This window comes from Pseudothauera rhizosphaerae, assembly GCF_004801305.1.
Lineage (GTDB): Bacteria > Pseudomonadota > Gammaproteobacteria > Burkholderiales > Rhodocyclaceae > Pseudothauera > Pseudothauera rhizosphaerae.
Map to the genome: position 1 here is coordinate 1 of NZ_SSOD01000019.1, position 55,698 is coordinate 55,698.

Genomic DNA, 55,698 nt, shown 5'->3' on the forward strand with positions numbered 1-55,698 from the left:
CCGCCCGCCCCCGAGCCGCCCCCCAGGCCGGCGGCGAAGCCCATGCCGCGACCGGCCCCGACGCCCCGCCCCATCGCAGCGGCACCCGCGCCGCAGGCGGTTCCCGAAACACCCACGCCACCGGCACCCATTGTGGCGGAGCCTGCCCCACCGGCCGCGGAACCCCGGGCAGTGCCCACCGCCCCCAGCCGCGCCTACCTGCCGGTGGAAAAACGCGCCCCCGCCTATCCGCCGCGCGCCGAGGAACTGGGCATCCAGGGCGACTGCACGGTGAGCTATACGGTCAACGCCCAGGGCCGGGTGGAAGACCCGCAGGCGCAGGAGGACTGCCATCCGCTCTTCGTCCGCCCGTCCATCGCCGCCGCGCGCGCCTTCCGCTACGAGCCGCGCATCGTGGACGGCCGCGCCGTCGCCGTGCCCGGCATCCGCAACACCTTCCACTACCGGCTGAAGTAATCTGCAGCCATCCGCAGCAGGCGGCACGGGTGCGCCCGCGGCTTTCCCTGACGGGACGGGCGTGCAACACTAACGGCCCGTCCACTCCAGCCCGCCTCATGACCCAGACCGTCGCCGTCGCCTTCACCGGCGCCTCCGGCATGCCCTATGGCATCCGGCTCGTGGAATGCCTGCTGGCCGCCGGCTGCCGGGTGTGGCTGCTGTATTCCCAGGTGGCGCAGGTGGTCGCGCGCCAGGAGATGGGGCTGGAGCTGCCGTCGCGGCCGGCCGAGGTGCAGGCCGCGCTGCGCGCCCGCTTCAACGACGCCGGCGGCCGCCTGCGCGTGTTCGGCCGCGAGGAATGGTTCGCGCCGCCGGCCTCCGGCTCCGGCGCACCCGACGCCATGGTGGTGTGCCCGTGTACGATGGGCACGCTGGCGGCCATCGCCGCCGGCCTGGCCCAGAACCTGATCGAGCGCGCCGCCGACGTGGTCGTCAAGGAAGGCCGCAAGCTGGTGCTGGTGCCGCGCGAGACGCCGTTTTCCGCCATCCACCTGGAGAACATGCTCAGGCTCGCCCGCCTGGGGGTGGTGATCCTGCCCCCCAACCCGGGCTTCTACCACCATCCGCAGCGCATCGAGGATCTGGTCGATTTCGTCGTCGCGCGCATCCTGGACCAGCTCGGCGTGGCGCACGGGCTGGTGCCGCGCTGGGGCGAGGAAGGCACTGAAGGCGGGGAGGCACGCGATGGCCAATGAAACCGCCCGCCTGCCCCTGTTTCCCCTGGGCACCGTGCTGTTCCCGGAAGGCCTGCTGCCGCTGCGGGTGTTCGAGGCGCGCTACATCGACATGATCGCCCGCTGCCTGCGGGACGAGTCCGGCTTCGGCGTGTGCCTGATCGCCGCCGGCCGCGAGGTGGGGGAGGCGGCGGTGCCCCACCTCATCGGCACCGAGGCGAGGATCGAGAGTTGGGACATGACCGAGCCGGGCATGCTGTCCATCGTCGTGCGCGGCCGCCGCCGCTTCCGCATCGAAGACCACGCCGTGGAGGCCGACGGCCTGCTCACCGCCACGGTGCGCTGGCTGGACGAACCGCCGGCCCAGGCCGTGCCCGACGCCCAGGCGGACATCCTGCCCCTGCTCGGCGCCATCGCCAGCGAGGCCGGCAACCCCCTGCCCGAACCCCTGCGCTTCGCCGATGCGGCCTGGGTGGGCGCCCGCTACGCCGAACTGCTGCCCATCCCGGCGCGCGCCCGCCAGGCGCTGCTGGAACTGGACGACGTGGTGAGCCGGCTGGAGATCATCCAGCAGTACCTGCGCCAGCACGGCCTGCTGGGGGCGGGGAACTGACGGCGGCCCCTTCGCCCCGCACTTCGCTGTGGGAGCGGGCTTGCCCGCGATGCGGTTTTGTTTGCACCCGGAGCCGCCGCATCGCGGGCAAGCCCGCTCCTACGACCAGCGCACCTCGGCGCACAGCAGGTAGCCCGCCCCATACACCGTCTTGATCAGCCGCGCATGCTGGGAGTTGTCCTCCAGGCGCTTGCGCAGGCGCGACACGCGCAGGTCTATGCTGCGGTCCAGGGCCTCCAGGCTGCGCCCGTCCAGGAGCTGCTCCCGCGACAGGATCTGGTTGGGCCGTTCCAGCAGGCGGCGCAGCAGGGTGGCTTCGGCCAGACTGAGGTCTTCGCTGCGCCCGTCCGGCCCGGTGAGGACGTGGGTGGCGGAATCGAAGCGCCAGCCGGCGAACTCGGCCACGCGCGGCGGTTCGCCTTCGGCGAGCGCGGCGGGACGGTAACGGCGCAGGATGCTGCGCACGCGGGCGATCAGTTCGCGGGGCTCGAAGGGCTTGACCATGTAGTCGTCCGCGCCCAGCTCCAGGCCGCTCACGCGGTCGTGGGTGTCGCCTCGCCCGGTGAGGATCAGCAGGCCGAAGGCGTGGTGGGCGCGGATGCGGCGCACCAGTTCCAGGCCGTCCATGTCCGGCAGGCCCAGGTCGAGGATGCACACGCCGGGCGGGCGGTGGCGGATGCGTTCCAGCAGCGCGGCGCCGGTGGCGAAGCTCTCGGTGGGGAAATCGTACTTCTCCAGCGCGCCGCGGAGCAGCCGCGCGACCGCCGCGTCGTCCTCGACGATGTAGACCAGCTCGTCCTCACGCACCATCGCCGTCTCCTGCGGGCATGGCCGGCGCGATGCGCGCCAGCGCGGCGTACAGCCCCTCGCGGGTGAAGGGCTTGGGCAGCAGGGGCGGCGCCAGGTCGTCGCCGATGCTGCCGGCCGCGTCCGTGTAGCCGCTCATCAGGATCACCGGCAGCCCGGGGCGGAAGCCGCGGGCGAAGCGGGCCAGGGCGTGGCCGTCCAGGCTGCCGGGCATGACCACGTCGGACACCAGCAGCGCGATGGCCGGTATCGTCTCCAGCAGGTCGGCGGCCTCGTCGCCGCTCTCCGCTTCCAGCACCGCGCAGCCGAGCGCGGCGAGCTGCTGGCGCACCACGCGGCGCACTTCCGCGTCGTCCTCGGCCAGCAGCACCATGCGCCCTTGCAGCCAGCGTGCCGGATCGCCCGCCGTGGCGAGGCCTTCGTCCGCAGCGCCGTCGCCGCCTTCGGCGCAGGGCAGCAGCAGCGCCACCGTGGTGCCGCAGGCCTGGCGGCTGCGGATGCGCACGCCGCCGCCGGACTGCTTGACGAAGCCATACACCATGGCCAGCCCCAGGCCGCTGCCGCCGTTCGCCTTCTTGGTGGTGAAGAAGGGCTCGAAGGCACGCGCCAGCGTGCTGCCGTCCATGCCCTGGCCGTTGTCGGCGACGCTGATCTGCACGTAGTCCCCCGACGCCAGTTCCAGGTCGGCCGCGACCGCGGGCGTCAGCGTCTCGATGCCGGCCGCGATGCGCAGTTCGCCGCCGTTGGGCATGGCGTCGCGGGCGTTCAGGGCCAGGTTGAGCAGCGCGCTTTCGAGCTGGTGGGGGTCGGCCAGCGCCACCGGTTCCGGGTCGCCGGCCGTGGTGAGGATGGCGATGTTCTCCGGCAGGGAGCGGCGCAGCAGGCGGGTGAGGCCGTGGATCAGCGCGCCCGCCGCCACCGCGCGCGGCGACAGGGGCTGCTGGCGGGCGAAGGCGAGCAGGCGGCGGATCAGCGCCGCGCCGCGGCCGGCGGCGAGCAGCGCCGGCTCCACGTATTCGGCCACCACCGTGTCGTCGGCGCGCAACCCGCGCAGTTCGTTGAGGTTGCCGGCGACCACGGTCAGCATGTTGTTGAAGTCGTGCGCCAGGCCGCCGGTGAGCTGGCCCACGGCCTCCATCTTCTGGGCCTGGGCGAAGGCGCTCCGGGTGCGGTGCTGCTCGGTGATGTCCACCCCGTGCACGAAGCAGCCCAGCACCTCGCCGGCCGGGCTGAAGTCCGGCACCAGCGTGCTGCGCGCGTGGCGCTCGCCGCCGTCCGCACTGGCCGGCGTACCCGCCAGCGTGTACTCGTAGCTCACTTCCTCGCCGGAGAGCGCACGGCGCAGCGGCTCGGCCACCTGCTCGAACAGGCGCGGGCCGACCACCGCGGCCACGGGCTGGCCGACGATGCGCGCGGGGGTCCAGCCGAACCACTCCGCATAGCGCCGGTTGGCGTAGCGGTAGGCCAGGCTCCCGTCCACGTAGGCGATGTGCGCCGGAATCGCGTCGGTGATCTGGCGCAGGCGGGCCTCGCTGTAGCGCAGGGCGACGGTGATCTCGCGGTTCTTCTCGATGGCCGCGGTCAGTTCCGCGTTGGCGGCGGTGAGCTCGGCGGTGCGGCGCTGGATGTGCGCCTCCAGTTCCGCCTTGTGGCGCTCGATCTCGTCCTGGCGGTGCTGCAGGTCGGTGATGTCGGAATAGAAGATGACGAAGCCGCCCTCGTCCGGCAGCGGCTGGCCGCGCAGTTCCAGCACCCGCCCGCCGGGGCGCACCCAGCGCGTGCGATGGGGGTGGAAGCTGCGCGCCGCGGCCATGCGCGCGGCCACTTCGGTTTCGATCCCGGCGGCATCCATGGCGCCATATTCGCCGCGCGCCGCGTTGTGGCGCACGAAGCGCTCGTAGGGCGTGCCGGCCGCCAGCAGTTCGGCGGGGTAGTCGAGCAGTTCGGCGAAGCGGCCGTTCCAGGCGACCAGGCGCAGCCCGGCATCGAACACGGTCACGCCTTCGTCGAGCAGTTCCAGCGCGCCGCCGACCATGCGGCGGTAGAGGGCGTCGTCCACCGCAGCGGGGCCGGCGGCAGGCGAAGCGATGGCAGGCAGGATGGCGGGGAAACTCATGGTGCGGGGCGGACGGCACGCCGGGGAACCCCGGCAGTTCCGATTCTACCCGCGCCCCGGCAGGCGCGGATGGCACCGGCGACACGATTTCGTACATTTCCACGCAACTTCCGACAACTTCATCTGCCATGTTCGCCGGTCAGGCCGGAGCCATACGCAAGCGTATGTCCCCGCCCACAAGACCAAGACCGAAGGAAGGAGAATCAGGTGTCCCAATCCGCATACGAGCAGGGCCTGGACCGCAATCCCGCCAACTACGTGCCGCTGTCGCCGCTGTCCTACCTGGAACGCAGCGCCTGCGTTTACCCGAACCGCACGTCCGTGATCCACGGCGCGCGCCGCTACACCTGGGGCCAGACCTACGAACGCTGTCGCCGCCTGGCGAGCGCGCTGGTGCAGCGCGGCGTGGGGCGCGGCGACACGGTGGCGGTGATGCTGCCCAACGTGCCGGCCATGGTGGATGCCCATTTCGGCATCCCCATGACCGGCGCCGTGCTGAACACGCTGAACACCCGCCTGGACGCGGAAGCCATCGCCTTCATGCTGACCCACGGCGAAGCCAAGGTGCTGATCACCGACCCGGAATTCGCCCCCACCGTGCGCGCCGCGCTCGACCTGCTGGAAGGGCCGAAGCCGCTGGTGATCGACGCGCTGGACGACGAGTTCCCCGGCAAGGACCGCCTGGGAGAGATCGAGTACGAGGACTTCCTCGCCTCCGGCGACCCGGACTACGCCTGGGAACTGCCGCGCGACGAATGGGACGCCATCGCGCTGAACTACACCTCCGGCACCACCGGCAACCCCAAGGGCGTGGTCTACCACCATCGCGGCGCCTATCTCAACGCCGCCTCCAACATCATCTCCTGGGGCATGCCGCAGCACGCCGTGTACCTGTGGACGCTGCCCATGTTCCACTGCAACGGCTGGTGCTTCCCGTGGACCATGGCGGCCAACGCGGGCGTCAACGTCTGCCTGCGCAAGGTGGACCCGGCGCTGATCTACGAGCTGATCCGCTCGCACCACGTCACCCACATGTGCGGCGCGCCCATCGTGTACGGCCTGCTGATCAACGCCCCGGACGGCCTGCGCGCCGGCATCGAACACAGCGTGGCGGGCCTGATCGCCGGCGCCGCGCCCCCGGCGGCCATCATCGAGGGTGCCGAGAAGATCGGCTTCGACATCACCCACGTGTACGGCCTCACCGAGACCTACGGCCCGGCCTCGGTGTGCGCCAAGCACCCGGAATGGAACGATCTGCCCATCGACCGCCGCGCCGAGCGCAACGGCCGCCAGGGCGTGCGCCATCACATGCAGGAGGCGCTGACGGTGATGGACCCGCAGACCATGCAGGCGGTGCCCGCCGACGGTGAGACCATGGGCGAGCTGATGTTCCGCGGCAACATCGTCATGAAGGGCTACCTGAAGAACGAGAAGGCCACGCGGGAAGCCTTCTCCGGCGGCTGGTTCCACACCGGCGACCTGGGCGTCATGCAGCCGGACGGCTACGTCAAGATCAAGGACCGGTCCAAGGACATCATCATCTCCGGCGGCGAGAACATCTCCTCCCTGGAAGTGGAGGAAGTGCTCTACCGCCACCCCGCCGTGCTCACCGCCGCCGTGGTCGCCAGGCCCGACGAGAAGTGGGGCGAAGTGCCGGCGGCCTACATCGAGATCAAGGACGGCAGCAACGTGACCGCCGAGGACATCGTCGAGCACTGCCGCGCGCACCTGGCGCGCTACAAGGTGCCCAGGCACATCGAGTTCTGCGTGCTGCCCAAGACCTCCACCGGCAAGATCCAGAAGTTCGCGTTGCGCCAGCAGGCCAAGTCCGCCTCGGCCATCGGCTGAAACCCGGCGGGCACACGGGGAACCACGGGGCAGCGTTCGCGCTGCCCCGTTTTGCGTCGACCTCCGGGTAGGAGCGGGCTTGCCCGCGATGCGGCGTTCATTTTCCCGCAGGCCGCATCGCGGGCAAGCCCGCTCCTACAATACGGGCCACACCCTGGCGCCGGTTCGATAAGCTGTCGCCTTTCGGCCTTTGCACAAGAACAAGACCCCGACCCCATGTTCAACGACTCCTTCAAGCGCGGCGCCGCCGAAGGTTTCCGCGCCTTCCTGCCGCTGTCGGTGGGCATCGTGCCCTGGGCGGTGGTCACCGGCGTGGCCATGCGCTCCATCGGCCTCTCCCCGCTGGAAGCGATGGGCATGAACGCCATCGTCTACGCCGGCACCGCCCAGCTCGGCACCCTGCCCCTGATCGCCGCCGGCGCACCCCTGTGGCTGCTGGTGCTCACCGCGCTGGTGCTCAACCTGCGCTTCGTGATCTTCTCCGCCGCCCTCGCCCCGGCCTTTGCCGGCTACACCCGGCGGCGGCGCGTGTTCTCCAGCTACCTGCTGGTGGACGGCGTGTTCGCCGTCCTCTCCGAGCGCATCCTCAAGTCCGACGATCCGCACTGGCGCTGGGGCTGTTACATCGCCCCCTCGGCGTGGTGCTGGGTACTGTGGCAGACCTTCACCCTGGTCGGCGTTCTGGGCGCCGGCGTGCTGCCCGCCAACTGGTCGCTGGAATTCATGGCCACCATCGCACTGCTGGTCATGCTGGTGCCCATGAGCGCCACCCGGCCGATGCTGGTCGCCGCGCTCGTCGGCGGCCTGGGCACGGTGCTGCTGCGGGGGTTGCCGCTCAAGCTCGGCATGATCGCCGGCATCGCCCTCGGCATCGCGGCGGGCTTCGCCGCCGAACACTGGCAGCGCGGCGGGAGGCGGGCATGAGCGAAGGCCTATGGCTGTGGATCACGCTGGCCGCGATCGGCAGCACGACGATACTGACCCGCGGCAGCTTCATCATCCCCGGCGAGCGCGCCCGCCTGCCCGCCACCCTGCAACGCGCGCTGCGCTACGCCCCGGCCGCCGCGCTGGCGGCGCTGGTGGCGCCGGACGTACTGCTGGCGGACGGCGAACTCTCGCCCTTCAACCCGAGGCTGGCCGCCGCCGTCGTGGTGACCCTGGTGTGCTTGCGCTCGCGCAACCCCTGGCTGCCCTTCATCGCCGGCATGGGCGTCCTGCTGCTGTTGAGCAAGGGTTTCGGCCTGGGCTGAAGCAGGCCCTTACGGATTGGACGGGCCGGGCGGCGTGTCCGCCCTGCCCGCCTCCGGCGCCGGGGATGGCGGCGGGTTGAGGTCCGATTCCTCTATCCATTCCCGCCACACCGCCATCAGCACGGCGAGGATCACCGGGCCGAGGAAGAGGCCCACCAGGCCGAAGGCCGCCAGGCCGCCCAGCACGCCGAACATCACCAGCAGGAAGGGAATCCGGGTGGCATTGCTGATGACCAGCGGGCGCACCAGGTTGTCCACCCAGCTCACCACCAGCACGCCCCAGGCGATCAGGCCGAGGCCGGCGGCGACGTCGCCGCGCACCAGCAGCCAGGCGGCGACCGAGCCCCAGGCCAGCGGCGCGCCGAAGGGGACCATGGCGATCAGCGCGGTGGCCGCGCCCAGCAGCGCCGGCGCCTGCATGCCGGCCCACCAGTAGCCCAGCCCGGCCACGATACCCTGCGCCAACGCGGTGAGGACGATGCCCCACACCACCGCCTTGGTTGTGCTGCCGACGGCGACGAGGTAGGCGTCGATGCGGGTGCCGAGAAAGCGGTAGAGCACGCGCCGCACCTGGTCCAGCACGTGCTCGCCGTCGCGGTACAGGAAGAACAGGGTGATCAGCGCGAAGCCCAGCTTGGCGGCGTTGCGCCCCACGTCGCCCACCAGGCGCACGAGGTGGTCGGAGCCCTGGCTGACCCAGGCGGTGAGCTGGCGGCGGAAGGCCTCCGGGTCGCCGACGATCTCGTCGATGAGCTGCTGCAGGTAGTCGCCCAGCCAGGGCAGGGCGCGCACGAATTCCGGCAGCACCGGCGGGCCCTGGCGGATCTGCGCGGTGATCGCCGCGATGGCCGAACCAAGCTCGCCGCGCAGCAGGATGCCCATCCACAGGGCTGGCAGCACGAAGGCGGCGGTGACCAGCAGCGCCATCAGCAGCGCGCTCGCCACGGGCTGGCGCACCAGCCGGTCGCGCAGGCGGCGGTATAGGGGCCAGGTGGCGTAGGCGACGATGACGGCCCAGGCCACCGGCACGATGAACAGATGCAGCACCGAGTAGCCGAGCAGCAGCAGCCCGCCCAGCAGGAAGCCGACGATGGCGCGGCGCACCAGTCTTTCGGCGACCTGGTCGATCATGGGCTAATCGCCCGCCGGTTCCGCCGGCTCGCCTTCGGCGGCCGCATCGGCCTCGGCGTTCGGCAGGCGCATGGCCAGCACCTTGTCGATGCGCTTGCCGTCCAGGTCGACGACCTCCAGCCGCCAGCCTTCCCAGGTGGCCACGTCGCCGGTGCCGGGCAGGCGCCCCAGCAGCCACATCATCATGCCGGACAGGGTGTGGTAGCGCCCCTTCTCCTCCTCCGGCACGGTCTTGAAGCCCAGCCTGTCCTTCATCTCGACGATGGGGATGAGGCCGTCGAGCAGCCAGGAGCCGTCCTCACGCTGCACCGCCCAGCCCTCCGCGGTGTCGCTGGGCACGAATTCGCCGGTCACCGATTCGATCAGGTCGTGCAGCGTGACGATGCCCTGCACCTCGCCGTATTCGTCGATGACGAACACCATGTCGGTGCCGGAAGCACGGAACTGTTCCAGCAGCTCCATGCCGGTGAGCGATTCGGGCACGTACACCGGCGGCAGGAGGTCCTGCGCCAGGTCCACCGGTACGCCGCGCACGGTCTGGATGAAGAGCTGCTTGGCGCTGATCACGCCGAGGATCTCGTCCGGACCGCCGCGACAGACCGGAAAGCGCGAATGGTCGGTGGCGGCGATCAGCGCCAGGTTCTCGTCGAGCGGGTGGCTCACGTCCAGCCACACGATGTCCGAGCGCGGCACCATCAGCGAGGCGAGCTGGCGTTCGTCCAGGCGGAACACGTTGCGCACCATCTCGTGTTCGCTCTTCTCGATGACGCCGGCTTCGGTACCCTCGTCCAGCATGGCGTGGATTTCTTCCTCGGTCACGCTCGGGCCCTGGTTTTCGCGCTGGCCCAGCAGGCGCAGCAGCATGACGGTGGAGCCGGACAGCAGGCGCACGAAGGGGCGCGAGGCGATCGCCAGCATGTTCATCGGCCGCGCCACCAGGCGGGCGATGCCTTCCGGGTTGATCTGGCCCAGGCGCTTGGGCACCAGTTCGCCGATGACGATGGACACGTAGGTGATCACCACCACCACCAGCACCGTGGCGCCGAGCGAACTCGGCCCTTCGGCCGCCCCCAGCGTCTGCAGCCACTTGGCCAGCGGCCCGGCCAGCGCCGCCTCGCCGACGATGCCGTTGAGGATGCCGATGGAGGTGATGCCGATCTGGATCGTGGACAGGAAGCGGGTCGGGTCCTCGCCCAGCTTGACGGCGACCGCGGCCGCGCCGTCGCCCTCTTCGGCGAGGCGGGCGAGACGCGCGCGGCGGGCCGCCACCAGCGCGATCTCCGACATGGCGAAGAGGCCGTTGAGCAGGATCAGGGCTACGAGTATCAGGATTTCCATGACATGGGAGGCGTGGCGGTCGGGACGTGCGCAGTCCTGCCGCCAGGCACTTGGGAATGGGTTGGGAAGGAGTATGGGCGCACGAAGGCGCCGAACGCCGCGCCGGCCGCGAGAGCGGCGGCAGAAGTCCGGGTGCCGCGAGCTGCGGCCAATGAAGGGCGCGGGCGGCTTCGCCCGGTAGAGACGGTGCGGTGGGCGGAGCGGGCCGGCCCGGCGGCCGCGATCGATATGGAACGACTCATAGGGCGGGATCGTGCTCGATCCCGCGGCATCCTTCATCCGGTTGGGTCGGCCGATCATGCCGGATTCCTTGCGCTTTGTCATCCGCACGGGGCCCGGGGGCGTGTTGACTTTGGCAAGGCAATGCATACACTGCACGCCACCAAGGGGAGTAGCTTCTCAGCCGCAGCATCGTCATCACGGCAGGCCGGCCGCCAGGCCGCCTCCCGGTGCTGCGGGCAACCACGGTTGCAAGCGAGACCTTGCCGGAGGGCAAGGCTCGCGTACGCAAAGACTCCCACGCATGGCCTGTGTCCTTCGGGAACGGGCCATTTTGTTTTTCTGCAGCGGAGTTTCTGTCGTGCAATCGATCGGTACCTGGTGGATGTGGGCGGCGTTCGCCGCCATCGTGGCGGCCATGCTGGCGCTGGACCTCGTCGTCTTCAAGGGCGGCAAGCAGCACCGCGTGTCGCTGAAGGAAGCGGCGGCGTGGTCGGCGGCCTGGGTCGCCGTGGCGCTGCTCTTCAACCTGGGCCTGTGGTGGTACCTGGACGCCAACGTGGGGCGCGCGGTCGCCAACGAGAAGGCGCTGGCCTTCCTGACCGGCTACCTGGTGGAGAAGTCGCTCGCCGTCGACAACATCTTCGTCTGGATGATGATCTTCAGCTATTTCGCGGTGCCGCTGGAACTGCAGCGCCGCGTGCTGCTGTACGGCATCGTCGGCGCCATCGCGCTGCGCACCGTGCTGATCCTCGCCGGCAGCCTGCTGATCTCCGAGTTCCACTGGATTCTCTACATCTTCGGCGCCTTCCTGGTGGCCACCGGCATCAAGATGGTGTGGGCCGCCGAACACGACCCGGATCTGGCCAAGAACCCCTTCATCCGCTGGATACGCAGGCACTACCCGGTCACTGAACGGCTGGAGGGCGAGCGCTTCTTCGTCGTGCGTGACGGCGTGCGCATGATGACGCCGCTCTTCCTCACCCTGGTGCTGGTGGAGATCTCCGACGTGGTGTTCGCCGTGGACAGCATCCCGGCCATCTTCGCCATCACCACCGACCCCTTCATCGTGCTCACCTCCAACCTGTTCGCCATTCTCGGCCTGCGCGCGATGTTCTTCCTGCTCGCCGACCTGGGCGACCGCTTCGAGTATCTGAAATACGGCCTGGCCGCCATCCTGGTGTTCATCGGCGCCAAGATGCTGATCGTGGAATGGGTGAAGATCCCCATGGGCATCTCGCTGGGCGTGGTGGCGATCATCCTCGCGGTATCGGTCATTGCCAGCCTGTGGATCACCTCGGCGCGCCGGCACGGGGCGGATTGACGTTTCCGCCCGCCCGCGGCCGGCCCTACGGCCCGGTCGCGGGCCCGGCGATGACAGCCGGGGACGCTGCGGAGGCCATGGCGCCGGCAGCTTCCTGCACCAGCCAGGCGCGGAAGGCCTCGATGGCGGGCTGGCCGGCGGAGTCGGGGCGGGTGATCAGGAAGTAGGCGTAGTTGCGGTTGATGGTGACGTCGAAGGGCGCCACCAGCCGCCCTGCGGCAATCTCGCCGGCCACCAGCGGGCGCGACAGCAGCGCCACGCCCAGCCCGTCGGCCGCCGCGGCGATGGCGAGCCCGGAATCGGTGAAGTGGGGACCGGCGGATGCATCCACGCCGCTCACGCCGGCGGCCCGCAGCCAGTCGGCCCAGCTCGGGCGCTCGCGTTCGAGCGGGATGGTGTCGTCGTGGATCAGCAGGTGGTAGCGCAGATCCCCCGGCTTGCGTAGCGGCCGCTTGGCGCGCAGCAGCACGGGGCTGCACACCGCGGTGTACTCGGGCATGAACAGGCGCTCCACGCGGAAGCCGGGGTAGCGGCCGGTGCCGTAGCGAATCCACGCCTCCGGCCCCTCGCCGCGCGGCGGGCGGATCACCATCGACGGGCTGCCCGGCGCCTCGCCCCCGTCGATCATGCGCGCCGAAGCCGACAGGTGCAGTTCGATCTGCGGTTCGCGCTGCCCGAAGCCCTGCAGGCGCGGCACCAGCCAGCGCGACGCGAAGGACGGCGGCGCCACGACCACCAGCCGCGTGAGCGGACCGAGCGCGCGGACCTGCGCCACCGCCCCGGCAAAGCACTCCAGCCCCTCGCGCACCTTGGGCAGCAGCGCCTCGCCCTGGGGCGTGAGTTCCAGCGCCCGCGTCAGGCGCCGGAACAGGGCACAGCCCAGATATTCCTCCAGCCCGCGAATCTGGTGGCTGATCGCGGTCGGCGTCACCGCCAGTTCCTCGGCGGCGAGCTTGAAACTCAGATGGCGCGCCGCCGCCTCGAAGGCGCGCAACGCGTTGAGCGGCGGCAGGCGATAAGCCATATAGGTGAATTTTTCTCAGGCATCGGCTGACAAATGATCGTTTGTTGCAGCGCAATGCGCAACGCTAGATTAGCACCGCACCCACACGACGGGTTACCGATGTCAAGGAGCCACACAATGGACGACTACATCTTTGTTCAGTACCGCATCCGCGAAGCGCGCCGCCTGCGCGACGAAGCCCTCGGCGATGCCATTGCCGCCGCCTGGCACGCCATGGGCCGCATCATCCGCCGCGCCGCGCACACGCTCGCTGCGCAACTGCGTTCGCACCACCTCCTGCCCCACTGAAGATTCAGCACCCCCGGCACGCCGCAGGCGCCGGCCCACGAGGCCGGCGCATGTCGCGTGCCGGGCGGCTGGCTGACAGCTCCGCCCCGCCGCGGCCGGCCCCGCACGGAGCACCGGGGCCATCCTCATCCCGCCCGTAACGCCTCCAGCGAACGCGCCGCCACGCCCAGGTCGCGCCAGTCGGCCGGGTGGCAGGTGAACAACAGGATCTGGTGGCGCGTGGCGGCGTCGAACAGCACCCGCTTCATCTGCGCCAGGCGCTCGGCGTCGCTGTGCACCAGGGCGTCGTCCAGGATGATCAGCGTCGGGCGGCCGGCTTCGGCGAGAAGATCGGCGTAGGCCAGGCGGGCGATCACCCCCATCTGCTCGCGCGCGCCGAAGCTCAGGGCGTCGAAGTCCCCGCTCTCGGCGCCGCGGGTGAGCGGCCCGGGGGCGAGGTCCTCGTCGATTTCCAGGCTGGCCTGCGGGAACAGCAGTTGCAGATAGCGGTTCAGGTGCTTCTGCAGCGGCGCCTGCAGACGGCGGGTCAGCGCGCGGCGCTTGTCGCGCAGCAGGGTGAGCAACAGGTCCAGGGCCTGCGCGCGGCGGCTCAGTTCGGCCGCACGCCGCCGGGCCTGGGCGTGGTCGCGGGCGAGTTCGGCGCGGCGTTCGTCCTGCCCCTGGGCGCCTTCGGTCTGCAGTTCCACTTCCAGGCGCATCAGCTCGTCGCGGCGGCTGCGGTAGCGCTTTTCCAGTTCGTCGGCGCTGGCGCGGTAGCGCGCCACGTCCTGCTGCAGGATGTCCGGGCGGGCGGCGGCGATCTGCTGCTGCAGGTCGCCCATGCGGGCGGCGAGCGTGGCTTCCTCGGCACGCGTGTCGGTGAGCTCGCTGCGCGCGGCGGCGAGGCGTCCGGCCCGCTCGGGGGCTTCGCACGATGCGCGGGCGGCGGCGTGTTCGCGCACGGCGGCCTCCAGCCGGCTGCGCGCCCCGGCCTCGTTCAGCCGGGCCTGCTGCAGGTCGGCCTGGATGGCGGCCAGCGACTCGGCGGCGGCCCGTTCGGCGGCTTCGGCCTGGCCGACGGTGGGGGGACGCTCCGCGCCCTCTTCCGCTGCCGGCAGTTCGGCCAATGCCTGGGTGGCTGTGTCGGCCTGGGCGGCCAGCACGGCCTGTTCGGCACGCAGGGCGTCCACGCCCTGGAGAGCGAGCGCCTTGAGGGTGGCCTGGGCACCCACCAACAGGTTCTGCTGCCGGGCGTGGTCGAGCACGCGGGCTTCCGCCGCCTCCGGCGAGGCCAGCCCGAGGCGGGCGAGCAGCGCCGCCTGGCGGTCGGCGAGGTCGCGGGCGCGGGCGTCGAGTTCGGCGAGGTCCCGTCCGCCGGGAACGATCTCCAGCCGCCCGAGGCCGGGCAGTTCCAGCGCGGCGGCAGCCGGCAGCTCCCGTTCGCCCTCGCCGGCGAGCATTTCGCCGTCCAGCCGCAGGCTCGCCCCGGCCTGCAGGGCGTAGCGGATGCGGGTGGCGGCGGCGCTGCGGCGGATTTCCACTTCGGCCAGGTCGCGCGCCTGCTCGCGCAGCTCCTTCAACTCGGACGGCGGGATGGCGCTGGCGGCGGCTTGGCGCTGCAGGTCGAGCAGGCTGGCCTGGGCGGTTTCGGCTTCCTTCAGGCGGGCGGCGGCGGCATCCCGCAGGCGGACGGATTCCTCGGCCTCGCGGGCGAGCCGGGTGCGGGCGTCGTGCCGGCGGGCGCGGCTCAGCACGGCGCGGGCGGCCTCCAGCGCACGCTCCGCTTCGCCCAGGCGGGCCTGCCATTGGGCGGCCGGCTCTGCGGTGGCGGCGAGCAACCGCCGGGCCTCCTCTTCCGCGGCGGCCCGCCCGGCGCGCGCCAGCTCCTCGCGCTCGGCAGCGGCGAGCTGGTCGCGCAGCAGCGCCGTGCGGCGGCCGACCTGTTCGGCGCGCTGGCGCTCGGCGGCCAGCGCCGTTTCCAGCCCCCGGACGGCGTCCAGCCGTTCGGCGGCCTCCCGCTCGCGGGCGCGGAAGTCCTGCCACGGCTGTTCGGCCTCGTCGGCGGCGTGTTCCCGGCGCAGGGCGGCAAGGGCATCCACACGCTGGCGGTAGCGGGCGATGGTCTCGTCCAGGTCGGCCAGTTCGGCGGCCAGGGCCGCTTCCCGTTCCAGCGCTTCCTTGTATACGCCGCGCGCACGTCTGCCGGCCTCGGTCAGCAGTTCGTTGCGCCGGGCTTCCACCGTGGCCAGCAGTTCGTCGCCGCCGCTGGCCGCCACTTCGCCCAGCGACGCGTCCAGGGCGCTCCTCAGGTGGTCGGTGGCATGGGCGACCGCCTCCCGCAGCTCGTGGCCGGTGCCCTGCTCTATCCACAACAGGCCGGGGATGCCCCAGTGCTCGGCCTTGCTGGCACCGCGCCCGGCGTGCTGGAAGCCCAGCAGTTCGGCGAGGCGGTTCTCGGCCTCCTCCCCGTCCAGCGCCTCGCGGCCGATCTGCAGCGTGCAGCGCTTCTTCGCCAGGAAGGTCTTGGCCAGCCGGCAGGGCTGGCCGCCGAGCTCGAAGTCCAGCTCCACCGTGGGCGCGGCGGCCGGGTCGCTCCAGGGGCGCAGGTGGTCCACGGTGCCGGAGCGGTGGCGCTCGAAGAAGGCGGCGCGGATGGCGGCCACCACCGTGCTCTTGCCTGCCTCGTTGGGGCCGGTGAAGAGGTTCAGCCCCGACGCCAGGTCGCGGATTTCCAGCGGCGCGCGGAACTGGCGGAACTGCTCGATGCGGATGCGGGTGAGTTTCATGGCCGCCCTCCCGCCACCGGGCCGCGGGCGTCCAGCAGCCCGGCGAGCAGCACCAGGGCGTCGCGGGCCGTCTGCGCCGCATCCGGGTCGGCCGCCTGCTGGGCGGCCTGCAGTTCGGCGACGACTTCGCCCAGATAGCCGTCGACGGCCAGGGCCTCGATGTCCTCGGCGGTGGGCGTGAGAAGCAGCGCGGACAGGTCCGCCGCCAGGCTGCGGGCGCGGCCGCGGGCCTGGGCGATGGCCTCCTCAAGCCGCCGGTGACCGGCCAGGTCGCAGCGCCCGGCCACCTCCAGGCGCAGCACGTCGGCGGGGCCGAAGGCGGCCAGGCGTTCGGCGAGCAGGTCGAGATCGCTCCCCACCTGCAGTTCGGCAGCCAGCTCCCGCCAGCGGTAGCGGCCGGTCGCCACGGTCGTCACCGCGGGCAGGGCGCCGGGGGCGGCGATGTCCACCAGCAGCGCCTGCCCGGAATCGTTGGCGCGGAAGCGGTCCGTTTCCGGCGTGCCGGCGTACCAGGTGCGCGCGTCGATCTGCCGCGTGCCGTGCCAGTCGCCCAGGGCCAGGTAGTCCAGGCGGGCGCTCTCCGCGCAGCCGGCGGCGATGGGGTTGGGGGAGTCGATGTCTTCCGCCAGGATGCCCTGCACGCTGCCGTGGGCCAGCCCGATGCGCACGAAGCCGGGGGGCGTGGCCGCGGCGGCGAACCAGTCGGTGAGGTCGGCGTGGGTGTTGCGCTGGGTGAGTGGCGCCGGCAGCACCGCCGTGCCGGCGGCTTCCAGCAGCACCGGCTCGGGGCGCAGGCAGACCGTGACTTCGGGCGGGATGGCGTTCAGGCGCGCGGCGCGCGTCCATACCGATTCGGCCAGCGCCGCGTCGTGGTTGCCGGGCAGGAGCAGCCAGCGCCCGGAAAAGCCGGACATGGCGTGGAACAGGCGGTGGATGCTGCGCTCGGCCACGGTCTGGGCGTCGAACACGTCGCCCGCGACCAGCACGGCATCCACGCCGTGCACGGCGGCCAGTTGCGCCAGGCGCTCGACGGCGGCGAAACGCTCTTCGGCGAGCAGGGCGGCCTCGTCGGCGTCGAACTGGCCGAACAGCTTGCCGATCTGCCAGTCGGCGGTATGCAGGAAGCGGGGCATGCGGGTTATGGCGGGCCGGGATGGAAAAACCCGTCCATGGTAGCCAATCCGGCCGCCCCGCGCCCTAGCCGATGCGGTACATGTTGCGCGCGATGTCGAAGGGCAGCCCGGTCTCGGCGAAGGTGCCGTTGAGGGCGGCGTGGAAGAAGGCCTTCACCCTGGGGTTCTTCAGCGGCTTGTCCTCGAAATAGGCATGGGAGTCGCCCACCCAGGGCTGCTCGGTGAAATCCACGTACACCGCCTGGCGCGAGTCGAGGTAATGCGGGTAGTGGCCCAGGCGCGCCTTCTGCTGTTCGCCCAGCTTCATGCGGGAGGCCTGCAGTGCGGCGTCGCGCTCGTTGAGGGTGACGTACACCCGCCCGCGGCACTGGATGCGGTCCACCCACCCGGCATGAGCTTCGTTGTTGGTGTCGGCGGCGACCAGCACCACGTTGTCGAACACCAGGTGGTCGCCGCGGTACACCGAGGATTTCAGCAGGTGCTTGAACACGTAGTTGCCCATGCTGTGCAGCATCATGTTTACAGTGAAGGGGCAGCGCTTGTGCGCCTGGGCGGAGAAGAAGCGGTCCCAGCGCTCGGCGTCGTCCGGGAAGCGGCGGTTGGCCTCGGCCTCCACCTGGCGCACGTGCTCGGCATGGATGCCGAGCAGGATTTCCTCCAGCCGCGCCAGACAGCGGTCCAGCGCGCCGGTGGAGGCCAGCGCGTCGCGCTTGTCGCTCTTGTAGCTGACCACGCCCTTGGCGCCGCCGCCGTTGGCCGGCCACGAGAAGGGCAGCACCTCGACGCCGTAGTTGGCCTGCAGTTGCTCGGCGCGGTCGAGCACGGCCTGCACGTTGTTGTTGTAGCCATGCACGAAGAACAGCAGGTTGCAGCCCTTGCCACGGCCGCCGGCCGCCTTCGGGTTGATGCGCGCGTGCAGCTTGCGGGCGACGTAGCTGCTGGCATAGACCGGCAGCGGCTGGCCGGTGGCCGGGTCGACGGGCGGGACGATGCCGACCTCGGCCAGCATCGCCGGGGTGGGCTGGTCGGGGAGGATGTCCACCTTCCAGCGCTTGCCTTCGCGCCAGGCCTCGGCAAAGCGCAGCTCGTTGGGTCCGCGCGGGTTGGGCACGGCGCCGAAGGCCTTGGCCACGTCGTGCTGGGTTTCGTCCACTTCGCGATTGGTCACGATGTACATGGTCTCCTCCTCCCTGCCGGCATGCCCGGATCGATGTAATCAGCATAGACCGGGGTGCGACGGGAGCAAGATCCCGAACCGGAGCGGTGGCCTGACAGCGTGCCGCGGTCCATACTGACGGGAACGGAAAAGCGGAGGATGCGATGGGAACGAGCACATCGGGACGTTGCGCCATCACGCTGGCGCTGGCCGTGGCGCTGGCGCTCGCACCGGCGCGCGGGGCGCTGGCGGAAGACCACGGGCCGGTGACCGGCGACCGCGGCGCCGACATGGCGGTGGACCTCGTCGTGGTGCGCCCCCTCGGCCTGGTGGGCGCGGTGATCGGCACCGCCGGCTTCATCATCGCCCTGCCCTTCACCATACCGACCGGCACCGTGGGCGAAACCGCGCGCGAGTGGATAGGCGACCCGCTGGAATACACCTTCAACCGCCCGCTGGGTGAATTCGAGCGCTGCGGCGCCGACCTCCATCCCTGCGGGTCGCGCCGATGATCGAGCTGCTGATCGACGCCCGCCCGGGGGACCTGGGCAACGGCGTGAAGGTGCTGCGCGCGCTGCCTTACGCCAAGCGGCGCATGGTGGGGCCGTTCATCTTCCTCGACCACGCCGGCCCCCTCAGCCTGGCGCCGCGGGACATCGCCGGAGCCGACGTGCGCCCCCATCCCCACATCGGCCTGGCCACGGTGAGCTACCTGCGCTCCGGCATGATCGTGCATCGCGACAGCCTGGGCGTGATCCAGGAAATCCGCCCCGGCGACGTGAACTGGATGACCGCCGGGCGCGGCATCTCCCACTCGGAACGCTTCCGCCACCCCGAATCCTTCGCCGGCGGCGGGCTGGAACTGCTGCAGGCCTGGGTGGCCCTGCCGGACGAACACGAGGAAGCCGAACCCGCCTTCGACCACTATGCCGCCCGCGAACTGCCGCAACTGGTGCGCGACGGCGCCCACATGCGCCTGATCGCCGGCAGCGCCTGGGGCGAGACCAGCCCGGTGCGCACCCTGTCGCCGCTGTTCTACATCCACGCCGAACTGCAGCCCGACGCCCACCTGGAAGTGCCGGCCGACTACCCGGAACGCGCGTTCTACGTGGCCGCCGGCCGGGTGGAGGTGGACGGCCGCGTGGTGATGCGCGGCCAGCTCGCGGTGCTGGCGCCGGACGCGCGGCCCACGGTGCGCGCCGAAGGCGCCGCGACGCTGATGCTGCTGGGCGGCGAGCCGGTGGGCGAACGCCACGTGTGGTGGAACTTCGTCTCCTCCACCCGGGAGCGCATCGAACAGGCCAAGGCCGACTGGAAGAGCGGCCGCATCCCGCTGCCGCCCCATGATCGGGACGAGTTCATTCCGTTGCCGGAGTAGTGGAGATACTGCGGAGGAACAAAAGTGCCTGCTTACCTTGTCAGCGGCAGCAGGAATGCTTTGCGCCTGCCTCCGTCCCGAAGAAAATCAGAGATCGGCGTCGGCCAACAGCTCGGAAGGTTTGCAGTCGATCGCGCGGGCGATACGGATCACGTTGAGCATGGTCACGTTCCGCTCCCCCCGCTCGATCTTTCCCATATGGGAACGCTCGATTTCCGCCAGACCCGCCAACGCCTCCTGAGATAGCTCGCGCGCAAGACGGCGAGCACGAATCGCCGCGCCCAGACGCGCGAGATCGCGATCCCTGTCCGTCTTGCCGGAGACTCTTGACATGGCCGCAATGGTCGGGCCATGATGCCTTTAAGGCCACGGCATTTAAGACCCATACAAATGGAATGTCGATACGCCTTGAAGCCATTCCGGGGTCTTGCCAGCGGGGCCGGTGGAAAACTGGCCTCCTGCATCAGAAGCACAAACTGGGCAAAACCCTTCACCTCAGGTTTCGTGGTACTGCTCCTTTGTGCTCCTAAACCTATGCTCGCGACTTCGCGAAAGAAGTGCCCCTGTGACATACTGGGCAACTTACATTTGTCATCATGAGGAAACAGATGAATAGCTCTCATGCGTCAAAGTGTGATCACACTGTCTTTGCTGTTCCCGCCAAACTCACCGTTGCTCCGCTATGTGCCGCACTCGCGATTGCAGCATCTGGTTGTGCCACTCCCGCACCCGACTTAAGCACATTGAAGGGTAACAGCATCCTTCTTCCCGCAGGACGGGTCATTGTTCATGACTTCGTCAACGACACAACCGACTATAGGATTACTTCGGTAGATACCCAAGACTACTTAATTCTCCCGAAATCAGCGACTAATCCTAGTTTCCGACATCTTGTGGTATCACACCTCACAGAACGCTTGGCCCCAGATTTGGCAAATAACTATCCGAATATAGAAGTTACGGTCCTTGATGCGCGTATTTTGGTGCAACTCCACGGAGGCGCCATGATACCAATCATAGGCATCGCGACGGTATTCAAAGACCGAAAGCATATTTGCGAGGTAGATGCCAGTTTGAGGTACGGTGACAATGTCACAAGAAAGGTATTTGCACATACATCCGTGAGTAATAGATCATATATGGATATGCCACAGGAAAAGAAAGGCGATCTAGTCTCCGAATGCTTGAATTCAATTATTCATGAGATTGCAGAATCTGCAAGAAATATGGAATCTCCAATTTAGTACGGCCTTGATTCCGCAACAGCAAGCTCGGTCAGGCGTCCAACACCACCGGCTTGAGCCTGACCCGCCCCGCATTTCTCGCAATGACGACGTCCAGCGTGACGAGGCGCTGGACAAGTTCGGCGCGTCTCCGGCGCGGTGGACGTCCGGGGCGTCGATGGGCAGCACCCGACGGATCGGAGTGATCTCCCTTAGGATTCCACCCCCTCATCTTGCTCGTCAGGTATGCGCCGCCTCCGCATGCAGCTTCAATCCCAGCGCACCGACCACCTTGAGGATCGTGTCGAAGCTAGGGCTGCGTTCACCGGAAAGTGCCTTGTACAGGCTTTCGCGGGACAGGCCGGCGTCGCGGGCCACCTGGGCCATGCCTTTGGCACGCGCGATGTCGCCAAGAGCCTTGGCGACGAAGGCAGCATCGCCGTCCGCCTCTTCAAGGCAGGCTTCGAGATAGGCCGCCATTTCCTCAGGCGTCCTCAGGTGCTCCGCAACGTCGTAGCGGGTGGTCGTGGTCTTGGTCATGGCAGCTACTCCGAAAGGTTCCGGGCGAGGCGCAGGGCTACCTCGATATCCTTGGCTTGAGTGCTTTTGTCTCCACCCGCCAGCAGAATGATCAGTTCGCGCCCACGCTGTCTGAAATACACCCGGTAACCGGGGCCGCAGTCGATTCGCAACTCGGAAACACCTTCGCCGACAGGCTTTGCGTCGCCCGGATTTCCGGCAGCCAGACGCTCGATCCTTGCCTGGACTCGCGCCCGCGCCCGGATGTCACGGAGGCCGTCGAGCCATCGGGCGAAGACCTCGGTTTTCCGAATCTCGATCATGGCGTAACCGTATCCGCACGGCTACACATTGTCAATCTGGACCGTGGAGGCCAGGGCATTCGAGCGTCAGGGCCTGGTCCCCCTCAGGGCACCAGCACCGCCGCGCCCTGGATGGCGCCGCGGCGCAGGGCGTCCAGCGCCTCGTTGGCGGCTTCCAGGGGCCAGGGTTGGACGTGGGTGGCGATGGGCGTGGCGGCGGCGATCTCGAAGAAGCGGGTGCCGTCGGCGCGAGTGAGGTTGGCCACCGAGCGCAGCACGCGCTCGCCCCACAGGATGTCGTAGGGGAAGGCGGGGATGTCGCTCATGTGGATGCCGGCGCACACCACGGTGCCGCCTTTGCGCACGCGGCGCAGCGCGGCGGGCACCAGTTCGCCGGCGGGGGCGAAGATCAGCGCCGCGTCCAGGGCCTCGGGCGGGGCTTCGGCGCTGGCGCCGGCCCAGGCCGCGCCCAGTTCGCGGGCGAAGCGCTGGCTTTCCGTGTCGCCCGCGCGGGTGAAGGCGTAGAAGGGGCGGCCCTGGTGGCGCAGCACCTGGGCGACGATGTGGGCCGCGGCGCCGAAGCCGTAGAGGCCGACCCGGCGCGCGTCGCCGGCCATGGTCAGCGCCCGGTGGCCGATCAGGCCGGCGCACAGCAGGGGGGCGAGTCCGGCGGCGGAGGGGCCGTCGGGCAGGGCGAAGCAGTAGCGCTGGTCGGCCACGGTGTATTCGGCGTAGCCGCCGTCCAGCGTGTAGCCGGTGAAGCGGGCTGCGTCGCACAGGTTTTCCTGCCCGGCGCGGCAGTAGTCGCATTCGCCGCAGGTCCATCCCAGCCAGGGGACGCCGACGCGTTGGCCGCTGCGGAAAGCCGTCACACCCGGCCCGAGCGCCACGACGCGGCCGACGATCTCGTGGCCGGGTACCACCGGCAGCAGCGGGTTGGGCAGTTCGCCGTCCACCAGGTGCAGGTCGGTGCGGCACACGCCGCAGGCTTCCACCTTGAGCAGCACCTGCCCGGCCGCCGGCTGCGGCACCGGGCGCTCGGCCGGGCGCAGCGGCGCGCCGGGCGCTTCGAAGAGCATGGCGCGCAGGGCGGGCGCTCCCGTTCCCCCGGGTTTACGGCCTCAGCCGAGCGCGGCCAGCGCGGCGGCGTAGTCGGGTTCGGTCTTGATCTCGGGCACGAGCTGAGCGTGGATCACCCGGTCGGCGGCGTCCAGCACCACCACGGCGCGGGCGGTAAGGCCCGCGAGCGGTCCGGTGGTGACGGCCACGCCCCAGTCGCGGGCGAACTCGGGATGGCGGAAGGTGGACAGGGTATGCACATCGGCCAGCCCTTCGGTCTCGCAGAAGCGCTTGGCGGCGAAAGGCAGGTCGCCGGAGACGACCAGCACCACGGTGTCGGCGAGGCCGGAGGCCTCGGCGTTGAACCTGCGCGTGGAGGTGGCGCAGATCGGCGTGTCCAGGCTGGGCACGATGTTCAGCACCTTGCGCTTGCCGGCCCAGGCGTCCAGGCCCACGTCCTGCAGGTCGGCGCCGGTGAGGCGCAGCGCGGGCGCGGCGGCGCCCTTGGCCGGGAAGGTGCCGGCGACTTCGATGGGGTTGCCGGCCAGGGTCACGGTGCTCATGGCTCTCCTCCTGTTCTCTTTGTGGGGGCGATGCGCCGCCGGGCGGACGGCCCGGCGGAATGGCGGCGCGGCCTCAGACTTGCATCTGCGACTGCAGGTAGTTCTGCAGGCCGACCAGCTTGATCAGGCCGAGCTGCTTTTCCAGCCAGTGGGCGTGGTCTTCCTCGGTGTCGTCGAGCATCTTTTCCAGGATCTCGCGGGTCACGAAATCCTGTTCGGTCTCACAGAGGGCGATGGCCGCGCGCAGGTTTTTGATCACGGTGTATTCCACCGCCAGATCCTTGGTGAAGATGTCCGGCAGGTCCTTGCCGATGGTGAGGCCGGACGGCGTCATCGCCGGCGTGCCTTCGAGGAACAGGATGCGGCGGATGAGCGCGTCGGCGTGGGTGGTTTCGTCTTCCATCTCGTGGGAGATGCGCGCGGCGGCGTGTTCCAGGCCCCACTCGGAAAGCATGCGGGAGTGGATGAAGTACTGGTCGCGCGCGGCCAGTTCATCGGCAAGCAGCGCGTTGAGGGTGGACAGGACTTTCTTGCTTCCTTTCATGGCTGGGCTCCGCGGGCGGCTGACAGGGGGATGGCCGAATGATAGACCTATACAGTCGATCCGGCATCCGCATGGGCCGTGGGAGCGGGCTTGCCCGCGATGCGATTCCGGGAAACCAAGGTCGGAATCGCGGGCAAGCCCGCTCCCACAGGGGGCGCCCCGCGCCGTACTCAGGCCGGGCGGGCGTGGTTGTCGAAGGCGTAGGCGTGGGGCCAGCGGGCCTGCGTGCGGGCCTCGGCGGCGGCCACGGCCCACAGTTCACCGCCGTCGCCGGTGGCGAGCAGGCCGCCATCGGCCACGGTCAGCGCGCACACGCCGGGCGCGGGCAGATGGCCGACGTAGCGGCCGTCCGCATGCCACAGGGCCAGGGTGCCGGCCACGCTGCAGCTCACCGCGAACACGGTGCCGGCCGGGCCGTCCACCGCGGCGATGTCCCCCGCATAGGGGCCGCAGGCGGCCAGCGCCTCGGGCGTGGCGGCGCCGTAACGCAGCGCGCCGTCTTCCACGGTGGCGAACAGCGGGCGGGCGTAGTCCGGCGTGGCGGCATCCGCGGCCTCGTTCTGCAGCGACACCGCGATGCGGCCGTCGGCCGCCTGGGCCACGTGGCGCACGCTCATCCACGGGTCCGGCAGGCGGTACTGGGCCAGCACGCGGCCGTCGGCCGGGTCGAGCACGGCCAGGGAAGGGTCCATGCGGTCCAGGTTGTGCTTGAGGCGCCCGGTTTCCGGCAGGGTCAGGATGCCGCCATTGGCCACCGCGAGGGGGCCGTCGGCGAGCGGGAACACGGCGTGGGGGCCGATGCCGGCGGTGGGCCAGGAGGCCAGGCGTTCCAGGGTTCGGGCGTCGTACACGCCCACCCTGCCCTGGCCGTCGATGAGTTCGCTTTCGGTGGCGAACAGCAGGCGGCCGTCGCGGCTGAAGGCGAGATGCCCTTCGAGGCGGATGTCCTCGTCCGCGTCGTAGACGTCGAATTCCGCCAGCCGCCGGCCGCCGGCCACGTCCCAGCGCAGCAGGAAGCGGCCGGGGCGGCGCGCGGCGACCACGGCCGAACCGTCACCGGAGGGATGCCAGGCGATGTCGTGGCCCCGCTCGGGCAACTCGACGGCCCCGGCCACGGCATCGCTGCGCCCGGCGAAGAAGCGACGCGGGCGGGTGGGCGAATCGGCCCAGCAGGTGAGGAGCGCGGGCTCCGGGGCGGCCAGCGCGGCGCGGACGGGCGCGGGCAGGTGGGCGAACAGGAGCCCCGCGGGCAGGGCGCCGAGCAGGCGGCGGCGGGAGGGCCTGGGTGCCACCGAGAACCGCCCTTCGACAGGCCTGTCCCGAGCGCAGTCGAGGGGCTCAGGGCGAACGGTGTCGCATGACGTTCCCTCAGTCCCCATCGCTTTCCCCGAAGCCGACGGTGACCTTCATGGCGTCGGCCACGTCCTCGGCCAGCAGGCGCTGCAGGCGGCCCAGTTCGGTCATCAGGGCCTCGGCCGCCGGGCGCGCGGCTTCGGCGCCGAAGTCTTCCGGCAGCGCGGCGAGCGCCGCAGCCGTCGCAGTTATCTGCGTATCCAGGCGGTCGGCGAGCACGAGCAGGCCGCGGCCGCGCATCACCGCGGTGAGGCCGTACAGGCCCTCGCCGCCCTGCAGACCCACTCGCAGGCCGTCGAAATAGGCGGTGAGCGCGGCGCGCCCGGCGCCGCTGCGCCAGGCGTCGGTTTCGGGCGGGCCGGCGCGGTGGCGCAGGGGCTTTTCCAGGTACTTGAGGCGCAGCACCTCGGTGCTGCCGATGAGGATGTTGATGCCGTCGCGGATCAGTTGCGCATCGCGCTCGGCGTCGGCTTCGGCCAGTCCGTCCACCCACGCGGGCCAGGCGGCGGCGGTCTCGTGCACCGCCGCGGCGGCGTCGTGGGCGAGCCAGGCAGTGTAGCGGCAGGCCGCGGCGTCTTCGGCCAGCGAGGCACGGCCGGCGTCGAAGAGCAGGTATTCGATGGCCGGCAGGCCGCGGGCGGAGAGGCCGATGCGCGCGGTGTCCTGCGGCTTGGCGGCGTACTGGGCGATGGAGCGCTCGATCTGGGCCGGGCGGGTGGGCCAGAAGTCGATGCGGCGCAGCACGCGGGTTTCCAGCACCGGGCCGAAGGGCAGCGGGCTCAGGGCGCGCAGGCTGAGCGCGGCCTCCCGCCAGCGTTCGCGGGCAGCCGCGGCGGCTTCCGGCTGGCCGGCGCAGGCGGCGTCCAGGGCCTCGGCGAGCGCATCGACCCGCCCGGCCAGGGTCGTATAGCCCGGCGCCAGGCGCTGCTGGGCGAGTGCGGTGAGCCACTGGGAGGGCTGCACGTAGGGCGCGGGCGCGGCCGCACCGGCGGCCGGCGGCAGGCAGGCGAGCAGCAGCGCGGCGAGAGGGACGACGGCGCGCATCACAGCGACTCCACGAACTTCACCAGCACCTCGCGCGCCTCCCTGCTCAGGCCCAGCACGTGCTGTTTCGAAGCTTCCGCCTCGCCGCCGTGCCACAGCACGGCTTCCAGCACGCCGCGGGCGCGGCCGTCGTGCAGCAGGTACTGGTGGCCGTTGACCGCCGGGATCAGGCCCACGCCCCACAACGGCGGGGTGCGCCATTCACGGCCGTCGGCGGCGAAATCCGGGCGCTTGTCGGCGAGCGCCTCACCCATGTCGTGCACCAGCAGGTCGGTGTAGGGCCAGATGGTCTGGCCGGACAGTTCGGGGAAGTCCTTGAGTGCACCGGTGACGTGGCTGGGCACGTGGCAGGCGGCGCAGCGCGCCTCGTGGAAGATGCGCTTGCCGGCGAGCACCTGCGGGTCGCGCGGGTTGCGCCGTTCCGGCACGGCCAGGGTGGCGGTGTAGAAGATGGTGCGTTCCAGCGAGCGGTCGTCGATGTCGGTACGGTGTTCGCCACGCTCGGTGCGCCAGGCATCTTCCTGCTGCTGGCGGGCGCGGCAGTCGGCCTGGGCGGCCGTGCATTCCTCGTGGGGGAAGAGGCGCGAGGTGATGCCGATGTCGCCCACGAAGGCGCCGGCGGTCTGGTGGGCGACAGTGCCCACGTTGGCCTTCCAGCCGAAGCGCCCCACCACCCAGTCCTGGCGGCTGGCGTCCCACACCCGGTTGGGCCGCCCGGAGATGCCCGCGCCTTCTGCGGCCTGGCGCGCGGCGATTTCTTTCAGGCGGGCCTCGGGGATGGCTTCCAGCAGGCCCAGGCCGATGACCTGGGGTGCGATGCGGGGCGAGATCAGCGTCTGCGGGTGCATGGGCCCGTAGCCCAGGTCGGTGAGTTCATACACCGGCTTGCGCAGGCTGTAAGGCGTGCCGTCGGCGAACTTGCCGGGAATCTCCTGGTAGCGCACGGTGATGCGCGCTTCCGCGCGCACGCCGGGCAGGGCCAGGTTGTTCAACTGCCCGCCGTAGGTCGGCTCCGGCACCACGCCGTCCTTGCCCCCGTCGCCGGGAATGGACAGGCGCAGCAGCAGGCCCACCGGCTGTTCGGTGCTGACGCCCTTGTCGTCCACCGCCGGCGGCGCGCCGCGGCCGTCCATGGCGTGGCAGCCGGCACAGGCGCGGGCGATGAAATGCGGCCCCAGGCCGTCGCGCCCGGTGGTGGAGGCCGGCGCGCCCACCCAGTTCTTCTTGAAGAAGGAGTTGCCGATGAAGAACGGCGTCTGGCGGTCCACCGACAGGTTGGCCGCCGGGTAGGAGAAGGCGTTGCGGCCGTGGTCGGAGGTGGTGGTGGCACCGCCGGGCAGTTCCTCGCCGGGCTCGTAGTCGGCGGGCGCGGGCAGGTTGGCGGCGAGGGCAATGCCTGCGGCGAGCGTGCCGCAGCCGAGGAGCAGGCGTTTCAGGGTCATTGGGGGCGACGGGGAATGGATGTGAAAGCGCGCGGACGGCGTTCCACCGTCCGCGCGCGGGGGAGGCGCAGCTTACTCGGGCAGCGCGGTGTTCAGGCGCTTGATGCCGAGCGCGGCGGCCGCTTCCACCAGGCCTTCGGTCTGCGCCTTGAGGGCGGCGACGGTGGCCTCGATCTTCGCGCGGCCGGGGTTGCCGGCCAGCATGGACTGATCGAAGGGCGCGGGGATGGCCTCGGCGGCCTTCACCGACGCGCCGATCTGGCCGTCGACGCGGGTCGCCAGCACCTTGTCCTTGGCCGCCACCAGGTCGCGCACGCCCGGCCCCTTCAGCACGCTGCCGTCGGTGCGGGTGTACTGGCCGCGCCACACGTTGCGGATGCCGGCGGCGTTGGCGACGATGTCCCGGTGGGTGTTGTCGGAGAAGCAGGAGTGCTCGTCTTCCTGGTTCTGGGAGTCGAGCGCCACTTCGATACGCTCGCCGGCCAGTTCGCCGCGGGACAGGATGCCGATGGCGGAGATTACCCTGGCCAGGTTGGCCTCGTCGGCGACGAAGCTCTTGCGGTAGTTGTCGGCGTTGGGCGCCCAGGCGTCCACCAGCCCGGCCAGGTCGCTCACCAGCAGTTCGGTGACGACCTTCAGGTAGGTGCGGCGGCGGTCGGCGTTGGGGGCCTGGCCGTCCACGAAGTCGGTGTACGCGCGGCGGCCCGGGCTGTCCTCGTACAGGTCCTGCCCCCACAGCATGAACTCGATGGCATGCCAGCCGGTGGAGATGTTCTCCTCGCCGTCCTTTTCGTTCAGGCCGGCCAGGGTCTCGGCATCGATGGGGACGGCACGGTTGGCGATGATGCCGGCCGCGGGCGCGCCCTCGACGAAGTCCACGTAGGACTCGTCCATGGGCCAGGCGTTGATCTGGCCTTCGGGGCCGTCCTCGCCGTCGATGGGGCCGCCGTAGAAGCGGAAGGCTTCGGTCTGGCCGTACCATTCGCGCGCCTCCAGCCAGGCCTTGCGCGCCGCCAGCAGGCCGGCCTCGGAGGGCGCGGCGACGAAGGCATCCACCGCCTGCTGCAGCTTCAATGCGCCGGCGTGGGCGTCGGCGTAGCTGGCATGGACGAGCTCGCCGTAGTGGGCGAGCACGCGCGGGGCGCTCACCGGCTCGGCGGCCAGCGTGGCGGTGGAGAAATGCAGCGCGGCAAGCGCGGAAACCAGGGTGATCAGACGCATCAGGTCATCTCCGTTATGGGTTGTCGGTCAACAGGCCGGGCGGGCGGAGTGCCGTCCGGCCTGGTTCGGGGATACGGTGGGCAACTCAGAACTCCCAGGCGATGCCCGCATTGGCAAAGTTGCGGTGGTTGCCGCGGCCGACCGCGCCGGAGATCTTCAGCCCCTCGGCGATCTCGTAGCGCAGGCCGGCGGCGCGGTCCGGGCCGCTGCCCTCGGCGCCGAAGGTCTCGGCGACGACGTGGAACTGCTCCGTGAGCGGCAGGTCCAGGCCCGCGCCCCAGGTGTTCGCCTCCTCGCTGTCGCCGCGCTCCCGCTCGATCTCGCGGCCCAGGTTCACGTGCAGCAACTGGCCGCCGCCGAAGGCCCAGGTCAGCAGGCCGGACAGCGCATGCACGCGGGTCGACACCCCTTCCACGCGGTCCCGGCCGTACTCGTACTTCAGGCCCGCGGAGAGCCCGGTCTCGGCCTGCAGCGGCACCCATTTCACCGCCAGGCCGTGGCCGTGGATGGTTTCCGTGGGCGAGGCCGAATGGTCGCGTGCGCGGCCCAGCCCGATCTCCAGTTCCAGGTTGTCGATGGGCGCATAACCCGCCGCGCCTTCGATGCCCCGCGTCTCGTCGTCCTTGGCCCAGCCGAACTCCAGCTTCGCGCCGCCCTTGTCCAGGGTGCCTGCATCGTCTACGTTCATCGGCCTCTCGGCACGGACCGGCCCCGCGGCACCGAACAGCATCGCAGCCAGCAGGGCAATACCATTGTTCAGATTACGCATTTGATCCCTCTCCTGTGTCATCCAAAAGGGGCGCGAGTACCTGCCAGGAAACCCTCACGCTGACAGGGGGATTCGGCTTGCGTAAATGTTAATGATAGCCAGTCTCAGTAGCAAAATTATCGTCGCGATGCGGCAAAAAAGCCACACTTCCGACAAACATCCATGCGACACGGGATGGCAGCGGGCCTGCCTCGGGGTTTAGAGCCTGTCTTCCGCCACACCCGCGCAGCCCGCTTGTCCGTCGCGGCGCGGACGCGACAGCAGCGGCCAGGCGCGGGCGAAGTGCAGGGCGAAGACGGCGATCCACAGCGCGCCCGAGGCGGCGAACAGCGCCATGGCGGACTGCGGCAGCAGCCCCGTGGCCGCGCGCAGCAGGGCCGCGGCCACCAGCATGGCGGCCGCCAGCGGCACCCAGGTGCCGCGTTCGGGCTCCACACCGGCGTGGATGCGGCCGGCGATGTTCATCACCGCGAAGATGGACAGCCCCATGCCGCCGGCCATCAGCAGATGGCGGCCGGCGGAAGGCGGCAGTGCCACGCCCAGGGCGGAGAGCCCCAGCAGCAGGTAGCCCGCCGCCATCAGCCAGTACACCAGGTAGAGCATGAACACCCAGCGGGCGAACAGCACCCGGCCCAGGTGCCAGTCGCTGGTCAGGTTCAGCAGCGCCGCGGCCGCGGCCAGCGCGATCCATCCGGCCACCGGCGCCGCCGGCGCGCCCAGCGTGGTCCCGGCCAATTCCGCCGCCGCGTGGAGCACGATGCAGAAAATGGCGAGATTGCGCCGCGGCGGGCGGGCGAGGTATTCGGCCGCGGTGTCGCCGCGCTCTTCCAGCGCCGCGTTGACCACCCGCATGGAGATGCGCGACAGGGCGACGACGATGAAGGCCATCATCACGCCCACGGCGGCGTGCAGCCAGGGGAGCGGCGCGCCGCCGCCGAGGGCCGCGGCATGGAAGCCCGCGGTGCACGCCAGCAGGGCGGCGAGCCCCCACAGGAAGGCGAGATGGCGGCGCGCCGGGTCGCGCCACAGGCGCGGCGCGGCCACCGTCAGCGCACCCGCGAGCAACGCGCATTCGGCCACTGCGGCAAGCCACTGTCCGGCCGTGCCGCCGACGAGATAGCCGGCGCGCGCCGCCAGCCACAGGGCGGCCAGCCCCGCCACCTGGGTGCGCGGCACCGCGGCGCTGGCGGTGAACTCCGGCACCGCGGTGAGCAGGAAGCCCAGCAGCGCGGCGCCGCCGAAGCCCAGCACCATCTCGTGGGCATGCCAGAGCACGGCGCCGCCGGCCACCTCGGGCAGGCCCAGCGCGCCGCCGAGCGCGGCGAGCCAGGCGGCGAGCGCCAGCGCGCCCCAGGCCGCGGCGAACAGGAAGAAGGGTCGGAAGCCGCACAGCAGCAGGGCATCCAGGCGGGCCTTCAGCATTGCAGCCCCCTGTGGGCCGGCGGCGGGTGGCCGCCGCGGGCCACGACGCGCAGCCCGCCCGCCGCCGCGCCGTCCGGCGTAGTACAGGCGGCCGGCAGCGGCGGCAGGCCGAAGCTCTCGCGCACCACGGCGTGCTGCAGCAGTTCCGCGGTGCGGTGATAGACGAAGGCGTCGTCCCGGCTCGCCGCCGGGCGTGCGAGTTCGAAGCGGGCGACGATGCGCCCCGGGTCGGGGGCCATCACCAGCACGTCGTCCGACAGGCGCACCGCCTCCATCAGGTCGTGGGTGATCATCAGTACCGCCATGCCGCGTCCGGCGAGATGTTCGGCGAGCAGCGCGTACAGTTCGGCCTTGAGGCCCACGTCCAGCGCCGAAAAGGGCTCGTCGAGCAGCAGCAGGTCCGGCGCCATGACCAGGGCGCGGGCGAGCGCGACCCGGCTCTGCATGCCGCCGGAGAGCTGGTGGGGGAATTTCTCCAGGTCCTCCGCCGCCAGCCCCACCCGCAGGCCCAGCTCATGGGCGCGCCGTTCGCGCTCGCGGCGCGCCACGCCCTGGGCCTTGAGACCGAAGGCGATGTTGTGCAGCGCGCTCTTCCACGGCAGCAGGCGCGGCTGCTGGAACACGCAGGCCGGCGTGGCGAAGTCCGACTCGATGCGCCCCTCCCGCAGCGGCAGCAGGCCGGCGACCAGGTGCAGCAGGGTTGTCTTGCCGCAGCCGGAAGGCCCTACCAGCGCGGCCACGCGGCCGGCGGGCAGATCGAAGTCGATGCCGGCCAGCACGGTGCGCAGCGCATAAGCGTGGCCCACGCCGTGCGCGGCGAGACGGGGGGAAGCGGCGGCCCGGGTCATGCCGCGCCCCGCCAGCGCTCGACCTCGCGCTTCACCGGCTCCAGCAGCAGGTATTCCACGGCCAGCAGCAGCCCGACCACGGCCAGGATCCACGCCAGCGTGGCGGCGGTGTCCAGGTGCGCGCGGCTCACCGCCAGCGCGGCGCCTACGCCGTCGCTGGTGGCGAGCAGCTCGGCCATCACCACCACCTTCCACGAAATGCCCAGCGCGGTGATCCAGGCGGGGAAGAGATAGGACAGCACGTGGGGCAGGTACACGTCCGCCAGCCGCATCGGCAGCGGCACGCGGTAGGCGGCGGCCAGTTCCGCGAGCTGGCCGTCCACGGTGCGCGCGCCCTGCAGGGCACCGACGAAGACGACCGGGAAGGCGGCGACGAACACCGTGAACACCGGCGTGCCGTCGCCCGCGCCGAACCACAGCAGGGCCAGCACCAGCCAGGCGATGGGCGGGGTGCCGATCAGCACGGTGACCACCGGGCGCGCCATCATGGCCGCGGTCATGGACAGGCCGGCGGCCACGCCCAGCACGCTGCCGGCGGCGAGCGCCAGCGCGAAGCCGGCCAGCGCGCGGCGCGCGGTGACCAGCAGTTCCGGCCACGCGCTGCCGTCGGCGAACAGGCCCGCCAGCGTGGCGAGGGCGGCGCGCGGATCGGGTAGGATCAGGTCGCCGTAGAGGCCCGCGGCCCATTCCCACAGGGCGAGGCACAGCAGCAGCGAGGCGGCGGCGCCCCAGCCGCTCCACAGATAGGCCGGCAGCCCCGCCAGCCAGCGCGCCGCCGCTTTCATCGCCCCTCGCCGTAGAAGCCGTCGTCCGGCAGGCGGCCGCCGATCAGCGCCGGGTTGCGCTCGGCCAGCACGCCGTAGAAGAACTCCAGCTCGGCACGGGCGGCGGGCGCGGGCACGGCTTCCAGCGGGCTCACCGCCAGCGCGTCGGCCACCGCCTCCGCGCTCAGCAGGTCGATGCGGGCGGCCACGCTGCGGGCGCAGGCTGCGCGCTCGGCCAGGCAGCCGCGCAGGGCCTCGGCGTAGGCCGCCTGGATGCGGGCGACGAAGGCGGGGTTGTCCGCACGCGCGCCCATCACCGCGATGCCGGCCTGGGGCATGCGCGCCGGGCGCTGCAGCACACGGCCCCATTCGGCCTGCAGGTCGATGCTGCGGTGCAGTTCCGGGGCGATCAGCCCCACCGGGAAGGATTTGGTCTTGCGCAGCGCCATGGACACCGCCGGTTCGGCGAGCAGGGCATGGTCGACGCGGCGGGCGATCAGGAGCTGCATCGCATCCATGGGCGTGGCCACGTAGCGCAGGCGGAAGTCGCGGCGCGGGTCCAGGCCCTGGCGCGCGGCGAGCACGCCGAACACGATGTCCGGCATGTCGGCGCGGAAGGGCATGGCGATCTCCTCGCCCTTGAGGTCGGCCAGCGTCTTCAGTTCCGCCGAGCGCGACACCAGCCACAGGATGCCCCAGGTGGACACGTTGGCGAGCTTCAGCTTCACGCCGCGGTTGTACAGGTTGGCGGCCACGTTGGTGGGCACGGCGAGCACGTCGGCGCCGCCTTCCAGCGCCATCACGCGCAACTGGTCGGGATCGCGCCACAGCACGAACTCGACCCGCTCGGCGAGATCGGCCAGCGCGCCGGATTCGGCCATGCGCACCAGCGGAAAGGACACCGCCGCAGCCGGGCCGGCGAGCACCAGGCGGGGGAGCTTTTCGGCCTGTGCCGCTGATGGCAGCAGCAAGGCGAGGGCGCAGAGCAGGGAGCAGGCTCGGCGCCACCACGGAACGGCCCCCTCTCCCCGGCCCTCTCCCGCGAGGGGAGAGGGAGAAAACCGGCGCCGGCCGGACGTTCCGGAGGCGAAACTCCCCTCTCCCCTCGCGGGAGAGGGGCCGGGGGAGAGGGGGCGCAGCGGCGGAGCCTGCAGCAGCACCTGGAATCCACCCATGGCCTTCATCATCAGAACTTCCCATTCCAGGCCACGTACAGGCTGCGGCCGGGAGCCTGGATCTCCTCGCCGGAAAGACCCTCGGTCAGGTGCTCGTGATAGCCCTTGTCGGCCACGTTCTTCAGCGCCACGCGCACGCTGTGCGCGCCGTGGCGCCAGGTGGCGCCCAGGTCGGCGGTGGCGAAGCCCGGGGTTTCGTCCTCCAGCCCACGGGCAAACACGGTGGCGACGCGATCCTGCCGGCGCACCAGGCGCAGCGTGGCGTCCAGCGTCCATGCGGGTGCCACGCGGCCTTCCCAGCCCAGGCTGAGTTCATCGGCCGGCATCTGGAACAGGGGCTCGTCCAGATCCTCGTTGGTGCCGCGCACGATGGACAGCCCGGCGCTCGCCCAGTGTCCATCCGCGAACTGCCAGCGGCCCTGGGCTTCCAGGCCCTTCAGCGTGACTTTGCCGAGATTCACCGTGCGCTTGCATGCCGCCGCGTTGGCCGCGCCGCAGATCGCCGCCGCGCCGGGCGTGCCGGAGATGTCCAGGCCGGTGATGTAGTCGTCGATGCGGGTGCGGTAGGCTGCCACGCTGTAGTCGAAGCGGCCGTCCGCGCCCTTCAGGCCGAGCTCGAACTGGGTGGCGGTCTCGGGCTCGATGCGCGGGTTGCCCACGTAGAAGTAGCCGTCGCCGCGGGGCGAGGACTCGAAGCGCTCACGCATCTCGCCGGCGCGCACGCCACGGGAGAGATTCACGTAGGGGCGCAGCAGGGGGGTCACCTCGTAGATCGCCGCCAGCGAGCCGGACCACATGCGGTCGCGGCGCGTCAGGCCCTCGCTGACCGGCGGATTGCCCACCGCGTCGGCACTGCCCTTGACACTGTCGTGGCGCAGCCCGGCCACCACGTTGAGCGCGCCGAAACGCATGTCGTCCTGCAGGTAGAGGCCCAGCGCCTCGATGCGGCCGTCGTCGAAGGGGTCGTTGCGCCCCAGGGGATTGGCCGGATTGGTGGCCGGCGTGGGCTGCAGGCGCTCGGGCGAGGCTTCCATGCGCCACGCGTTGACGCCGAAGGACAGCAGGTGCTGCGGATGGGCCAGCCAGTCGGCGCGGGCGTCGATGCCGTCGGTGGTGAAGCTCACGCGGGTCTCCGAGATGTCGCGCCCGAGGGGGCCGTTGGCGCGGGAGAAGATCTGCCGCTTCATCTCCTGGCGGTAGGCGCGCAGGTCCAGGTTCACCGGCGCTTCGCCCGCACCCTTGCGGCTGTAGCCCACCTCCGCCAGCAGGCGCTCCTGCTTGGGCGAATGCACGGTGGTACTGCGCACCTGCGGGTGCGGATGGTTCTTGGTGGAACCGGGGTACCAGACGTCCTCGTCGGTGTGCTGCTGCAGCGCCACGCGCAGTTCGTTGGCCGCGTCCAGGCGGAAGCGGTACTGGCCGATGAAGCTGTCCGAATCGTAGCCCGTGTCGTCCACGCGGCCGTCGGGCGCCTCGTAGTCGCCGATGCGGGCGATCGACGCGCCCAGCATCAGCGCGTGGTCCTCGTTGGCCGCGTTCATCACGCCGGTGGCGCGGGTGCCGCGGCTGGCGCTGTCCCAGGACAGGGCGGTGTCCAGCCCGATGCCCGGCTCGAAGCGCGCCTGGGGCAGGCGCACGTTGATCGCCCCGCCCAGCGCGCCGCTGCCGTACAGCACCGAGGCCGGGCCCTTCACGACCTCGACCCGCTCGGCCAGGGGCAGGCTCATGAAGGAGGCGATGGCGCCCGCCGGCTGCGCCGAGTTGAAGCGGATGCCATCCACCAGCAGCACCACGCTTTCCTTCTTCAGCCCGCGGATCACCGGGTTCTGCCCCTGCGCGCTGTCGCCGGACACGGCCAGGCCGGGTTCGCCGCGCAGCGCCTCGCCGGGGTTGTCGGCGCCGCGGCGCAGCAGCTCGTCCCGCGTCAGCGACAGCGTGGCGGCGGGGGTTTCCAGTTCGTCGGCAGCGTAACCCTTGGCGGTCACGCTGATCTCGCCCAGCACGCTGTCGGCGGGGGTGTCGGCCAGCGCGGGCAGGGCGGGAAACAGCAGGCAGGCCAGGGCAAGGGGGCGCAATCTCATCGCATTCTCCGGGGGATGACAAGGCTGGCTGGCGACGGGCTGGCTGGCCGGGTTTCAGGAATGGACGGATCATGTGGAAATGCGAACCATTTTCACTTGATGCCCATCAATTCCGTTCCGGCGCCCTCGCCCCGGCGCAAACGAGGGACTTGACGGCACTCCGGACAGGATTAAAATGAGATTCGTTCTCATTTCTATCTTTGCCAGGAGTACCCCCTTGTCCCGCTATACCGGCCCCCGCCTGAAAGTCCTGCGCGCCCTCGGCACCGCGCTGCCCGGCCTGTCGCGCAAGGCGCCGGACGAGCGCAACTACCCGCCCGGCCAGCACGGCATGAAGCAGAAGCGCAAGTCCGACTACGGCCTGCGGCTGATGGAAAAGCAGAAGCTGCGCCTGAACTACGGGCTGTCCGAGCGCCAGATCCAGCGCCTGTTCCGCGAGGCCAAGGGGTCGAAGGCGCCCACCGGCGACAAGCTGCTGGAGCTGCTGGAGCGGCGCCTGGACAACTTCGTCTTCCGCGCCGGCTTCGCCCCCACCGCGGTGGCCGCCCGCCAGCTCGTGCGCCATCGCCACGTGCTGTTCAACGGGCGTTCGGTGAACATCCCGTCGATCCGCATCAAGCCGGGCGACACCATCGCGCTGACCGAAAAGGGCCGGCGCATCCCGGCCACCGCCGAGTGCCTGGCCGAACCGGCGCTGACCCGCCCCGAGTGGCTGAACTTCGACGAACAGGCGGTGAGCGCCACCGTCACCCGCCTGCCCGACGCCTCGGAAGTGCCCTTCCCCATCGAGGTCCAGCACGTGGTCGAGTACTACGCGGTGCGGCTGTGATGGGTGCGCTCGCCACCCGGGAGGAGCGGGCCGCCGACGGCCCGCAATACACCAGCCGGCCGGAGCTCGCGCTCTCGGCCGTGCTCTATCTGATGTCCCGCTTTCCGGCCACCCACAGCGCGGCGGTGGCGGACGCCGTGGTGGACCACCTGCGCATCGTCTGCGCCGACCCGCGCCTGCCCGCCTGCGTGCGCGAGACCGCCGACAAGCTGATCGGCGACTGGGCCGCCTACGGCGCGCTGAGCGACCGGGAACTGTTGCCGGACGGCAGTCTGGCGAACTGAGCGCCCTCCATGGATGCGCCCGCCGGCACGGTCACCGACCTCTACCGCCAGCACCATCCATGGCTGCTGGGCTGGCTGCGCGCACGCCTGGGCTGCCCGCACAACGCCGCCGACCTGGCGCACGACACCTTCCTGCGCCTGCTCGGCAACCGGCGGCCGGTCGAACGCCTGGACGAGCCGCGCGCCTACCTGACCACCATCGCACGCGGCCTGGTCATCGACCACTGGCGCCGGCGCGACATCGAACAGGCATGGACCGAGGCCGTCGCCCATCTGCCCGAAGCGCAGGCCCCCTCCCCCGAAACCCGCGCGCTCGCGGTCGAAGCCCTGCTGCGCATCGACGCCATGCTCGACGGACTGCGCCCCAAGGTGCGCGAAGCCTTCCTGCTCTCCCAGCTCGACGGCCTCGGCTACCGCGAAATCGGCACGCGGCTGGGCGTCTCCGAGCGCATGGTCAAGAAGTACATGGCGCAGGCCATGCTGGCCTGCGTGCTGGCGCTCGAGGACGGCGGCGGCCATGGCGGCTGAGCCTGCCGCAGCGGCCGACCACGGCCCCCTCACCCAGGACGTGCTGCAACAGGCGGCGCAGTGGTTCGCGGTACTGGCCGACCACCGCACCACCGAAACGGAACGGCAGCGCTGGCAGGCCTGGCTGGAAGCCGACGCGGCGCATCGGCGCGCCTGGCAGCGGGTGGAGTCCGTCAGCCAGCGTTTCGCCGAACTGCAGGCCGGCAGCCCGGCCGCGGCCCATGCGGCGCTGCGCCGGACGCCCTCGCGCGGCCGGCGGCAGGCGCTGCGCGTGCTCGGCGGCGGCGGCGTGGCGCTGCTGGGCGCCTGGCTGCTCGCACGCGAACATCTGCTCGACGACCGCCGCCTGGCCGCACTGGCCGCATGGACCGCGGACGAGCGCACCACCGTCGGCGAAGTGCGCGAACTGCGGCTCGCGGACGGCGGAAGCCTGTGGCTCAACACCGCCAGCGCGGCGGACATCGACTACGGCGCGGACCTGCGCCGCATCGCGCTGCACGCCGGCGAGCTGCTGGTGCATACCGCGCCTGATCCGCAGCAGCCGCCCCGGCCGCTGGTGGTGGACACCCTGCACGGCCGCCTCACCGCGCTGGGAACCCGTTTCTCGGTAACCCTGGAAGACGGCGCCACACTGGTCTCGGTGTTCGATGGCGCGGTGGACGTGGCGCCGCGCGGCGGCCCCGCCCAGGTGCTCGGCGCCGGGCAGCAGGCCCGCTTCGACCGCCGGACGGTCCATGCGCCGGCGGTGGCGGCCCGGGCGCGGGAAAGCTGGTCGCGCGGCCTGCTGGTGGCGGAAGACCGCCGGCTGGACGATTTCGTTGCCGAACTGGCGCGCTACGTGCCGCTGCAGCTCGAAGTGGCCCCCGAGGTCGCCGCACTGCGCCTGGTGGGCGTGTATCCGATGCGCGAGCCGGTGCACGACTTCGGCCGCTGCATCGCCGCGCTGCAGGCAGCCTTGCCGGTCCGCGTCCACGTGATCGCCGACCGGCACTGGCGCATCGAGGCACGCTGAACGCATCCGGCACGGTTCCCTTTTTTGCCCCTCCTCCGGCATCCGTTGTGAACACCCGCTCACACAACGACGGACCGGAACCATGCCCAGACTCCAGACTTCCGCCCCCCTCCCCATCGCCGGGGCGCTGCGTGCCGCCCTGCCGGCGCTGCTCCTGTGCGCTTCCACGGCCGCGCTGCCGGTGCCGGCACGCGCGCAGCAGGAGAGCCCCGCCCAGGCGGCCATCCGCAGCTACGACATCCCGCCCGGCCCGCTGTCCTCGTCGCTGACCCGCTTCGCCGCCGAAGCCGGTGTGGCCCTTTCAGCGGACGCCGCCCTGCTCGGCGACCGCCACGGCCCCGGCCTGCACGGCAGCTACGACGTCGCCCACGGCTTCGCGCTGCTGCTTGCCGGCAGCGGCCTGGAGGCGGTGCGCGACGCCACCGGCACCTGGGTGCTGCGTCCGGCGCCGCGCCAGTCTCCCCACGTACTCGGCGAAGTGAGGGTGCATGCCGCCGCCGAATCCCTGGGCACCCAAGTCATCGGCCGCGGCACGCTGGACGCGGTGGGCCGCGGCAACGGCGACATCGGCAGCGCCTTGCGCGTGCTGCCCAACGTGCATTTCGACAACGGCCAGTTGCACACCGGCCGCCAGGGCGAGATCGACCCGGCCGACATCAGCATCCACGGCTCGAAGTTCTACAACAACCTGTACCTGATGGACGGCATGTCCCTCAACAACGACATCAACCCCGCCCAGCGCGCTGCCGACGGCACCACCGGCTCCAACAACAACTCCGCGCCGCCATCCGCCAGCCAGGGCTTCGCCATCGACACCAGCCTGCTGTGCAGCATCACCGTGCGCGACGCCAACGTGCCTGCCGAGTTCGGCCGCTTCTCGGGTGGCGTGATCGCCGCCGACACCTGCGCACCGACGCGCGATTTCGGCGGCCAGGTCTCGGTGGAGCGCACCCGCTCGGCATGGACCGAGTACCACCTCACCCCAACGCAGGAAGTCGAATATCCCCAATCGGCCGATGCCGACGCCCAGTCGGAATTCGACAAATGGACCTATCGCGCCGCGCTGCAGGGCAAACCGTCGGACGAGATCGGCCTGATCGCCAGCTTCGTGCGCAAGACCTCCGAGATTCCGCTGCGCGGCTACTCGGGCGGGCGGACCAGCGCCTCCGACAGCAACGGCAAGACCCAGCGCCGCGAAAGCGACGCCTTCTACGTGCGCGGCTTCTGGACGCCCCAGGGCGACCTCAGGGGCGACCTCTCCCTGCTCTACGCTCCCACCAGCGGGCAGTACTTCATCTCCAACGCGAAGAATTCGGATTTCGAACTGAAGAGCGGCGGCCACGGCATCAACCTCGGCCTGGAACATGCATTGGGCGGCGCACAGCTCAGCCACCGCCTGAGCTGGAACAGGGTGGAAAGCTCGCGCGACGCGGACAGCACCACCTGGAAGGCCTGGCGCCGTTCCGCCGACAAGGACTGGGGCGTGCAGACCGGCACCGGCGCCACCGGCTGGATGAGCTACGAAGGCGGCTGGGGCGACATCGACCAGGAGCAGGAAACGCTCACCTACCAGGGCAAGGCCGACTGGGAGCCGATCAACCTGCTCGGCGTCGAGCACCGCCTCCAGGCCGGCGTCGAACTGCTCCGGCAGGAGCAGACCTATCATCGCAAGACGACCTACACCCAATACACCGCCTCGATCAACACCAACACCTGCAACATGGTCGGCGGCGGCGTCGATACCGAGACCTGCTCGCTGTCCTCGCCGTGGAACGCGCCGACCTGGGCGGGGCAGTACCTCGCCAGCCGCCTGATCTACTTCGCCGGCGAGTTCGACGTCTCCAACACCAACCGCGCGCTGTTCATCCAGGACGAGATGCGCCTGGGAGACTTCCGCCTGCGCCTCGGCGCGCGCTACGACAACGACGACCTCGCCCCCGAGGCCACCCTGGCGCCCCGCTCGGCGCTGTTCTGGGACGTCTTCGGCAACGGCCTCACCCGCCTCGAAATGGGCGCCAACCGCTACTACAGCCGCAACTTCATGGCCTACTACGCGCAGGCCAAGCGTCTCGCGCTGCAAAGCTCCTCCCAGACCCGCACCATGAGCGGAGGCCTGCTCAACGACTGGGCCGCGCCGGTGATGGCGACCAACTGGAGGTGGTACCAGCTCGGCGACATGAAGGTGCCCTACGACGACGAACGCATGATCGGCATCAGCCAGCAATGGCTCGGGCATACCTGGAGTCTGAAGCGCGTGCTGCGCGAAAGCCGCGACGAAATGGTGCTGCACCTGCGTTCCGCGGCCAACTACTACTGGGACAACAGCGGCTACTCGGACGCCAAGACGTGGGCGCTGAGCGTGGAAAGCGACCGCCCGATCCGCCTGGGCAACACCTCCACCACGCTGATGTTCAGCGTCGACCACACCGACCTGGAGACGTCGCACGCCGACTACTCCGACACCCTCAACGACATCTCCGGCGACCTCAGCCGCACCATCATCTACGACGGCAAGGCCATTCCATGGGCCGAGCGCCCCGCGCAGAACTACACCCGCCCGTGGAGCGCCCGCCTGCTGGTGAACACCGAGATCCCCGCCGCCCGCCTGACCATCGGCAACTTCTTCCGCATCCGCGACGGCTTCGAGAAGATGGTGGACACCGGCGTCTCCGTGCCCCACGGCGACGGCACCGCGCGCATCTGGGACAAGCGCAAGTTCGGCAAGGCCATCACCTGGGATCTGCGCCTGAACTGGAGCCTGCCGGTCACGCAGGGGCAGGAGGCCTTCGTCAACCTGACCATCGAGAACCTGCTCGACCGCAAGAACGACATCGAGAACAGCGGCACCGAACTGGTTTACGAAAAAGGCCGCCAGTTCTGGCTCGAACTCGGCTACCGCTTCTAGGCCCACCGCGGCGGCGCCCGGCTTGCCGGGCGCCGCCCATCCTGCCGGACATCTCCACGACATGAAACAACCGCCCGCCCATCCGCTCATCCGCCGCGCCTGCCGCCGGGGTGCCCGACTCGCCGCCCTGGCCGGCGCGCTGCTGGCCTGGCCCGCGGCGGCGGCCTGTACCCTGCCCGACGACGGCTGGGATGCCGCCTGCCTGCGCGCCGTCTACACCCGCGACATCGCCCACTGGCCCCCGCCCCAGGGCGTGGATCGCACGGACTGGCGCGAGATGGCGCCAGTCGGTACGCTGGCCGCACCGGCTCCTCAGCCCACCCGCGCGGCGCTGGGCGAACGGCTGTTCTTCGATCCGCGCCTGTCGCGCTCCGACCTGCTCGCCTGCGTCAGTTGCCACCGCCCCGGCCACGGCTTTGCCGACACCCAGGCCGTGTCGGCCGGGCACGAGGGCCGGCTGGGCACGCGCAACGCGCCCACCGTGCTGGGCGCGGCACACGCCCCCGCGCTGTTCTGGGACGGCCGCGCCGCCACGCTGGAAGCGCAGGCCAGCGGACCGATCGCCCATCCGGACGAGATGGCGATGCCCCTCGACGAACTGCCCGGCAAGCTCGCCGCCCTCGACGACTACGAGGCCGCCTTCACCCGCGCCTTCGCCGGCGAGTCCGCCGGGAACGGCCAGGGCGCGGTGACCCTGGCCCGCATCGCCGCCGCGCTGGCCGCCTACCAGCGCACGCTGCTGCCGCCCGAAACGCGCTTCGACCGCTTCCTGGCCGGTGAGCGCGGCGCACTCGACGACCGCGAACTGCTCGGCCTGCACCTGTTCCGCACCAAGGGGCGCTGCATGACCTGCCACGACGGCCCGCTGCTCACGGACAACCGCTTCCACAACCTGGGACTGACCTGGTACGGCCGGCAGTACGAGGACCTGGGACGCTACGGGGTGACCGGCGATCCCGTCGACGTGGGCCGCTTCCGCACGCCGACCTTGCGCCAGGTGGCGCACACCGGCCCGTGGATGCACAACGGCCGCTTTCCCAGCCTGCGCGGCATCCTCAACATGTACAACGCCGGCATGCCGCAGCCCAAACCGGCCAACGCGGAACAGGCCCGCGACCCGCTGTTCCCGAAGACCTCGGAACTGCTGCGGCCGCTGGACCTGACGCCGGAGGAACTCGACGCGCTGGAGGCCTTCCTGGCGGTGCTGTAGCGTGGGTTGGGCGAGGAGTGGGAGCGGGCTTGCCCGCGATTGCTGCGTCCTCGGCACCCCGAACCGCCCCATCGCGGGCAAGCCCGCTCCCACGGGTGTGTTCCGGTTTACTCGGCGATGATCTTGCGCACACCCGACAGATAGGCGTCGCCGTAATCGATCACCGCGTCCCGGTTCTGCCCTTCGGTGGCGAAATGGAGGTCCGCGGCGGTTTCGGAGAGGGAGCGCAGTTCGGCGTTGATGGCCTTCAGCGAATCCTCGATGGTGTAGCACAGGCTGTGGATGTCGTGCATGTCGTACTCGCCCACCTCGCCCGCCAGCAGTTCGGCCAGCTTCTTGTTGGCGTCGCGCAGGATGGCCACGGTCTCCTCGATGTTGCCGCCCTTCTTGGCCTGGTAGTGGTCCACGCGCGGCGGCTGGGGATCGGCGGCGTGGGCGGCGGGCGCCAGCGCGGTGCAGGCGGCCAGGGCGGCGAGGGTGAGGATCTTCTTCATCTGGACTCCTTGATGGTTGCTCGGTGAATCAGTAGATGTCCCGCCGGTAGCGCCCTGCGGCCGCCAGTTGCGCGAGCCGTCCGGCGCCGAGGATGCCGGCGAGGGTGTCGTGCACGGCCGGCCCCATGCCCACGGCGTTGCCGCACACGTAGATGGCGGCGCCCCCGGCGACCCATTCGCGCAGCGTGTCCGCGGCGCGGGCGAGGCGGTGCTGCACGTATTCGGGGGACGAACCGTCGCGGGAGAACACGCGGTCGCAGCGCGCCAGCAGGTCGGCCCGTTCCAGCGCGGCGAGTTCGTCGGCGTGGAAACCGTCGTGGGCGGCGTTGCGCTCGCCGAACACCAGCCAGTTGCGCCCGTCGCCCCGCCGCGCGCGCTGGCGCAGGAGGGCCAGCAGGCCGGCGAGACCCGTGCCGTTGCCCACCAGGATCAGCGGGCGGGCGGCGTTGTCGCCGAGGCGGAAATTCGGATGGGCGCGGATGCGCCCCTGGAACACGTTGCCGGATGCCCCCGCGCCGGTGAGCAGGGACGACATCCGCCCCGGCTCGCCGTCCGGCCCGCGGATCACGCGCACCAGCAGGTGCACTGCGCCGTCTTCCGGCAGCGAGGCGATGCTGTAGTCGCGCGGGCGGGCGTCCGCGCCCGGGGGGACGAGTTGCAGCAGGTCGCCCGCCTCCCACCGCGGCAGCGCTACGGACGCGGCGTCGGCCTCGGGCCCCGCGACCGCTTCCAGTTCCACGTGATGCACCGGCTGCCCGGCGCTGCCGGGGTTGAGGTGGCGGCTGGCGCGCACCCGCCAGTAGCCCATGACCGGCGCAACGGCGCCGTTCGGCTCCGCCAGGCCGGCGAAGCTCGCCAGGCGGTGGCGCCAGGTTTCCAGCGCCGCCGGGTCGGCGCGGTCCACTTCCACGCGCTCGAACAGCGCCGCGGCGCCGCAGTCGCGCAGCCAGCCGTCCAGCGCGCGGCCGAAGGCGCAGTAACGCGCATAGGAGCGGTCGCCCAGGGCCAGCAGGCCGTAGCGCAGGGCGCCGAGCTGCGGTCGGCCGCCCATGATCCGGTCCACGAAGGCGGCGGCGTTATCCGGCGGATCGCCTTCACCGGTGGTGCTGGCGACGAAGAGCGCCTTCCCGCAGGTCTGCAGATCGGCCGCGGAGAGTTCGCCCAGGGCCGCCAGGCGCGCCCCGACCCCGGCGGCGCCCAGCGCCCGCACCGCCTCTTCGGCCAGTTCGCGGCCGAGTCCGCTCTGGCTGCCATAGGCCACCAGCACGGTGCCGGAACCGGCAGCCGCGGCCGTGCCGTGGCGCTTGCGGAAACTCGTGCGCACCCGCAGGCACAGGGCCGCATAGGCCGCCACGACCCCCGCGGCGGCGGCCAGGCGGGGCAGTTCCAGGGTGATCATGCGGCCGGATGCAGGCTTCGTCCCTCCCCCTTCAAGGGGGGCGAAGCCGGGGTTTCGCGAAGCACTGCTTCGCGCCGGCTGAACGGGCAGGCTGTGCAAAGCCTGCCCCGGACGGTCAGGAGGGGGATGGGGTTCGGTGCAGACTGGCGATAAACCCATCCCCACCCCGACCCTCCCCTTGAAGGGGAGGGAGTACACACCCCGCCCTTCGACTGGCTCGGGGCGAACGGCGTCACTGCGGCAGCACCTCCAGCGTGGCGGTGTAGGACAGGCGGCGCTCGATCTTCTGATCGCCGCTGCTGGGGCCGGCGATCATGGCGGTCAGGTAGTAGCGCCCCGGCTCGGCAAAGGTGTGGGTGAAGCGGCCCTGGGCGTCGGTGACCAGCTTGACCTTGCCAAGCTCGTCGCGATAGCGCGTGTCGCCGGCGATCAGGGTCGCCTCCACACCGGCCGTGGGCTTGCCATCCACGGTGAAGGCCAGCGTGGCGGCCTCGCCCGCGTAGAGGTCGTTGGGGTGGGTCACCGGCACCAGCTCCAGGCCCTGGCCGGTGGCCTTGACCGCACTCGGCTTGCCGACGGTGACGAAGGTTTCCACGCGGGACACGCCCTCGCGCACCACCAGCTCGGCGGCGTCGGCCGGCACCTTGCTCGCCAGATCCGCCTTCGGGCCGCGCCAGCGCTTGGTTTCCGTGCCTTCCTTCCAGCTCGCCATCAGGCTGGAATTCACCATGGCCAGGCGGTAGGTGCCGTCGGCCTGCAGGTTGGCGTCGAACACCGTGCGCAACTGGCCCTGCACCAGGTTTTCCGGCTGGACGGCGCTGCCGTCCGGTGCGGTGATGAAGAGGTTGTCGCGCACCATCAGCGGGCGGTGGTTGAAATAGAACAGGTCGTTGGACACGGCGCCGTCCACGGTGATGTAGCCGGCCTTGGAGAGCACGGTGGAGGACGGCAGCAGCCACACTTCGTGGGCCTGAGCCAGCGGGGCGCCGAGGGCCAGGGCGAGGGCGGCGAGGGCGGAGCTTTTGCGCAGATTCATCGTTTTTTCCTCTTGGCGGAGTCTTGACGGAGAGCGGATCAGGGAACGAGCTGCACGGCGACCGTGCCGAGTTCGTGCTTGCCTTGCACCTTGGCGCTGGTCGCGGCAGCCGGCGGCCAGGTGAGCGGGACGTTCAGCACCTCGCGTCCGCCGTGCTCGCGGGAGGCTTCGACCACCAGGCGGTACTCGCCCGCGGCCAGCTTGCCCAGGGGCGCCTCGCCGGCGGTGAAGCTCAGGCGGTGGGTGCCGGGCGCACGGGTGGCGCTGGTCACGCCATCGACGGGCACCGCCAGCTCGCGCCCGCTGCGGCGCCACCATTGGCGCAGGTCCTTGAGCCACTTCGTGCCTTCGCCGTCGCGCATCTTGATGCCGTACCACACCGCCAGGTTGGCGGCCACGGTGTTGTCCGGCCGCTCCAGCCACACGGCCACGTAGGGGCGGCGGAAGTCGGCCACGTCGATGCGCGGCAGTTCGATGTCCACCTCGATGCCGGCGGCGAGCGCCGGTGCGGCGGCGGTGAGGCCCAGGGCGAGGACCAGGGTCTTGTGCATGGGGAAAACTCCGGGGCTAGTGAATGAACAGGATGACGAGCAGCGCGGGAATCACCACGCCGAGGGCAAGGGTCGGCCACACCGCGGCCCGGTTGGCCGCATGGACCTGCAGGATCAGCAGGCCGGTGACGGAGAACAGCACGCAGGCCACGGCGAAGACGTCGATGAAGAGGCTCCACGCCGGACCCGAGTTGCGCCCCTTGTGCAGGTCGTTGAGCCAGGCGACGAGGCCGCGGTCGGTGAGTTCGTATTCGGCCTCGCCCGCTTCCAGGTCGAAGCGCAGCCAGGCGTCGCCGCCGGGACGCGGCAGGGGGAGGTAGATCTCCTCCGCCGACCACTCCGCCGACCGTCCCGCCACCGCGATGCCGAAAGCCTCGGCCGCCCACGCCGCGGCGTCCGCCGGCAGGGCCTCCTCCGCTCCGTCCCCGCCTTGTGCGGCGAGCGAGCGCAGGCTCTCGGCCAGCTCCTCCGGCAGGGTTGCGGTGCGCGCCACGATCTCGGGCTTGGCCTCGATGGCGCCAGAATGGTTCAGGGTGATGCCCGTGACCGCGAACAGCAGCATGCCGAACAGGCACACCGCCGAACTCACCCAGTGCCACTGGTGCAGCGTCTTCAGCCACCAGGCCCGGCGCGCCTGCGCGCTGCGCACCGGCACGGCCGCAGCGGTGCCCGGCGTCAATTCGACGGGAGGAGGAACGTAGGTCGGCATGGGAAGTCAGGACGATGGTGCTGCGACACCCCGCCTGCGGGGTTGCAGCCAATGCCATCGATTCTAATTTTGATAACTATTCGCAACAACCCTTTGGGAAAACTTTCTTGTAGTGTTTTGTAGGGCTGAAGAGCAGGAGAGCACGAGTCATGCCGAACGCAACGCGGCATGCGCACGGCGACATCCCATGAAGAAAGGCCGCGCCGGAAGAACCAGCGCGGCCCTGTCATGGGAGTCAGGAACTCCGATCAGAACTTCGCGTTGACGCTGACCCAGAAGTTGCGGGCCTTGTCCTTGTTGTTGTAGTCGTCCAGGTAGGTGGGCACCCACTCCCCTTCGGCCGCATCCCACGCGAAGGAGGTCTTGTAGCTCGTGAAATCCTCGTCCAGCAGGTTGTTGATGCGGCCGTTGATGGTGACGTGCTCATTCACCTTGTAGCTCGCACCCAGGTGGAAGACGTCGTAGTCCTTGTAGTACCGCTCCTTCTGCAGCGTCGTGTCGTAGTTACGGTAGCGCTTCGAACGGGACTCCAGGGTCAGGAACACGTCCAGATTGGGCAGAGCCCGCCAGTCCAACGTGGCGTTGAGCATGTGCTTGGCGCTGTTGCCGAAGGGCCGGCCTTTCTCGGCGCCGCTCTTCTGTTCGCTGTCCGTATAAGTGTAGTTGCCGCGCAGCGCCCAAGTATTCGTGATCTGCCAGCGAGCGGCCAGTTCCACGCCCTGGATCACCACCTCGTCAATGTTGGTTGCGCGGGTAGAGGACGGGTTGTAACCGATACCGGCGTACTCCCCGGTGCTCGCGCATTCCTGCACAGTGCCTGGGCCGCAAGGCTGGTTGGCGATCTTGTCCTCGAAATCGTTGCGGAACACGGTGGCGTTGAAGCTGTGCCGGTTCGGGTGGTTCCAGTAAACCGCCAGTTCGGTGTTGCGGCTGGTTTCCGGTTCCAGGTTGGGGTTGCCGAACATCGGCGACGTGCCTTGACTGCCGAAACCGGTAATGCCGTCATAGAGCTGGGTGGTCTTGGGCGTCTTGAAGCCGGTGCTGACACCGCCCTTCAGGGTCCATTGGGAGTCGAGCCTGTAGATACCGTAGAGGCGCGGCGAGATGTTGTCGCCAAACACGTCGTGGTCGTCGTAGCGCACGCCGGCCGTGAGGGTGAAGGCGTCGGTCGGCATCCAGTTGTCCTCGACGAAGACCGACCACATCTTGTGGTCCTGGGCCTTGCCCGGCGTACCCGACTCCATGCCGAACACGCCGTCCTTCAGTTCGCCGTCGATGACCTGACCGCCCACCACCAACAGGTGGTCTCCCGCAAGGTTCTGCAGCGGGATGTCCAGCCTGGCGTCCAGGGTGTACTGGTTGCTCTGCAGCGTGCGCTTGCCCCGCGGCAGGAAAGCGGCCTGGGCGGCAGCCTGGCGGTCCTCCAGGCTCATGCCGGCGTAGGCCCCCGTACCATCGATCATTTCCAGCAACTGCTGCCGCTCGGCCACGGTGAAGGGCATGGTGCGGCCGTTGTTGTCGGTTTCGATATAAGAGAGGGCGATGAAGCTGGTGCCGAAGTCCCACTTGCCTTCATGGGAAAGTGACCAGGACTCACGGGTGAATTCCTGTTCGTCCAGATAGCCGACGCGAGGATCCGCGCGACCGCCGCCAGCGTTCGACCGGCGCCAGATGGTGTCGATGCTGTCCACCGTACCCAGCGGGTAACTGACGTCACCCGTCACCGGATCGATGGTGGGCTTGTTGTCGTACTTCTGGGTCGAGTCATCGTAATCGAAGGTGATGCGCTGGCGCGCGTCCGGCGTGAAGAAGAGGCTGAGGCCGTAAGCCTTGTTGGTGTTGTCCACGGTCTTGCCGCCGCCGCCGAAACCAAGCGTGCGGCGATGCACGTTGCCGTCCGGATCAGTCGCCGAGTCAAATTCCGGCGTGGAAGCCAGGCGCTCGTAAACGCTGCCGCGCACGGCGAGCCCCAGCTTGCCGGGCAGGATCGGGCCGCGGACCGCGAAATCGGTGGTGATGTCGTCACCGAAATCGTCGTTGGTCTGCAGGGTACGGCCGAAGGTGACCGAGCCGGTCCACTTCGTGATGTCTTTCTTGGTGATGATGTTGATGACGCCACCCATGGCGTCGGCGCCGTACAGCGTGGAAGCCGGGCCGCGGATGACTTCGATGCGCTCGATGGCATCGAGCGGCGGGATATGGTTGAACTGGTTGCCACCGAAACTGTTGGGGTAGATGTCGCCGTGGTTGTTCTGGCGCTTGCCGTCTACCAAGATCAGCGTGTAGTCCGATCCCATGCCGCGCATGCTGATGGTCTTCTGACCGGTTTTGTCGGAGGTTTCGCCCACGTCCACGCCTTCCAGGTCACGGATGGCGTCGATCAGCGTCGTGTAAGGCTTGCGAGTGAGTTCTTCCTGGGTGACGACTGAAATCGAGGCCGGCGCATCGGTGATCTTTTGTTCGAAGCCGGCAGCCGAGACGACCACTTCGCCCAGTTGACGCTCGGCCTCCTGGGCCAGTGCGGACGCAGAGAAAGCGACCAGCAGCGCGGCAACGCAGGGCCGCAGCGCCGGCGTGCCGGCGCGGGATGAAGCATGAGCCATTGAAATCCCCTTGTGGCAATTGCAGAAGATTGGCTGGCTTCCAGGCTCATGCGCCGGGTGGCTGGCTACGAAATAAGAACTATGTAACGAATGATAATTGTTCTCATTTTTTTGTGTCAATGCGCAACAAAAATTTTTGCGCAACTACAACACATCGCCACAATCTGCGCAGTCTGTGTCACCGCTTTTCAATGGAAAAGCCCGGCCACAGGGCCGGGCACAAGGCGTGCGCGGGCTTCCCGAGCCGCGGGGTTCGTCAGTGCCGGGCTGCCATGCCTTGCGATGAAACGGGAACGGCGTTGCCTGGATGGTTGCCGGGTTGATATCGGGGTGGGACCGGCCCTAGCCGCGATGCGGCGTCCTTTGCGCCCGGAACCGCCGCATCCTCGCCGTGGGGAGCAATACCGTTCAGTTAAGCTTGGCAAAGCCCCTCTCCCCTCGCGGGAGAGGGGTTGGGGAGAGGGGGCTGCGTCAGCCGGGCCGCCACGAACGGCCTTGCGCCCCTGCGGGGCGCCCCTCTCCCCGGCCCTCTCCCACAAGGGGAGAGGGAGCAGGAATTTAGATGCGATTTGCTTAACCGAACTGTATTGCGCCGTGGGGAGGGGATTCAGTGGGACCGTGCGATCACGACGCCGGGTCCGCGCTCCCCGCGGCTTGCGCGCCGGCCTCGTCGCTGCGCCAGCCGCCGCCCAGGGCCTTGTACAGGTCCACCGTGGCGGTGAGCCGGGTCAGGCGTTGTGTGACGAGGGCTTCTTCCGCCGAGAACAGGGTGCTCTGGGCGTTGAGCAGGGTGTCGAGGCCGTCGCTGCCTTCCTTGTAGCGCAGTTCGGACAGGCGCAGCGCGCGGGCGCGCTCGTCGCGGATTTCGCGCTGGGTGACTTCCTGGATGCGGCTGCGCTCCGCGTTGGCGACGGCGTCGTCCACTTCCTTGAGGGCGGTGAGCACGGCTTTGCGGTAGTTCTCCAGCGTCACGCGGCGCTGGGATTCGCTGGTCTCCACCTGGCCGCGCAGGCGGCCGCCGTCGAAGATGGCCTGCAGCAGCGAGATGGCCACGGTGCCGGTGGACACCGGGTTGGCCAGGTCGAGGAAGCCGAATTCGCCGCTGGAGAGGTTGCCGCTGGCGGTGAGGCTGAGCTTGAGCGGGAAGAGCGCGGCGCGCGCCACGGCAATGTCGGCGTCGGCTGCGGCGAGATCGGCTTCGGCCGCGGCGAGATCCGGGCGGCGTACGAGCAGTTCGGCCGGCACGTAGGGGACGACTTCGGGAATCGCCAGCGGGTCCAGGGCCTGCCCCGCCACGTCGAAGCCGGCGGGGGTTTCACCGACCAGGATGGCGAGCGCGCGCACGAGCTGGCGCTCCGTGACCTGCAACGGCAGGATGGCGTCGCGCTGGGACAGCACGGTGGCACGCTGGCGGCTCACGTCCAGGGCCGAGGCCGCGCCGGCGCGGTAGCGCGCTTCGACGATCCTGAACAGGCGTTCGGCGATGGCGAGGTTTTCCCCGGCGATGGCGAGCCGCGCGCGCTGGGACAGGATCTGGGCGTAGGCGTTGGCCACGCCCGAAACCAGGGACAGGCGGGTGGCTTCGTAATCGTAGCGGGTGGAGGTGAGGCTGTACCTCGAGCCTTCGTAGCGGGCGAAGTTGCTGCCCCACACGTCGATCTCGTAGCTGATGCCCAGCGCGGCGGAGGAGCCCTCGCTGCGGGAGGTGCTGCCGTCTTCCCGTGTACGTCCGGCATTGGTCCGGGCGTCCAGGTTGATGGTGGGGAAGAGCGTGGCGCGGGCGCTGCGGGCGGCGATCTCGGCCTGCAGCACGCGTTCGGTGGCGACGGCGATGTCCGGACTGCCGGCCAGCGCGCGGTCGATGAGCTGTTCCAGTTCGGCCGAACCGAACTGCCGCCACCAGTCGGTTTCCAGTTCGCTGGCGGCGCGGTCGCGGGCGGCCGCTTCAGCCCAGGTGGCGGGCATGTCGAGGCGGGCGCCGGGGTGGGCGATGGGCAGCGCGCAGCCGCCGAGGGCGAGGGCAAACAGCGCGGCGGGCAGGAGGCGGAGACGGGCGTTGGCGGGCATGGCGTTCATTCGGAAGCGAGGGCGACCACGGGGTCGAGGCGGGCGGCCTTGCGCGCGGGCAGGTAGCCGAAGACGAGGCCGGTGGCGAAGGCGCAGCCGAAGGCGAGCACCACCGGCAGGAGCGTGTATTTCACCTGGGTGCCGAAGAAGGCGATGAGGGCCGCGGCGCCCAGTCCGGCGGCGACGCCGATGGCCCCGCCGATGGCGGACACCACCAGCGCCTCGATGAGGAACTGCTGCAGGATGTTTTTCATGCGCGCACCGGTGGCCATGCGGATGCCGATCTCGCGGGTGCGCTCGGTCACGCTCACCAGCATGATGTTCATGACGCCGATGCCGCCCACCAGCAGGGAGATGGCCGCCACCGCGCCGAGCAGGATGGTGAGGGTGTTCTGCGTGGCCGACACGGTTTCGATGATGGAAGCCATGTTGCGGATCTGGAAGTCCTCGGTGCCGTGGCGGGTGAGCAGCAGTTGGTGCACGTCGTTCTGGGTGGCGTCGATCCTGTCCACGTCGGCCACCGCCACGGTGACGTTGCGCAGGTAGCGCTGGCCGGTGATGCGCAGAGACGCGGTGGTGTAGGGCATGAAGACCACGTCGTCCTGGTCCTGGCCCCAGGAGGTCGCGCCCTTGCCGGTCATGGTGCCGATGACCTGGAAGGGGATGTTGTTCACCAGCACGTATTCGCCGATGGGGTCGGCCCCGGCGAAGAGCGCATTGGCGACGGTCTGGCCGAGCACGGCGACGGTGGCGTAGCGGCTGACGTCGTCGGCGCTGAAGAAGGTGCCGGAGGCGACCGCCCAGTTGCGCGCGATCCCGTAGTCTTCCGAAGTGCCGTTGATCTGGGTGCGGTGGTCGCTGCCGCCGGCGCGCAGGGTGACGCTGCTCGACTGCTCGGGCACCGCGGCGCGGATGTTGGGCAGGTCGCGGATCGCGTTCACATCCTCGGGCACCAGCGTGGCGGTGGTGTCGCGCCCGCGCTGGTTGGGCGCGCCGGGACGTATGGTGAGCAGATCGGTACCCATGGCGCTGATCTGGTCCACCACCTTCTGCTTGGCGCCATCGCCGATGGCGAGCATGGCGATCACCGATGCGACGCCGATGACGATGCCGAGCAGGGTCAGCACGGTGCGGAAGAGGTTGGCGCGCAGTGCGCGCAGCGCGGTGCGGGTGGCCTCGAACAGGTCGGTGAGGGGCGAGGTGCGGTCCACATGGGGCGCAAAGTCGGGTTCCGGCCCTTCGCCGCGTTGCGGGCCGGGGTCGGAGACGATGACACCGTCGCGGATCTCGATCACGCGGCGGGCCAGTTCCGCCACTTCGCGCGAGTGGGTGATGAGGATGATGGTGTGGCCTTCGGCCGAAAGCTGGCGCAGCAGCTTCATCACGTCCTCGCCGCTCTTGCTGTCCAGCGCGCCGGTGGGCTCGTCGGCGAGGATGATGCGCCCGCCGTTCATCAGCGCGCGGGCGATGGACACGCGCTGCTGCTGCCCGCCGGAAAGCTGGTTGGGGCGGTGGTGGCTGCGTTCTTCCAGGCCGAGCGCCCCCAGCAGCGCCTGCGCGCGTTCGTGGCGCTCGGCCGGCGGCATGCCGGAGTAGATGGCCGGGACTTCGACGTTCTCGCGCGCGGTGGCACCACCGATGAGGTTGTAGCTCTGGAACACGAAACCGAAGGCCTCGCGCCGCAGGCGGGCGAGTTCGTCGCGATCGAAGCCGGAGACGTCCTGCCCCATGAAGCGGTAGGTGCCGCTGGTGGGGCGGTCGAGGCAGCCGAGGATGTTCATCAGCGTGGACTTGCCCGAACCCGAGGCGCCCACGATGGCGAGGAATTCGCCGGGGTAGATGGTGAGGTCGATGCCGTGCAGAACCCGGGTTTCGATCTCGCCGTTCACAAAGGTGCGGGTGATGCCGGACAGTTCGATGAGCGGCTGGCCGGCATCGGCGGTGGTCGTGCCGCCGGGCGCGAAGGCTTCGCGTTTCACAGCCGCGGCCCCGGACCCATCATCGGCGGCCGGTTGCCGCTCGCCTGCGCGCCGCTGGCGAGGCCGGCCACGACCTTCTCGCCCTCTTCCAGGCCGGACAGCACCTGCGCCGCCACGCGGTTGGAAACGCCGATGGCGATGGTGCGCTCCTCGATGGTGTCGTCGGCCCCGAGCACCCTGACCGTAGCCTGGCGCGCAGCACCGGCCGCAGCTTGAGCGCCTTCGCGCGGCCCGCCGCCTTCGCGGGGCGTGCGATTGGCGCGCCGTTCGCCGGCTTCGCCCGGTCCGCCGGATTCGCCGCCGGGCTGGGCGCGGGGGCCGCGGCGCTCGCCGTTTGGTCCGCCGAAACCGCCTTCCATGCCACGGCCCTCGCCATTGCCGCCGGACTGGACACGCATCGCGCGGCGCTCGGCGGCGGCCGCCCCGGCACCGGCGCCGGCCTCGGCACCCTGCGGACGCTGGGCGGCGCGGATCATGCTGAGCGCGCCCACGGGCACCTGCAGCACGTCGCGCGCCTGGGCGACGACGAAATAGACCTGGGCGGTCATCTGCGTCATCAGTTCGCCGCTGCTGTTGGGCACGTCGAACAGCGCGTTGTACAGCACCACGTTGTTGGTGACGGTGGGCGTCGGTTCGACCTTGGCGAGCTTGCCGTACCAGCGCTTGCCCTGGGCACCCAGCGTCGTGAAATAGGCATCCATGCCGGGGCGCAGGCGGCTCACGTCGGCCTCCGACACCTGGGTCTGCACCGTCATCGTGGTCAGGTCGGCCACACGCAGGATGACGGGCGCCTGCTGGGTGGAGTTGAGCGTCTGCCCCAGGCGCGCGCTGATGGACACCACGGTGCCGGCTATGGGCGCCTCGATGCGGGTGTACTGCAGGTTGGCCTCGTCAGCGCGCAGATTGGATTCGGTCTGATCGATCTGGGCGCGCAGAGCCTCGATCTGGGCGCGGGCCGAGCGCAGCGACGCTTCGGCCTGCTGCACCGCCTCTTCGGTGGTGGCCTCTTCGGCGATGAGGTTCTGCTGCCGGCGGTACTGGATTTCGGCCAGCGCAAGGTCGGACTCCCGGGCGCCCAGGGTGGCGCGCAGGTTGCGCAGTTGGGCGCGGGTGGCGTCCACCTTGCTCTGCAGCACGGTGGCGTCGATCTCCGCCAGCAGGTCGCCGGCCTTGACCTCGCTGCCGACCTCCACGTGGAACTTCTTCAACTGGCCCGACACCTGGGCGCCCACATCCACGTAGTCGCGCGGCTGCAGGGTGCCGGTGGCGGTCACCACGTCCTCGATGTCGGCACGCTGCACGTTGACGAACTGGTACAGGTCGGCCGGGGACTGGCGGCTGCCGGCGTACTGCCAGGCGACGAAGGCGGCACCGGCGATCAGCACCCCCAGAGGCACCAGGATCAGGTAGGGAAAGCGGCGGGGGCGGGAAGCGGGTCGAGCGGGAGAGTTCATGTTGTCAGGGCGTCGGCCGGCACGATCTGCCGTGGGATGAAAGGATAAGCGAGCGGTGTGCAATTGTTTGTATCGTATTGCAGGGCAACACTGCTAATGTGGACAGACCGGCAGTCATCACGTAGATTTCAATCAGATGACCCGCCCGCTTGCGGCGGAGCATGATCAGGATCAATACGGACCCCCGCAGAGATGGACAGACTCACCACCAGAGAAATGACCGCAAGGCTGCGTGCAGCCGGCATTCCGGTCACTCTGCAGCGCCTGGAGATAGCCCGCGTACTGCTGTCCCGGCCCGCACACATGAGTGCGGACCAGGTTCTCAGCGAAGTACGCCAATCCGTACCGGACACGTCGCGGGCCACCGTTTACAACACGCTCAAGCTGTTTCGCGAGAAGAAATTGGTCAAGGAACTGATCGTCGATCCGGATCGCGTGGTGTTCGATTCCAACACCTACCCCCACTATCACATGTACGACGTGAACACCGGCGAACTGACCGATGTTTCCGCCGAGGAACTGAAAGTGGTGGGCGTGCCGCAGTTGCCGCCCGACATCGAGCTGGAAGAGGTGGACGTGATCATCCGGGTGCGCGGCAAGCACGCCTGAGACCGGCCACCGTTAAATGAAAAGGCCGCCCGCGGGCGGCCTTTCGCGTTGACGGGCTCACGCCCCCCGGCGACGGTCCTACTTCGCCGGTACGGTGATGAAGCCCATCTTCTGCACGCCGGCCTCGCGCGCGGCCGA

52 protein-coding genes (1 of these 52 only partly in view) are annotated in these 55,698 nt (G+C 70.2%); 18 read left to right on the forward strand and 34 right to left on the reverse strand.

The annotated features are described in order from the left end of the window. Positions 1 to 171: 171 nt before the first annotated feature. The 3 genes from E6O51_RS22110 to E6O51_RS18520 all read left to right on the forward strand — a co-directional run bounded on the left by E6O51_RS22110 (position 172) and on the right by E6O51_RS18520 (position 1,785). On the forward strand, positions 172 to 456 hold the full coding sequence (locus E6O51_RS22110; protein WP_211091459.1) for an energy transducer TonB: 285 nt from the start codon (positions 172 to 174) through the stop codon (positions 454 to 456). Positions 457 to 554: 98 nt separating this feature from the next. After that, entirely contained in the window at positions 555 to 1,193 is a 639-nt protein-coding gene (locus E6O51_RS18515) for a flavin prenyltransferase UbiX (RefSeq protein WP_136386500.1), read from the forward strand. Further along, complete coding sequence (locus tag E6O51_RS18520; RefSeq protein ID WP_136386501.1) at positions 1,183 to 1,785, forward strand: LON peptidase substrate-binding domain-containing protein; 603 nt, start codon at positions 1,183 to 1,185, stop codon at positions 1,783 to 1,785. Before E6O51_RS18515 ends, E6O51_RS18520 begins: the two co-directional genes overlap by 11 nt. A 99-nt stretch (positions 1,786 to 1,884) precedes the next feature. Here E6O51_RS18520 and E6O51_RS18525 read toward each other — a convergent pair whose 3' ends face one another. Both E6O51_RS18525 and E6O51_RS18530 read right to left on the reverse strand, forming a co-directional pair. Next, positions 1,885 to 2,595: a response regulator transcription factor gene (locus tag E6O51_RS18525; protein ID WP_136386502.1), complete on the reverse strand. Its 711-nt coding sequence runs from the start codon at positions 2,593 to 2,595 to the stop codon at positions 1,885 to 1,887. Continuing rightward, the gene (locus E6O51_RS18530) at positions 2,585 to 4,708 is read right to left on the reverse strand and encodes a PAS-domain containing protein (RefSeq protein ID WP_230976846.1); all 2,124 of its coding nucleotides are present in this window, start codon (positions 4,706 to 4,708) and stop codon (positions 2,585 to 2,587) included. Before E6O51_RS18530 ends, E6O51_RS18525 begins: the two co-directional genes overlap by 11 nt. A 207-nt stretch (positions 4,709 to 4,915) precedes the next feature. On the opposite strand from E6O51_RS18530, the gene E6O51_RS18535 reads away from it, so the two are divergent. The 3 genes from E6O51_RS18535 (at position 4,916) to E6O51_RS18545 (ending at position 7,806) form a co-directional block, all read left to right on the forward strand. Further along, positions 4,916 to 6,556: an acyl-CoA synthetase gene (locus E6O51_RS18535; protein ID WP_211091460.1), complete on the forward strand. Its 1,641-nt coding sequence runs from the start codon at positions 4,916 to 4,918 to the stop codon at positions 6,554 to 6,556. A 216-nt stretch (positions 6,557 to 6,772) separates the two neighbouring features. After that, entirely contained in the window at positions 6,773 to 7,480 is a 708-nt protein-coding gene (locus tag E6O51_RS18540) for an AzlC family ABC transporter permease (protein WP_136386504.1), read from the forward strand. Beyond that, positions 7,477 to 7,806, forward strand: a complete 330-nt coding sequence (locus tag E6O51_RS18545) for an AzlD domain-containing protein (protein ID WP_136386505.1) — start codon at positions 7,477 to 7,479, stop codon at positions 7,804 to 7,806. The genes E6O51_RS18540 and E6O51_RS18545 overlap by 4 nt, the downstream gene beginning before the upstream one ends. A gap of 9 nt (positions 7,807 to 7,815) precedes the next feature. Here E6O51_RS18545 and E6O51_RS18550 read toward each other — a convergent pair whose 3' ends face one another. Beyond that, positions 7,816 to 8,937, reverse strand: coding sequence for an AI-2E family transporter (locus E6O51_RS18550; protein ID WP_136386506.1), 1,122 nt, complete (start codon positions 8,935 to 8,937; stop codon positions 7,816 to 7,818). 3 nt (positions 8,938 to 8,940) lie between these two features. After that, on the reverse strand, positions 8,941 to 10,275 hold the full coding sequence (locus E6O51_RS18555) for a hemolysin family protein (RefSeq protein WP_136386507.1): 1,335 nt from the start codon (positions 10,273 to 10,275) through the stop codon (positions 8,941 to 8,943). Positions 10,276 to 10,855: 580 nt separating this feature from the next. Between E6O51_RS18555 and E6O51_RS18560 the strand changes: the two genes are divergently transcribed. Then, on the forward strand, positions 10,856 to 11,818 hold the full coding sequence (locus tag E6O51_RS18560; protein WP_136386508.1) for a TerC family protein: 963 nt from the start codon (positions 10,856 to 10,858) through the stop codon (positions 11,816 to 11,818). A gap of 25 nt (positions 11,819 to 11,843) precedes the next feature. On the opposite strand, the gene gcvA is transcribed toward E6O51_RS18560, so the two are convergent. Then, positions 11,844 to 12,842, reverse strand: coding sequence for a transcriptional regulator GcvA (gene gcvA / locus E6O51_RS18565; protein WP_136386509.1), 999 nt, complete (start codon positions 12,840 to 12,842; stop codon positions 11,844 to 11,846). Positions 12,843 to 12,959: 117 nt separating this feature from the next. On the opposite strand from gcvA, the gene E6O51_RS21935 reads away from it, so the two are divergent. Continuing rightward, complete coding sequence (locus tag E6O51_RS21935) at positions 12,960 to 13,130, forward strand: hypothetical protein (RefSeq protein ID WP_168735332.1); 171 nt, start codon at positions 12,960 to 12,962, stop codon at positions 13,128 to 13,130. Between the two features lie 125 nt (positions 13,131 to 13,255). Here the strand turns inward: E6O51_RS21935 and E6O51_RS18570 are convergent, their stop codons facing one another. From E6O51_RS18570 to E6O51_RS18580, 3 genes are all read right to left on the reverse strand, one after another. Continuing rightward, a complete protein-coding gene (locus E6O51_RS18570) occupies positions 13,256 to 15,895 on the reverse strand; it encodes an AAA family ATPase (RefSeq protein ID WP_136386510.1) in 2,640 nt (879 codons plus the stop codon). Beyond that, a complete protein-coding gene (locus E6O51_RS18575; RefSeq protein ID WP_136386511.1) occupies positions 15,892 to 17,028 on the reverse strand; it encodes a metallophosphoesterase family protein in 1,137 nt (378 codons plus the stop codon). The genes E6O51_RS18570 and E6O51_RS18575 overlap by 4 nt, the downstream gene beginning before the upstream one ends. Positions 17,029 to 17,092: 64 nt before the next feature. Then, positions 17,093 to 18,205, reverse strand: coding sequence for an alpha/beta hydrolase (locus E6O51_RS18580; protein WP_136386512.1), 1,113 nt, complete (start codon positions 18,203 to 18,205; stop codon positions 17,093 to 17,095). Between the two features lie 143 nt (positions 18,206 to 18,348). Here E6O51_RS18580 and E6O51_RS18585 point away from each other — a divergent pair, with 143 nt between their 5' ends. Together E6O51_RS18585 and E6O51_RS18590 are read left to right on the forward strand one after the other, a co-directional pair. Continuing rightward, positions 18,349 to 18,696: a hypothetical protein gene (locus E6O51_RS18585; RefSeq protein WP_136386513.1), complete on the forward strand. Its 348-nt coding sequence runs from the start codon at positions 18,349 to 18,351 to the stop codon at positions 18,694 to 18,696. Further along, the gene (locus E6O51_RS18590; protein WP_136386514.1) at positions 18,693 to 19,562 is read left to right on the forward strand and encodes a pirin family protein; all 870 of its coding nucleotides are present in this window, start codon (positions 18,693 to 18,695) and stop codon (positions 19,560 to 19,562) included. The genes E6O51_RS18585 and E6O51_RS18590 overlap by 4 nt, the downstream gene beginning before the upstream one ends. Before the next feature lie 87 nt (positions 19,563 to 19,649). Here E6O51_RS18590 and E6O51_RS18595 read toward each other — a convergent pair whose 3' ends face one another. Then, positions 19,650 to 19,895, reverse strand: a complete 246-nt coding sequence (locus tag E6O51_RS18595; RefSeq protein WP_136386515.1) for a helix-turn-helix domain-containing protein — start codon at positions 19,893 to 19,895, stop codon at positions 19,650 to 19,652. A gap of 275 nt (positions 19,896 to 20,170) precedes the next feature. Here E6O51_RS18595 and E6O51_RS18600 point away from each other — a divergent pair, with 275 nt between their 5' ends. Then, entirely contained in the window at positions 20,171 to 20,806 is a 636-nt protein-coding gene (locus E6O51_RS18600) for a hypothetical protein (protein WP_136386516.1), read from the forward strand. A gap of 219 nt (positions 20,807 to 21,025) precedes the next feature. On the opposite strand, the gene E6O51_RS18605 is transcribed toward E6O51_RS18600, so the two are convergent. From E6O51_RS18605 to E6O51_RS18675, 15 genes are all read right to left on the reverse strand, one after another. After that, positions 21,026 to 21,325 (reverse strand): addiction module antidote protein, encoded by a 300-nt coding sequence (locus tag E6O51_RS18605; protein WP_136386517.1) that lies wholly within the window; start codon positions 21,323 to 21,325, stop codon positions 21,026 to 21,028. Between the two features lie 5 nt (positions 21,326 to 21,330). Next, positions 21,331 to 21,627: a type II toxin-antitoxin system RelE/ParE family toxin gene (locus E6O51_RS18610; RefSeq protein ID WP_136386518.1), complete on the reverse strand. Its 297-nt coding sequence runs from the start codon at positions 21,625 to 21,627 to the stop codon at positions 21,331 to 21,333. 83 nt (positions 21,628 to 21,710) lie between these two features. Further along, positions 21,711 to 22,685: a zinc-dependent alcohol dehydrogenase family protein gene (locus E6O51_RS18615; protein ID WP_230976847.1), complete on the reverse strand. Its 975-nt coding sequence runs from the start codon at positions 22,683 to 22,685 to the stop codon at positions 21,711 to 21,713. A 42-nt stretch (positions 22,686 to 22,727) separates the two neighbouring features. Further along, positions 22,728 to 23,228, reverse strand: a complete 501-nt coding sequence (tpx, locus tag E6O51_RS18620; protein ID WP_136386520.1) for a thiol peroxidase — start codon at positions 23,226 to 23,228, stop codon at positions 22,728 to 22,730. Positions 23,229 to 23,301: 73 nt separating this feature from the next. Beyond that, a complete protein-coding gene (bfr, locus tag E6O51_RS18625; RefSeq protein WP_136386521.1) occupies positions 23,302 to 23,772 on the reverse strand; it encodes a bacterioferritin in 471 nt (156 codons plus the stop codon). Positions 23,773 to 23,942: 170 nt separating this feature from the next. Then, on the reverse strand, positions 23,943 to 25,064 hold the full coding sequence (locus E6O51_RS18630) for a DUF1513 domain-containing protein (RefSeq protein ID WP_168735333.1): 1,122 nt from the start codon (positions 25,062 to 25,064) through the stop codon (positions 23,943 to 23,945). A gap of 76 nt (positions 25,065 to 25,140) precedes the next feature. Then, positions 25,141 to 26,169: an imelysin family protein gene (locus tag E6O51_RS18635; RefSeq protein WP_136386523.1), complete on the reverse strand. Its 1,029-nt coding sequence runs from the start codon at positions 26,167 to 26,169 to the stop codon at positions 25,141 to 25,143. Then, a complete protein-coding gene (locus tag E6O51_RS18640) occupies positions 26,169 to 27,611 on the reverse strand; it encodes a di-heme oxidoreductase family protein (RefSeq protein ID WP_136386524.1) in 1,443 nt (480 codons plus the stop codon). Before E6O51_RS18640 ends, E6O51_RS18635 begins: the two co-directional genes overlap by 1 nt. A 72-nt stretch (positions 27,612 to 27,683) precedes the next feature. Further along, positions 27,684 to 28,832, reverse strand: coding sequence for an imelysin family protein (locus tag E6O51_RS18645; RefSeq protein WP_136386525.1), 1,149 nt, complete (start codon positions 28,830 to 28,832; stop codon positions 27,684 to 27,686). Between the two features lie 85 nt (positions 28,833 to 28,917). Next, positions 28,918 to 29,601, reverse strand: coding sequence for a hypothetical protein (locus tag E6O51_RS18650; RefSeq protein WP_230976848.1), 684 nt, complete (start codon positions 29,599 to 29,601; stop codon positions 28,918 to 28,920). Between the two features lie 198 nt (positions 29,602 to 29,799). After that, a complete protein-coding gene (locus tag E6O51_RS18655; RefSeq protein WP_136386527.1) occupies positions 29,800 to 31,023 on the reverse strand; it encodes an NnrS family protein in 1,224 nt (407 codons plus the stop codon). Continuing rightward, the gene (locus E6O51_RS18660; protein WP_136386528.1) at positions 31,017 to 31,871 is read right to left on the reverse strand and encodes an ABC transporter ATP-binding protein; all 855 of its coding nucleotides are present in this window, start codon (positions 31,869 to 31,871) and stop codon (positions 31,017 to 31,019) included. Before E6O51_RS18660 ends, E6O51_RS18655 begins: the two co-directional genes overlap by 7 nt. Further along, the gene (locus tag E6O51_RS18665; RefSeq protein ID WP_136386529.1) at positions 31,868 to 32,656 is read right to left on the reverse strand and encodes an ABC transporter permease; all 789 of its coding nucleotides are present in this window, start codon (positions 32,654 to 32,656) and stop codon (positions 31,868 to 31,870) included. The genes E6O51_RS18660 and E6O51_RS18665 overlap by 4 nt, the downstream gene beginning before the upstream one ends. After that, positions 32,653 to 33,606 carry an ABC transporter substrate-binding protein gene (locus E6O51_RS18670; RefSeq protein ID WP_330997923.1) on the reverse strand — a complete coding sequence of 318 codons (954 nt, stop codon included), beginning with the start codon at positions 33,604 to 33,606 and terminating at the stop codon, positions 32,653 to 32,655. Before E6O51_RS18670 ends, E6O51_RS18665 begins: the two co-directional genes overlap by 4 nt. A 215-nt stretch (positions 33,607 to 33,821) precedes the next feature. Further along, on the reverse strand, positions 33,822 to 35,891 hold the full coding sequence (locus E6O51_RS18675; RefSeq protein ID WP_136386530.1) for a TonB-dependent receptor: 2,070 nt from the start codon (positions 35,889 to 35,891) through the stop codon (positions 33,822 to 33,824). 217 nt (positions 35,892 to 36,108) lie between these two features. Here E6O51_RS18675 and rpsD point away from each other — a divergent pair, with 217 nt between their 5' ends. From rpsD to E6O51_RS18705, 6 genes are all read left to right on the forward strand, one after another. Further along, positions 36,109 to 36,720, forward strand: a complete 612-nt coding sequence (rpsD, locus tag E6O51_RS18680) for a 30S ribosomal protein S4 (protein WP_136386531.1) — start codon at positions 36,109 to 36,111, stop codon at positions 36,718 to 36,720. Beyond that, on the forward strand, positions 36,720 to 37,004 hold the full coding sequence (locus E6O51_RS18685; RefSeq protein WP_136386532.1) for a hypothetical protein: 285 nt from the start codon (positions 36,720 to 36,722) through the stop codon (positions 37,002 to 37,004). The genes rpsD and E6O51_RS18685 overlap by 1 nt, the downstream gene beginning before the upstream one ends. Before the next feature lie 9 nt (positions 37,005 to 37,013). Further along, positions 37,014 to 37,532, forward strand: a complete 519-nt coding sequence (locus E6O51_RS18690) for a sigma-70 family RNA polymerase sigma factor (protein WP_136386533.1) — start codon at positions 37,014 to 37,016, stop codon at positions 37,530 to 37,532. After that, positions 37,522 to 38,544: a FecR domain-containing protein gene (locus tag E6O51_RS18695; RefSeq protein ID WP_136386534.1), complete on the forward strand. Its 1,023-nt coding sequence runs from the start codon at positions 37,522 to 37,524 to the stop codon at positions 38,542 to 38,544. The genes E6O51_RS18690 and E6O51_RS18695 overlap by 11 nt, the downstream gene beginning before the upstream one ends. Before the next feature lie 82 nt (positions 38,545 to 38,626). Then, positions 38,627 to 41,449, forward strand: a complete 2,823-nt coding sequence (locus tag E6O51_RS18700) for a TonB-dependent receptor (RefSeq protein ID WP_136386535.1) — start codon at positions 38,627 to 38,629, stop codon at positions 41,447 to 41,449. A gap of 61 nt (positions 41,450 to 41,510) precedes the next feature. Then, positions 41,511 to 42,659: a cytochrome-c peroxidase gene (locus E6O51_RS18705; protein ID WP_136386536.1), complete on the forward strand. Its 1,149-nt coding sequence runs from the start codon at positions 41,511 to 41,513 to the stop codon at positions 42,657 to 42,659. Positions 42,660 to 42,766: 107 nt separating this feature from the next. On the opposite strand, the gene E6O51_RS18710 is transcribed toward E6O51_RS18705, so the two are convergent. From E6O51_RS18710 to E6O51_RS18750, 9 genes are all read right to left on the reverse strand, one after another. Continuing rightward, positions 42,767 to 43,153: a DUF6746 family protein gene (locus E6O51_RS18710; RefSeq protein WP_136386537.1), complete on the reverse strand. Its 387-nt coding sequence runs from the start codon at positions 43,151 to 43,153 to the stop codon at positions 42,767 to 42,769. Between the two features lie 28 nt (positions 43,154 to 43,181). Next, a complete protein-coding gene (locus tag E6O51_RS18715) occupies positions 43,182 to 44,552 on the reverse strand; it encodes an NADPH cytochrome P450 oxidoreductase family protein (protein WP_136386538.1) in 1,371 nt (456 codons plus the stop codon). Positions 44,553 to 44,784: 232 nt separating this feature from the next. Next, positions 44,785 to 45,588 carry a DUF4198 domain-containing protein gene (locus E6O51_RS18720; protein WP_136386539.1) on the reverse strand — a complete coding sequence of 268 codons (804 nt, stop codon included), beginning with the start codon at positions 45,586 to 45,588 and terminating at the stop codon, positions 44,785 to 44,787. A 38-nt stretch (positions 45,589 to 45,626) separates the two neighbouring features. Further along, positions 45,627 to 46,139, reverse strand: a complete 513-nt coding sequence (locus tag E6O51_RS18725) for a DUF2271 domain-containing protein (RefSeq protein WP_136386540.1) — start codon at positions 46,137 to 46,139, stop codon at positions 45,627 to 45,629. A 16-nt stretch (positions 46,140 to 46,155) separates the two neighbouring features. Next, a complete protein-coding gene (locus E6O51_RS18730; RefSeq protein WP_136386541.1) occupies positions 46,156 to 46,848 on the reverse strand; it encodes a PepSY-associated TM helix domain-containing protein in 693 nt (230 codons plus the stop codon). 248 nt (positions 46,849 to 47,096) lie between these two features. After that, complete coding sequence (locus tag E6O51_RS18735; RefSeq protein ID WP_136386542.1) at positions 47,097 to 49,451, reverse strand: TonB-dependent receptor domain-containing protein; 2,355 nt, start codon at positions 49,449 to 49,451, stop codon at positions 47,097 to 47,099. Between the two features lie 624 nt (positions 49,452 to 50,075). Continuing rightward, entirely contained in the window at positions 50,076 to 51,518 is a 1,443-nt protein-coding gene (locus tag E6O51_RS18740; RefSeq protein WP_136386543.1) for an efflux transporter outer membrane subunit, read from the reverse strand. A gap of 5 nt (positions 51,519 to 51,523) precedes the next feature. Then, positions 51,524 to 53,497 carry a MacB family efflux pump subunit gene (locus E6O51_RS18745; RefSeq protein WP_136386544.1) on the reverse strand — a complete coding sequence of 658 codons (1,974 nt, stop codon included), beginning with the start codon at positions 53,495 to 53,497 and terminating at the stop codon, positions 51,524 to 51,526. Further along, entirely contained in the window at positions 53,494 to 54,951 is a 1,458-nt protein-coding gene (locus tag E6O51_RS18750; protein ID WP_136386545.1) for an efflux RND transporter periplasmic adaptor subunit, read from the reverse strand. Before E6O51_RS18750 ends, E6O51_RS18745 begins: the two co-directional genes overlap by 4 nt. A gap of 192 nt (positions 54,952 to 55,143) precedes the next feature. Between E6O51_RS18750 and E6O51_RS18755 the strand changes: the two genes are divergently transcribed. Next, entirely contained in the window at positions 55,144 to 55,560 is a 417-nt protein-coding gene (locus E6O51_RS18755; protein ID WP_136386546.1) for a Fur family transcriptional regulator, read from the forward strand. A gap of 78 nt (positions 55,561 to 55,638) precedes the next feature. Here the strand turns inward: E6O51_RS18755 and E6O51_RS18760 are convergent, their stop codons facing one another. Continuing rightward, positions 55,639 to 55,698 carry the 3' portion of an ExbD/TolR family protein gene (locus E6O51_RS18760; RefSeq protein WP_136386547.1) on the reverse strand. 357 nt of this gene lie beyond the right edge of the window, so 60 of the gene's 417 nt are visible here — the last part of the coding sequence; its start codon lies beyond the right edge, outside the window; it ends in the stop codon at positions 55,639 to 55,641.

Bases quoted from the DNA above. Each gene is read 5' to 3' on its own strand.
- E6O51_RS18610 (WP_136386518.1), bottom strand. From the start codon at position 21,627: ATGATCGAGATTCGGAAAACCGAGGTCTTCGCCCGATGGCTCGACGGC.
- E6O51_RS18615 (WP_230976847.1), bottom strand. From the start codon at position 22,685: ATGCTCTTCGAAGCGCCCGGCGCGCCGCTGCGCCCGGCCGAGCGCCCG.
- E6O51_RS18740 (WP_136386543.1), bottom strand. From the start codon at position 51,518: ATGCCCGCCAACGCCCGTCTCCGCCTCCTGCCCGCCGCGCTGTTTGCC.
- E6O51_RS18550 (WP_136386506.1), bottom strand. From the start codon at position 8,937: ATGATCGACCAGGTCGCCGAAAGACTGGTGCGCCGCGCCATCGTCGGC.
- E6O51_RS18665 (WP_136386529.1), bottom strand. From the start codon at position 32,656: ATGAAAGCGGCGGCGCGCTGGCTGGCGGGGCTGCCGGCCTATCTGTGG.
- E6O51_RS18700 (WP_136386535.1), top strand. From the start codon at position 38,627: ATGCCCAGACTCCAGACTTCCGCCCCCCTCCCCATCGCCGGGGCGCTG.
- E6O51_RS18595 (WP_136386515.1), bottom strand. From the start codon at position 19,895: ATGTCAAGAGTCTCCGGCAAGACGGACAGGGATCGCGATCTCGCGCGT.
- E6O51_RS18755 (WP_136386546.1), top strand. From the start codon at position 55,144: ATGGACAGACTCACCACCAGAGAAATGACCGCAAGGCTGCGTGCAGCC.
- E6O51_RS18735 (WP_136386542.1), bottom strand. From the start codon at position 49,451: ATGGCTCATGCTTCATCCCGCGCCGGCACGCCGGCGCTGCGGCCCTGC.
- E6O51_RS18600 (WP_136386516.1), top strand. From the start codon at position 20,171: ATGAATAGCTCTCATGCGTCAAAGTGTGATCACACTGTCTTTGCTGTT.
- E6O51_RS18585 (WP_136386513.1), top strand. From the start codon at position 18,349: ATGGGAACGAGCACATCGGGACGTTGCGCCATCACGCTGGCGCTGGCC.
- E6O51_RS18705 (WP_136386536.1), top strand. From the start codon at position 41,511: ATGAAACAACCGCCCGCCCATCCGCTCATCCGCCGCGCCTGCCGCCGG.
- E6O51_RS18635 (WP_136386523.1), bottom strand. From the start codon at position 26,169: ATGCGCGCCGTCGTCCCTCTCGCCGCGCTGCTGCTCGCCTGCCTGCCG.
- E6O51_RS18685 (WP_136386532.1), top strand. From the start codon at position 36,720: ATGGGTGCGCTCGCCACCCGGGAGGAGCGGGCCGCCGACGGCCCGCAA.
- tpx (WP_136386520.1), bottom strand. From the start codon at position 23,228: ATGAGCACCGTGACCCTGGCCGGCAACCCCATCGAAGTCGCCGGCACC.
- E6O51_RS18555 (WP_136386507.1), bottom strand. From the start codon at position 10,275: ATGGAAATCCTGATACTCGTAGCCCTGATCCTGCTCAACGGCCTCTTC.
- E6O51_RS18520 (WP_136386501.1), top strand. From the start codon at position 1,183: ATGGCCAATGAAACCGCCCGCCTGCCCCTGTTTCCCCTGGGCACCGTG.
- E6O51_RS18530 (WP_230976846.1), bottom strand. From the start codon at position 4,708: ATGAGTTTCCCCGCCATCCTGCCTGCCATCGCTTCGCCTGCCGCCGGC.
- E6O51_RS18605 (WP_136386517.1), bottom strand. From the start codon at position 21,325: ATGACCAAGACCACGACCACCCGCTACGACGTTGCGGAGCACCTGAGG.
- E6O51_RS18750 (WP_136386545.1), bottom strand. From the start codon at position 54,951: ATGAACTCTCCCGCTCGACCCGCTTCCCGCCCCCGCCGCTTTCCCTAC.
- E6O51_RS18545 (WP_136386505.1), top strand. From the start codon at position 7,477: ATGAGCGAAGGCCTATGGCTGTGGATCACGCTGGCCGCGATCGGCAGC.
- E6O51_RS18525 (WP_136386502.1), bottom strand. From the start codon at position 2,595: ATGGTGCGTGAGGACGAGCTGGTCTACATCGTCGAGGACGACGCGGCG.
- E6O51_RS18710 (WP_136386537.1), bottom strand. From the start codon at position 43,153: ATGAAGAAGATCCTCACCCTCGCCGCCCTGGCCGCCTGCACCGCGCTG.
- E6O51_RS18645 (WP_136386525.1), bottom strand. From the start codon at position 28,832: ATGCGTCTGATCACCCTGGTTTCCGCGCTTGCCGCGCTGCATTTCTCC.
- E6O51_RS18580 (WP_136386512.1), bottom strand. From the start codon at position 18,205: ATGTACATCGTGACCAATCGCGAAGTGGACGAAACCCAGCACGACGTG.
- E6O51_RS18570 (WP_136386510.1), bottom strand. From the start codon at position 15,895: ATGAAACTCACCCGCATCCGCATCGAGCAGTTCCGCCAGTTCCGCGCG.
- E6O51_RS18655 (WP_136386527.1), bottom strand. From the start codon at position 31,023: ATGCTGAAGGCCCGCCTGGATGCCCTGCTGCTGTGCGGCTTCCGACCC.
- E6O51_RS18675 (WP_136386530.1), bottom strand. From the start codon at position 35,891: ATGAGATTGCGCCCCCTTGCCCTGGCCTGCCTGCTGTTTCCCGCCCTG.
- E6O51_RS18590 (WP_136386514.1), top strand. From the start codon at position 18,693: ATGATCGAGCTGCTGATCGACGCCCGCCCGGGGGACCTGGGCAACGGC.
- bfr (WP_136386521.1), bottom strand. From the start codon at position 23,772: ATGAAAGGAAGCAAGAAAGTCCTGTCCACCCTCAACGCGCTGCTTGCC.
- E6O51_RS21935 (WP_168735332.1), top strand. From the start codon at position 12,960: ATGGACGACTACATCTTTGTTCAGTACCGCATCCGCGAAGCGCGCCGC.
- E6O51_RS18730 (WP_136386541.1), bottom strand. From the start codon at position 46,848: ATGCCGACCTACGTTCCTCCTCCCGTCGAATTGACGCCGGGCACCGCT.
- E6O51_RS18515 (WP_136386500.1), top strand. From the start codon at position 555: ATGACCCAGACCGTCGCCGTCGCCTTCACCGGCGCCTCCGGCATGCCC.
- gcvA (WP_136386509.1), bottom strand. From the start codon at position 12,842: ATGGCTTATCGCCTGCCGCCGCTCAACGCGTTGCGCGCCTTCGAGGCG.
- E6O51_RS18640 (WP_136386524.1), bottom strand. From the start codon at position 27,611: ATGACCCTGAAACGCCTGCTCCTCGGCTGCGGCACGCTCGCCGCAGGC.
- E6O51_RS18695 (WP_136386534.1), top strand. From the start codon at position 37,522: ATGGCGGCTGAGCCTGCCGCAGCGGCCGACCACGGCCCCCTCACCCAG.
- E6O51_RS18650 (WP_230976848.1), bottom strand. From the start codon at position 29,601: ATGCGTAATCTGAACAATGGTATTGCCCTGCTGGCTGCGATGCTGTTC.
- E6O51_RS18720 (WP_136386539.1), bottom strand. From the start codon at position 45,588: ATGAATCTGCGCAAAAGCTCCGCCCTCGCCGCCCTCGCCCTGGCCCTC.
- E6O51_RS18540 (WP_136386504.1), top strand. From the start codon at position 6,773: ATGTTCAACGACTCCTTCAAGCGCGGCGCCGCCGAAGGTTTCCGCGCC.
- E6O51_RS18575 (WP_136386511.1), bottom strand. From the start codon at position 17,028: ATGCCCCGCTTCCTGCATACCGCCGACTGGCAGATCGGCAAGCTGTTC.
- E6O51_RS18715 (WP_136386538.1), bottom strand. From the start codon at position 44,552: ATGATCACCCTGGAACTGCCCCGCCTGGCCGCCGCCGCGGGGGTCGTG.
- E6O51_RS18690 (WP_136386533.1), top strand. From the start codon at position 37,014: ATGGATGCGCCCGCCGGCACGGTCACCGACCTCTACCGCCAGCACCAT.
- E6O51_RS18660 (WP_136386528.1), bottom strand. From the start codon at position 31,871: ATGACCCGGGCCGCCGCTTCCCCCCGTCTCGCCGCGCACGGCGTGGGC.
- E6O51_RS18725 (WP_136386540.1), bottom strand. From the start codon at position 46,139: ATGCACAAGACCCTGGTCCTCGCCCTGGGCCTCACCGCCGCCGCACCG.